We start from the raw sequence: 57,671 nt of genomic DNA, 5'->3' as shown, positions 1-57,671 counted from the left end.
CATAATAAGTATCTCCAATCCTTTGAATTCTTAAAGTGCTTCTGCGTCCATTTCGCCAGTTCGGATACGCACCGCTTGGTTCAGATCGTAAACAAAAATTTTACCGTCGCCGATTTTTCCGGTTTGCGCAGCTTTTGTAATTGCTTCAACAACGCGATCTACATTGTCTGCGTGAGTCGCGATTTCAATTTTCACCTTTGGTAGAAAATCGACTTGATACTCTGCACCGCGATACAATTCCGTGTGACCTTTTTGACGACCGAACCCTTTAACTTCTGATACTGTCATCCCTTCGATACCGACATCAGCCAATGCTTCTCGTACATCGTCTAATTTAAACGGCTTAATAATGGCATTGATTATTTTCATTGAGTTATCTCCGAAGCTTTCATCCTGAAACACTTCTTATAATCCAATCTACGTGCCAAGTTTTTAAGTTATTGAATAATAAAAACTAACCTCAATTTACATATCTATAAACAAAAAGGGCGCACCATATCGGTGCGCCCTTTTCACAAATTTAAAGCAACGGCAGAGAAGTTACCCAAAACTGTGCATTAAATGTTCAAAAAGTCTTTCCACTGTTCGATAAGTGCCATGAAATCCTCTATCCCACAACTTGCTGTACTTTCTGCATTGTAGAAGTCGAACTCACTTTCCATCTCGACATCATATTCATGGGCTAATGCGTTTTCTTGTACAAGAACTTCGTCGCCCTGAATCATCAAGCTAATTTCCGTGCCTGTAAGGTTATGCTCCTGAGAAGGCGCTGAAAATGACCGCTCAATTAGCTTTTCAACCTGTGCAATCTTCATCGGATCTTTACCAATTTCTTCTTGCAACCAGCGCCCTACAATCTCATGTCCCATGCTACATTTTACGTAGTACTCGCCCATCAACGTGTTACGAATGAATTCAAATTCCACCGAGATTGCCTATTTCGTATCAATTTGGTGCGAGTATAGCGAATTGCTCCCATAAAAAAAGCACCTCATGTGAGGTGCTTTTGAATTGTGCATTTCTGATTATGCCGGTTCTTGGAAGATCACTTCGTCCGCTTTCTTGGTGTATTGATCCATTTTATGGAAGTTCAAGTAGCGGTACGTATCCGTTGCCGTAGCGTCGATTTGCTTCGCGTATTCTAGGTATTCTTCTTTGGTTGGAATCTTACCTAGGATTGCACCTACTGCAGCTAGCTCAGCTGACGATAGGTAAACATTCGCACCAGTACCCAGACGGTTCGGGAAGTTACGCGTTGAAGTCGACATTACTGTTGATTTATCTGCAACACGCGCTTGGTTACCCATACAAAGTGAACACCCTGGCGTTTCAATACGAACCCCTGCACGTCCGAAGATACCGTAGTAGCCTTCTTCAATCAGTTGGTCTTTATCCATCTTTGTTGGTGGCGCTACCCAAAGGCGCGTCGCTAACTGGCCATTGAACTTATCAAGCAATTTACCTGCTGCGCGGAAGTGACCGATGTTCGTCATACAAGAACCGATGAACACTTCATCAATCGCTGTGCCTTGTACTTCAGACAACAAACGAGCGTCATCTGGGTCATTCGGTGCACATAGTACTGGCTCATTGATTTCAGCCATATCGATTTCAATCACATGTGCGTATTCAGCGTCTTTATCTGCTTGCATCAGCTCAGGGTTTGCTAGCCACTCTTGCATTGCAGTAATACGGCGCTCGATAGTACGGCGATCACCGTAGCCTTCAGAGATCATCCACTTCAGCATCACGATGTTAGAGTTTAAGTACTCTTCGATCGACTCTTGAGACAATTTCACAGTACAACCTGCCGCCGAACGCTCTGCAGATGCATCAGAAAGCTCAAATGCTTGCTCAACCGTTAGCGTTTCTAAGCCTTCAATCTCAAGGATACGGCCAGAAAACTCGTTGATCTTGCCCGCTTTTTCTACCGTTAGTAGACCTTGCTGAATCGCGTAGTAAGGGATGGCATGAACAAGATCACGCAGTGTAATACCCGGTTGCATCTCACCTTTAAAACGAACCAAGATTGACTCTGGCATGTCTAGCGGCATAACGCCTGTCGCAGCTGCAAAGGCAACCAAGCCCGAGCCAGCTGGGAATGAAATACCCAGAGGGAAACGAGTATGTGAGTCACCACCCGTACCGACAGTATCCGGTAGTAGCATACGGTTTAGCCATGAGTGGATAATACCGTCACCAGGACGAAGAGATACACCACCGCGGTTCATAATAAAGTCCGGAAGTGTATGGTGAGTGTTAACGTCTACTGGTTTTGGATAAGCCGATGTGTGACAGAAAGACTGCATGACAAGATCAGCAGAGAAGCCGAGACACGCCAAGTCTTTAAGTTCATCACGAGTCATAGGGCCAGTAGTATCTTGCGAACCTACTGTCGTCATTTTCGGCTCACAGTAGGTTCCAGGACGGATGCCTTCTACGCCACATGCTTTACCAACCATTTTCTGTGCAAGCGTGTAACCCTTGCCAGAATCTGCGATTTCACCTGGTTTTCGGAATACGTCCGAAGGCTCAAGACCTAGCGATTGACGCGCTTTGTCTGTCAAACCACGACCAATGATCAATGGGATACGACCACCAGCACGAACTTCATCAATCAGTACTTCTGTTTTTAGCGAGAACTCAGCTAGAACCTCACCAGTTTCGTGGTTGCAAACTTTACCTTCATATGGGTAAACATCGATAACATCGCCCATGTTGAGCTTAGTTACGTCAACTTCGATTGGTAGTGCGCCAGCATCTTCCATTGTGTTAAAGAAGATAGGGGCAATTTTGCCACCAAGCACATACCCACCAGCTCGTTTGTTTGGAACGTAAGGGATATCATCACCCATAAACCAAAGCACTGAGTTGGTTGCAGATTTACGTGAAGAGCCAGTACCAACAACATCACCAACGTAAACCAATTGATGGCCTTTGTCTTTTAACTCTTCAATTTGCTTGATCGGGCCAATAGTACCCGGTTGATCAGGGTTTATTCCTTCACGCTCGTTTTTAAGCATCGCCAGTGCGTGTACTGGGATATCAGGGCGAGACCAAGCGTCAGGTGCAGGTGAAAGGTCATCCGTGTTCGTTTCACCTGTTACTTTAAATACGGTTAGAGTGACTTTTTCTTCAAGCTTAGGCTTAGAAAGGAACCACTCAGCATCAGCCCATGATTGAAGTACTTTCTGTGCATGCGCATTGCCTGCTTTCGCTTTCTCTTCTACGTCATAGAAAGCATCAAACATCAGCAGCGTATGAGACAGCGCTTTTACTGCGATCTCTGCCAGTGCTTCATCATCCAATAGCTCAACTAGCGGTTCGATGTTGTAACCACCTTGCATAGTGCCTAGCAGTTCAGCCGCTTTTTCACGACTCACTAATGGTGATTTAACTTCACCTTTTGCTACTGCTGTTAGGAAACCCGCTTTTACATAAGCAGCTTCATCAACACCTGGAGGGATACGGTTTTCAAGTAGGTCAAGAATGACTTCTTCTTCACCTTGCGGGGGATTTTTCAGAAGTTCTACAAGTCCAGCAACTTGTTCTGCGTCTAGCGGTTTAGGAACAACTCCTTCAGCAGCACGCTCTTCGACGTGTTTACGGTAGGCTTCAAGCACGACTTTTTCCTCTCATTGCGGTTCCTCCTCTATTATTACTATTGTTAAAGTAAAGGAGTGAACATCCTTGGAAACTTGGCTCTCCATTGCCCTTGTTTTCATTCAATTATGATTGAGAAACAGCGCCGTAGAGGCCAAACTGTGGGCAAAATAATAGCAAATTTAACCTTAAATTAAAATCTTATCATTTTGACCAACATAGCAACTTACGACTAAAGTTCTGCTAATTTTGACCAAATATGCCAAGTTTTTGCTTTCTCATACCCGATTAATTAAACGATGTTCCTACGATCAAATACACAGCATCCAAATCTTGCTCGGTACGACCGTATGCCAACATTATTGGTCCTATTGGTGAGTCAACACCAAAGAAGATGGAGCCAGCATTGTAAAGCGGCGCTTCGTTTAGTTTCAGATCATTATCAGACCAAACACCGCCATATTCGACCGATGCGCCCAGGTAGACTGGAGCTTCAAACAATCCGAAATCATTATCAAACCACTTATATCGGTACACCAAACTGCTGAAAAATAAGTTCTGTCCGATCAGGCTATTTCTTGGGATTCCAGATAGGCTTAAAAAGCCGCCCAACTCTCTGGGATCAAGCGGTAAAGATGAGTTTTTACTCTCTACAAAACTATATTCAGCATGTCCGACTAAAGTATGACGCTGATGACTCACTGCACCTTTAAATCGTGCAGAGATTTCATAAACGGTATCTTCAATAATTTTGTCAGTTTCTAAAAGGCTAACGCCTTGAGGACTTTGATCATGAGACACTAAATATTCGAGATCGACTAAAAGCCCACGAGTCGGAAATGCGAAATCATCGAGTGTATCTAGGCGATAATTGGCAAACAGGCCACGACGTTCAAAATCCAATTTACCAGCAGAAGCCAAAGTAGAAAGCTCAATATCTCCGGTTGAGTAGCGAGCGCCAAATCGAAGTTCTTGCCACAATGTGGGTTGGATACCTATCGCTAACTCTGTTGTAAAATCATCGTAAGTGACCGGAAAAAAGTCATTTACTGACTCTAAATCTGGTGCTTGAGGCTCTGTTAAAGGTAAGTTTCGGCTCTCACTGCCATAGGAAATACGCCCCGATACAAAAAGTTCTTGGCTAGATAAAACAGGGGAATACAACTCAGCTTCAATCAGCTTATCCGTGCCCATTTCTACGTTGAACGCCAACTCCGCGCCATGAGAGTTCAAGTTGGTAAAGTTGGTTGATATCCCTATGCCGTACTGGCTATCTGTATCGAAGTCATCTTCAAGAAAAAATCGGAAGTTGAGATAATTAGGCCCCCACGACTTCTCGTTAACATCAAAAACCAACAATGTCTCACCATCAACCTCTTCAAAGTGATAAGTGATGAGCTCGAACCGATCTAACGCGTAGAGGTTTTCAACGGCTTTCTCAATTTCGGCCGTTGAAATACGACGTCCGGTTTCTAATTCAATACGATTCGTCAACAACACATCGCTGTAGTGCGTGTTATTTACAATCACAATGTCATCAACCACACGCTGATCGCCATAAATCAAAGTTTTACGAACTTCTTGTTTGCGGTCGATGTATTTTTGATAGTCCGCGTTGGACAAGCGTAACTCTTTCAGCTTGTCTTTTAATTGCTTGGTAATATCGTACCCAGCTTGAAAAGCCCAAGGCATTTTGTCGAACTCGACGGTTTCCATGGTGCCCACATTGGGACGAATATAGATATCTTGAGGTTCAAGCTCGTCCACTTGCTGTTGTGTACTACGACGAACGAGATAGTTAGAGAGTTGGTCCGCGACAGTAAACAGCCCCGTAAATTCATCTTCGGTTTTGTAGTCGGTGCTAATATCGACGGCAATAACGACATCAGCCCCCATGGCGCGAGCCACATCGACAGGCATGTTATTGACGACGCCGCCATCGACAAGCATATGACCATTGAGCTTATAGGGAGGAAGTGCTCCTGGTACAGACATGCTAGCCATCATGGCATCCACAAGGTAACCATTACCCAGTACGACTTCTTCTAGGGCAAGAATATCAGTCGCAACAGAACGATAAGGAATGGCAAGCTCATCAAAAGAATCGAATCGCCCTAAGTTCCCTGTAGTCTCACGCAATACTCGCAACATGTTCTGGCCTTGCACCACACCCGTTGGTGCTCGTACCTCACCGAACCTTAAGCCGAGGTCGGTATTAATTTGATAGCGGTCTTCATACTCTTTGTCACGAACTCGACGTTGGCTACGGTCAACACGATCTCGATAACCGCTGCCCCAATCGACGGTGTAGATAAAACTCTCAATTTCATCAGCACTCATCCCCGTGGCATAGAGCCCACCCACATAGGCGCCCATACTGGTACCGGTCACAATATCGACAGGGATCTGCATTTCTTCCAATGCTTTTAAAACCCCAATGTGTGCCGCCCCTTTCGCTCCGCCACCAGCGAGCACAACCGCCACCTTTGGTCGAGGTTCCAAGTCATCCGTTTTTGTTAGAGAGTTTGCGAGGGAAACAGAAGGAGTGATCATCAAAAAGGTACTAACCCAAAGCGCAAAGTTGCGAACCGATGGGCTTGATAACAGCTTTTTGAACATTCACTTCTTCCTTTATTGAATATCTGATCAAGTAGGGCGTGCTAGCAGTACTGTACTAACACGCCCTAATATGTACTAAGAATTAATCAGATAAACAAGCTAATGTTGTTGATTTGGCGATGCTACCAATCAAATATGCTATTTAACCAGTTTGATTTCTTCTCACACTGTTGCTTTATCTGACCGGTTTTATCCCAAACTGGCAGTTTGTAATCACTACGGCAGTTCATTTCTAAACCTCCATCAGATGTAGGCTTGAACCCTAATGTGGTGATTTCTCTTGGCCATGGGAGCTCTAAGCGCTCAGGAATACGCTGCTTCAAGTACTCTGCGTACACTCGTAATGCACCACTCGACCCCGTTAGATTCACGGGTTTATTATCGTCGCGGCCTAGCCAAATTGTCGTCACCTCACGACCATCAACACCGACAAACCAACTATCGCGGTTGTCATTACTGGTACCCGTTTTTCCTGCCAATGCAGCCCAACCAAACTGGCTTTGTAAGAAGCGGCCAGTGCCTTGAGCAACCCCTTGTTTCATCGCGTAGGTCGTTAGCCATGCAGCTTGTTCATCCACGGCTCTTGATGAACGAGGCAAGGATTGATACAGCACATTACCTTCCATATCCATGACTGAGCGCAGAGCGGTCAGTTTTGCACGCTTACCTGAATTCGTCAGAGTCTGATACATCTGTGCGACTTCGAATGGCGTCAAAGAAAACGAACCCAAAAACATCGAAGGCACTGGGCGAATTTCGTCTTTGTTCACGCCCAAACGCTCTAAAGTATTGGAGACTTCAGGAATGCCAAGTGCCATACCTAAGCGCACGGTTGGTACGTTAAGTGATTTCGCTAAAGCAATGTAAAGTGGCACATCACCACGATATTTTCTATCGTAGTTGCGCGGCGTCCACACGTTACCTTTACTGCTCTTCAGACTTAACGGCGTGTCGTGTAGCGTCGTGCCTAGGTTGTATTTATCCGGTTGTTCTAGAGCCGTTAAGTAAATCGCTGGTTTCACTAAAGAACCAATTGGACGACTGGCATTGAGCGCGCGGTTAAAGCCTTCATAACCGACACGTTTACCACCAACCATCGCACGGATTTCACCACTATGGCGATCAACGGCCACAGCAGCGGCTTCTAACTCTTTACCACCCCGTTTAGCTAGTTCTGGGATCTTTTTCGCGATAGCTTGTTCCATTTTGCTTTGCGATACTGGGTCCAGAGACGTAAACACGCGCAGTCCGGTCTCTGCTTTAAATCGCTCCCCAACTTTTTCTTTTAATTCAATGCTCAATTGTTGGAAATAAGCTGGCTGACGGCTCGCAATACGTGGCTTGCTTTGCGTATCGAGTGGACGACTTACAGCTTGTTCATACTGCTCTGAAGTCAACATGTTTTGCTGCATTAACAGGCGCAGAACGAGATCACGACGCTCTTTCGTTCTCTCAGGGTAACGAATTGGGTTGTAGTAAGACGGTCCTTTTACCATCCCAACTAACATCGCCAATTGATCGATTCGCAACTCCTGAATTGGCTGCCCAAAATAGTAACGCGACGCCAAGCCAAACCCGTGGATCGCTTCACCTCCACTTTGACCTAGGTACACTTCGTTTAGGTAGGCTTCTAAGATACGATCTTTGCTGTAACGGTAATCCAAAATTAGCGCGATATACGCTTCTCGAACTTTACGCCACAGTGTTTTATCACGAGTCAAAAACAGGTTTTTTGCCAATTGCTGAGTCAGCGTACTACCACCTTGAACAGTACGACCCGCCTTAATGTTCGCAACCAATGCACGTGCAATCGCGAGCGGTGACACCCCGTCATGTTGATAAAAATCCCGGTCTTCGGTCGCAAGCAGTGCATCCACCAAAATTTCAGGGAACTGATCACGACGTAAGAAAAGGCGCTGTTCATCACGGTCTTTCTCCAGCATGCCCAACATCTTCGGTTCTAGGCGCAAGTAACCAAGGTCTCCTCGAGATTCTAAAGACTGAATACGTTGCAAGCCGGAATCAGAGAAATGCAGCATAATGTGACGATCCGGCTCGGGACCATCGGCAAACTCGAATGGACGACGAATCAATTCAATCCGAGTGGAAGAAGAGGAATATTCGCCTGGGTAACGAGGTTGACTCACTTTACGGTAATTCAACACATCTAGCTCGTTGCGCAGTTCTTGGATGGTGATATTCTCACCAGGGCTTAGATTCAAGATACGGGCATAAACCACCGTTGGCAGCTCAAACAGCTGACCTTCAAAGCGTTCTTTCACCACACTATCTAAGTAAATCCCAACAAACAGCAAAACAGCGGCAAGTGCAACGCCAGCTTTCCAGCTAAACGACCACAGAACTTTCAACCACGAACGTTTCTCGTTAGTCGGCTTTTTACTCGGCGTACGTCGAGTCTGTTTTGCGGTTCCTTTATTGGTTGTACTTTTCTTCGCTGGCGCTTTTTTCGCGCTAGGCTTCTTGCTGTCAGTCATTATTCAATTGTCTTTTTGTTTTCGTTGTTGCTACATGATTGGCAGGATCATCTGGCCAAACGTGTTTTGGGTAGCGCCCTTTCATCTCTTTTTGAACGTCTTTGTAGCTTCCGTTCCAGAAAGCCGCCAAGTCCGACGTTACTTGCAATGGACGTTGTGCCGGTGAAAGCAGTTCAAGCACCAAACGCTTGCGGCCAAGAGCCACCGTTGGGGAACCACTCTCCCCAAATACTTCTTGCATACGCACCGATAATATCGGCTCGTGGCCATATTGGTAACGGATACGCTTCTTTGAACCTGTGGGTAGTTGGTAATGCTCAGGTAACCATTCATCCAGTTGTTGATTGAGTGGCCAACCTAATAGAGCATTAAGCGCTTCGACCAAGTTTATCTTGCTCAGGTCTTTAACCGAGCTGACAGACGTCATGTATGGTTCTAACCACTCCTCTAATGAATCCAGCAAACTGGCTTCATCAAACACTGGCCATGACTGCTCAGGTAACCATTCCACCGCACAACGAACCCGAGCCAACAAGCTCTCCGCTGCCGGTGTCCAGTTTAGACTCTGTAAGCCCTGGCGGCGGACATACGTGAGTAAAGCTTGTGTCATTTTTTCTTTGCCCGGGCTTGGCAGCGGCTCGCGTTCAACGACCAGCAGACCGAGTTTTGTTTGTCGCTCAGCTATTAGACGGCCTCTTTTTTCATCCCAGTCCACTACTTCTTCAGACGAAAATAGCGTATCAAAGGTCGTTCGCAATATATTGACATCCAATTCACATGCCGAATGAATTTGACTTGAGTTAGAATGAGAACGCATTAAGTCAACGGCAACCAAATACTCACAGCCACCTAGCATGTCTTCCTGACGACATTCTGCACCATGACCATTAGCCAAAGTAAATCGCCCAAATTGATTTGTGCGCTGCTGCGCAATGCGATCTGGAAATGCCAAACTTAACACCAGCGGTAATGCATCTTCATCCACGCCTTTCAGGTCAAATACCGTATCCAATTTGTACGCTAGAGATTGAGCACGCTTGAACAACATCGACTTTTTTGGATGAGTACCAACAAGCCAACGATGCAAGCTATGAGCGATATTGGTAACACTCCTCTCTGGCTCTTCAATCAGTGCGACCGCCGCCAAAGCAGCATTTAACATCTTATCACTGTAAGATTGCGCTTTAATTAGCATCGCAGCCGCACGAGGCTCAACGCCTAGTTCATGCGCCTGTTTTCCTTCGGACGTTAATTGCCCTTTTTCCGTCAGTAGTCCCAATGACACCAATAGCTGCTTCGCTTGTTCCAATGACGCATTAGCTGGAACATCAAGCCACTTTAGATCGTGGATATCACTCGCTCCCCAAAAGGCAAGCTCCATAACTAAACTAGCCAAATCGGAATGCAAAATTTCGGGTTGGGGAACCAGCGGTTGCTGCTTGAACTGGCTTTCAGAATAAAGACGAACACAAATGCCCTCTTCTATTCGTCCCGCTCGTCCTGCACGCTGAATCGCTGAAGACTGTGCAATGCGTGTTTGCTCTAAGCGTGTTAAACCGTTTTTCAAATCAAAGCGGGCAACACGCTCTAACCCAGAATCAACGACGAGGCGAATGCCTTCAATCGTTAGTGAAGTTTCTGCAATGTTGGTCGCTAGAACGACTTTACGCTTACCTTGTTCTGCTGGCGTAATCGCTTTTTGTTGATCTGCAAAACTCAGTTGACCATAAAGTGGGCATACGTCGATATCATCCGCTAAATGAGACAACCGCTCTTCAACTTGTTTTATGGCACCAACACCCGGTAGGAAAGCTAACAAAGATCCAGACTCTTTGTTCAGAAGACTTTCTATTGTTTTTGCCATACTCGTAGGTAAATGCTCGTTCACACCTAACGGCTGGTAGCGCATTGCCACATCAAAGCTCCGCCCTTCAGATTCAATGTAACTGGCTTCCGGCAACAACGATTGTAATGCTTGTTGGTCAAGCGTTGCCGACATTACCACCAGCTTGAGATCGTCTCGCAATGCCTCTTGAACTTCTAAACTGAATGCCAAAGCGGTATCAGCATGAATGCTGCGTTCATGAAACTCATCAAAGATCAGTAGATCAACCCCATCCAGTTCAGGGTCAGTTTGAATCATCCGAGTCATGATCCCTTCGGTTACGATCTCCAGCTGCGTTGCTGAGCTTACCTTTGCCTCACCACGGACTCGATAACCCACGCGTTGACCTACTTGCTCTCCCAATTGCTCAGCAAGATAACGGGCAATGTTACGCGCCGCGAGTCGTCTTGGCTCAAGCATGATGATTTTTCCAGCAACCGAATGATTTAAGAGTAACTGCAAAGGGAAGTAAGTCGACTTACCGGCACCAGGCGCCGCTTTTACGATCACTTGATGTTGATTTTTGACCGCCGTCAGCAACTCAGGCATCACGGCTTCAATCGGCAATTGTGACAAAGGAAATACCTTATGGTGTAATGATGGCAACATTGTACATAAAAAATTTTTTGTCTAAATAAGCAAATGCATTTCACACCCGCTTTAGAGTCCGCCACTCTACTCAAACGCTATAAACGCTTTCTTGCCGATATCGAGCTCGATACTGGTGAAATCCGTACAATCCACTGCGCAAATACAGGTGCAATGACGGGTTGTGCAACACCCGGAAACAAAGTTTGGTTTTCTACTTCCGACAACCCGAAACGAAAATACCCCAATAGTTGGGAGTTGAGTGAGACCGAACAAGGCCACCGTATTTGTATCAACACCGCGCGTGCCAATCAATTAGCCGTAGAGGCTATTGAAAATAATGTCATTTCAGAGCTTTATGGTTATGACACACTTCAAACTGAGGTGAAATACGGTAATGAAAATAGCCGAATTGATATCTTGCTCAGCGCAGACGACAAGCCAAAGTGCTATATAGAAGTGAAAAGCGTCACTCTTCTTGATGAGACCGACTCTACTGGACAAGGATACTTCCCAGATGCGGTCACGACTCGGGGACAAAAACACCTGAGAGAGCTCACAGAAATGGCACAAAATGGAAGTAGGGCCATACTTTTATTCACTGTTTTACATTCAGGTATTGAAAAAGTATCCGCGGCGCACCATATAGACGCGAAATATTCACTATTACTCAAACAAGCACAAGACGCTGGAGTGGAAGTTCTCTGCTACAAAGCTGAACTGAGCGATACTGGAATGAAGCTGATTTCCGCTATTGATTTTATCAATTAAGAGAAAAAATGATGTCGTCTTCACATTGACGATAACTTTGCGATTCAGTATTTGCTTGCACCGCCTCTTTTTGCTATAGATACCCGCCTTAAATTGACTGCGTAGCAGTTGACTAGGTGTAAGTAGGAGATGCTGTATGCCAGAATCAAAGAAGAAAACGATAGGCATCCTAGCCATTGCCGGCGTGGAGCCATATCAGGAAAAACCTGGTGAAGAGTACATGTCACCAGAGCAGGTTGAACACTTTACGAAAATCTTAACAGCTTGGCGCGACCAGCTAAGAGCTGAAGTGGATCGTACTGTTCACCACATGCAGGACGAAGCAGCAAACTTCCCAGATCCAGTTGACCGCGCCTCTCAAGAGGAAGAGTTCAGCCTAGAACTGCGTAACCGTGACCGCGAACGCCGTTTGATCAAGAAGATTGAAAAGACTTTGGATAAAATCAAAGAAGACGATTTTGGCTTCTGTGAGTCTTGTGGCGTAGAGATTGGCGTTCGCCGTCTTGAAGCACGTCCAACCGCTGACCTTTGTATTGACTGTAAAACACTTGCAGAAATCAAAGAGAAGCAAATGCAAGGTTAATCACCCAGCATTATGATTGTTGAAGGGAGCTCAGGCTCCCTTTTTGTTTTGGCTATCTTCGCACCCTATTTGTTTACTAAATTCGAGATACACGCATGACACGCTATGTAGGTCGATTCGCCCCATCTCCTTCTGGTCCACTGCATTTTGGTTCACTGATTGCCGCTCTTGGCAGTTATTTTCAAGCGAAAGCACAAAACGGAGCTTGGTTAGTACGTATTGAGGACTTAGACCCACCAAGAGAAATGCCAGGTGCAGCGCAACTTATCCTAGAGGCACTCAAGGCCTATCAGCTGCATTGGGATGGAGAAGTGGTATACCAGAGCGAACGTCACGACCTTTACCAAGCTCAAATAAACAAATGGCTCGAAAATGGAGAAGCCTATTATTGCCAATGTACTCGTAAGCAAATTAAAGAGCATGGCGGTTTTTATCCTGGCACTTGCCGCGATAAAAACTTGAAAGAAGGCGCGATTCGCCTAAAAATGACCAAGCCTGTCGCTCATTTCCTCGACCAAAAGCGGGGAACCATTACTATTCCAGAGCAACTCGTTAATGAAGATTTCATTATTAAACGTCGAGATGGATTATTTGCTTATAATCTTGCGGTAGTATTGGACGACATCGACCAAGGCGTCACAGAAGTCGTGCGAGGTGCAGACTTAATCGAGCCGACAGGGCGTCAAATTAGCCTGTACCAAATACTTGGTCAGCCTGAAGTTAGCTACTTGCATTTACCATTGGCGATGGACAACAACGGCAATAAATTGTCGAAACAAAATCACGCGACGGCTATTGATATAGATACACCAAAACCTACTCTATTGCGCGCCATGACATTTTTAGGTTTCGAGATACCTGAAACCGTAAGGGCGGCCAACATAGAAGATATTCTTCGTTGGGGCTGCGAAAACTGGCGGTTGGAACAGCTTCCAGCAGAGATCGAGATCACACCGTGATTCTCAAATGGCATTGTGTAGGCTATCATTAGCCGCAAATTAGGCCCTAGAGGCGTATAAAACTAACCAAAGCAAGATTGGATTAAACCCAGTTATTGCCAGATGCACATGAATACAAACGACTATACACCAAGCGAACCTGCCACAATTCCAGAGCTCGCTCTCAATGTAATAACTCGTGAAGAGCACAACATTTCGCGTAAGCAGATCAGTGATAATGCGCTGAAGGTACTGTACCGCCTAAATGGTGCTGGTTTCGATGCTTTTCTTGTGGGTGGCGGGGTTCGAGACTTACTGCTTGGACAAAAACCAAAAGATTTTGACATTGCGACCAACGCAACGCCGGAACAGATCAAACAGCTATTTCGTAACTGCCGTTTGATTGGTCGCCGCTTCCGCTTGGCTCATATTATGTTTGGCCGAGACATCATTGAGGTTGCGACATTCCGTGGTCACCACCAAGAGCAAAAGAATAAGAGCATTTCTCAGCAATCAAAAGAGGGTATGCTGCTGCGTGACAACGTCTACGGCACCATCGATGAAGATGCTGAGCGCCGTGATTTCACGATTAACTCGATGTACTACAACATCGCAGATTACTCGATTCACGACTACGCACGTGGTATTGAAGATTTAGAAGATCGCCTAATTCGACTTATTGGTGATCCAGAAACACGCTACCGTGAAGACCCTGTGCGCATGCTGCGTGCGGTTCGTTTCGCGGTAAAACTAGACTTTGATATTGAAGAAGACACCGCAGCGCCAATCGAACACATGGCACCGTTGCTCGGTGACATTCCGTCAGCGCGTCTTTTTGAAGAGTCACTCAAATTATTGCAATCCGGTCATGGCTTAGAAACCTACCACCTACTGCGTGAGTACAACCTATTCCAGCAACTATTCCCGACGATTGCAGCGCACTTTACAGAAGATTACTCCTCTCACACTGAGCAGATGTTGGATCTTGTCCTAGATTCTACCGACATGCGCATCGAAGATGGGAAACGCATCAATCCAGCATTTATGTTTGCTGCAATGCTGTGGTACCCACTGTGTGCGAAAGCCGATGAACTGATGGAAGAGCGCAACTTAGGCCATTACGACGCCATTATGGAAGCGAGCAACATCATTCTTGACGAGCAAGTTCGCACAATTGCCATTCCAAGACGCCACACCGCAACCATTCGCGAGATTTGGCAGTTACAGCTTCGTCTTCCACGACGTAACGGTAAACGCGCATTCCGTCTTATGGAGCTCAATAAATTTAGAGCTGGCTTTGATTTTCTTGAAATGCGCGGTGAAATTGAAGGTGGTGACACTCAGAAGCTTGCCAAGTGGTGGGAAACTTTTCAAAATGCAGGCCGAGAAATGCGTCAAGCAATGGCTGCCGACTTAGACGGTCAATCACCGAAAACAGGCCAGCGCCGCCGTAAAACTTATCGCAAGAAAAAGAGTAAGCCCAAATCATGATTACAGCGTACATTGCGGTAGGCAGTAACTTGGCTGATCCTGTCAGCCAAGCGAAGCAAGCGATTGAAGCATTAAAAACGCTGCCTAAATCAGAGTTTGTTCAAGCTTCTTCGCTATACAGCAGCACGCCAATGGGGCCACAAAACCAACCGGATTACATCAATGCGGTTGTGTCTATTAACACCAGTTTGACGCCTATTGAATTGCTCAATTGCACACAAGCTATAGAGCAAGAACAAGGGCGTGTCCGTAAAGACGAACGCTGGGGACCAAGAACCTTGGACCTCGACATTGTGCTTTATGGCAATGAGGTGATTAATTCCGAGAGGCTGATCGTTCCTCATTATGGAATGAAAGAGCGTGAATTCGTACTCTACCCTCTTGCGGAAATTGCACCAAGTTTACAACTCCCTGATGGGACCGAGGTCTCTGAACTACTGGAACAAGTAGATAGAAACGGCCTCAGTATCTGGCAGTCATAGCCAACTCCTAGTAAGGATAAAACCATGAAAAAAATGACCATCAACGACCTAATCAAGTGGAAGCAAGAAGGTCGTAAATTTGCTACTTCAACCGCTTATGATGCGAGCTTTGCCCAACTGTTTGAAAGCCAAGAAATGCCAGTACTTCTTGTTGGTGATTCTCTAGGTATGGTTTTGCAAGGTCACAACGATACTCTGCCAGTAACGGTCGATGATATCGCTTACCATACTCGTTGCGTACGTGCTGGTAGCCCAAATTGTTTGTTGATGGCAGACATGCCATTCATGAGCTACACCACGCCAGAGCAAGCTTGCGAAAATGCGGCTAAACTGATGCGTGCTGGTGCCAATATGGTAAAAATTGAAGGTGGTGACTGGCTTGTCGACACGGTGAAAATGCTCACTGAACGATCAGTTCCAGTTTGTGCTCATCTTGGTTTAACTCCTCAAGCTGTTAATATTTTTGGTGGTTACAAAATCCAAGGTCGCGATCAAGAAAAAGCAGACCGCATGGTAAAAGACGCATTAGCGCTGCAAGAAGCAGGCGCTCAAATCGTCTTACTAGAATGCGTACCAGCTGAGCTTGCTGAACGTATTACGCAAGTGCTTGACGTTCCTGTTATCGGTATTGGTGCAGGTAACGTAACAGATGGTCAAATTCTCGTAATGCATGATATGTTTGGTATTTCTGCCAACTACATGCCGAAATTCTCCAAAAACTTTCTTGCTGAAACAGGTGATATGCGCAAAGCCGTTACTAAATACATTGAAGATGTAGCCAACGGTGTATTCCCAGACGACGCTCATACCATTGCCTAGAGGATAAATGCATGCAAACTTTTGCGGAAATCTCAGCAGTTCGTGAACACCTTAAAACCTTTAAACGTGAAGGTCGTAAAGTGGCGTTTGTCCCTACCATGGGCAACCTTCACGAAGGCCACTTAACTTTAGTGCGTAAAGCACGCGAATACGCTGATATCGTTGTCGTAAGCATCTTTGTTAATCCGATGCAGTTTGATCGTGCTGACGATTTAAATAATTACCCACGCACGCTAGAGGAAGACTTAAGCAAGTTAACCTCTGAAGGGGTCGATGTGGTATTTACGCCAACACCAGAAGTTATCTACCCAGAAGGTCTGGATAAGCAAACCTTCGTCGATGTCCCTGGCCTATCAACAATTCTCGAAGGCGCGTCTCGACCAGGTCATTTCCGTGGCGTGACGACGATTGTGAATAAGCTGTTTAACATCGTACAACCGGATGTCGCGTGCTTCGGCGAGAAGGACTTCCAACAACTTGCTGTTATCCGCAAGATGGTTGATGACCTAGCAATGGACATTGAAATCATCGGTGTACCAACCGTACGTGAAATGGACGGTTTAGCAATGAGTTCACGCAATGGCTTGCTTACGCTGGACGAGCGTCAACGTGCTCCTGTACTTGCTCGTACAATGCGTTGGATCAGTAGTGCCATTCGCGGTGGCCGCGATGACTACGCATCGATCATCGAAGATGCAAGCGACCAACTTCGAGCTGCAGGTCTGCACCCTGATGAGATCTTCATTCGTGATGCTCGTACATTACAAGTGATCACACCAGAAACGACACAAGCTGTTATTCTGATGTCTGCGTTCCTAGGCAAAGCTCGTCTTATCGATAACCAAACGGTAGATATGGTTGTCGAAACGAAGGAAGAAGCTGAATCTAACAATACAAACTCAGAGAACGCAGAGTAAGCTCTGAGCCATAAAAGTAAAAAGGTCGACTCTTAGTCGACCTTTTTTATACTCTACGTATAGACGCAATCTAACCCTTCAGGGCGAGTTTTAAACCGCTTGTGCAGCCACATCCACGCTGGAATATCACGTTTTATCATTTTCTCAAGCTCTTGGTTCAAGATGCTTGCCGCTTTAACCGCATTACGTCTCTCGAAACGCTCGCTAATGTCTTTTCCAATGTACAGCGTGTAATGGTGATTTTTACTCACTGTAACGCCAGATATAACCGCGCACTTTGTTGCATCAATGAGAACACTAGACCCGACGGTACTCGCCGCTTGTTCAACAGCAAAAAACGGCGCAAAAACAGAATGGCTAACGCCATAATCATGGTCGGGCAAATACCAAAGTCGATGACCATTTTTCAGAACTTTGAGCATTGATTTCACGTCTTTTCGATCAATCATTTGATGTCCAAAACGAGTTCGACCTCGATGTTGAATAAACTCATAAGCAGGATTCGAATTTGGGCGATAAACGCCATAACCTTGGGCAAACTGGCTAAAAATACGAGCGGTTATCTCCAAGTTTAAATGGTGACTGCACACCACCAACACACCACGTCCATTATTTTCCTCAGCGAGTAAACGATCTTTTCCAACAATAGAGGCTATCCGACGTATCCGCCAATCTGGCCAAAACCAAGCGATACCGGTTTCGATGATCGCCATTCCAGTATATTGAAAATTTTTTCGTACTACGTCCTTACATTGCCAATCCGTAAAATCAGGGAAACACAGCTGGAGATTACGCAGAGCGATCTTGTGTCGGCGCTTCATTACATGCATCGCAATACAGCCGATGCTTCTACCTAAGATTCGCAATACTACGTATGGCAGTACATTAACAAGAATCGCTAAAGATCCAAATGCCAGCCATACAGACCAATATTTGGGCTTAAGTAACTGATAGGAGAAAGGCGGCAGCGGGACAATATTCATAGGATCACTCATTTATTACAAATGATTGAAACCTACCATGATAAAAACCGAAAAATTGTATGGGTATGTATTGTTATGCACGCGAAAGAGCAGCGTGAATCGCCGCTCTTTGCTTTATGAGAATGGCTTAGCTTCTTAGCCCAATCCCTTTGGTTACTAGATAATGCGCAATGGCATACAGTGCAACAACAAACACTGCAAGTACACTAAATGAAGTGACAATGCCCACATCCGAGACACCTAAAAAGCCGTAGCGAAACGCATTCACCATGTAGACGATTGGGTTGATCTTAGAAACGCCTTGCCAAAATTCAGGCAGAAGACTAATCGAATAAAAGACTCCTCCCAAGTAAGTTAGAGGAGTCAATACAAACGTAGGGATGATCGAAATATCATCAAATGTTTTTGCGTAAACCGCATTGATCAAGCCACCGAGAGCAAATACCACCGACGTCATGAAGACAGTCGCGACAATAATGCCCCAGTGCTCCACTTGCAAATCAACGAACAAAAGTGACACACAAGTAACAATTGCACCGACCAACAAACCTCGAGTAACACCGCCCATCACGTAGCCAGCAATAATCACATAGTTTGGTACCGGGGCCACCAGCAGTTCTTCAATATTCTTCTGTAGCTTTGCACTAAAGAATGAAGACGCAACATTCGAGTATGAGTTGGTGATCACCGACATCATGATCAAACCTGGAACAATGTACTCCATGTAACTAAAGCCGCTCATCTCACCAATTCGAGAGCCAATAAGATTACCGAAAATGATGAAGTACAACGTCATCGTAATGGCTGGCGGCACTAAGGTTTGCACCCAAATACGTGTAAAGCGAGTGACTTCTTTGCTCAGCAAGCTGCGAAATGCCGTCCAATATAAACCGTACATTTAATTACTCCCCTCTCTTACAATGCTGACAAACAACTCTTCAAGTCGGTTGGCTTTGTTACGCATTGAGAGAACTTTAATGCCATGCTCTGTTAACTGACTGAATACCGAATTCAATCCTTGGCTTTTATCTAGTTCTATCTCTAAAGAGCCATCAACAATACTTTGTCGATTAACACCTTCAAGCTCAGGCACCTCGACTTCTGACTCAATATCCAAGATAAATGTCTCGACGCTTAGCTTACCTAGTAACGCCTTCATGGTGGTATTTTCAATCAGCTCACCACGATTAATAATGCCGATATTTCGACACAGCATCTCCGCTTCTTCTAGGTAGTGTGTCGTTAAAATAATCGTAATTCCTTGCTCTTGGTTGATCTCTTTCAGAAACCCCCACATTGAGCGGCGTAGTTCAATATCCACTCCAGCCGTTGGTTCATCTAAAATGAGTAATTGCGGCTCGTGCATCAAAGCTCTTGCGATCATTAAACGACGCTTCATCCCACCGGATAGGTTACGAGCACGCTCTTGGCGTTTTTCCCATAAATCCAATTTTTTCAGGTATTTTTCTGCTCTTTCTTTGGCTAACACTTTAGACACACCGTAATAGCCAGCTTGCTGCATCACAATTTGCTCAACGGTTTCAAACTGGTTGAAGTTGAACTCTTGTGGCACCAAGCCTAAATTCTGCTTGGCCAATTCGAGGTCGGTATCAATGTCATAACCGAAAACTTTCGTCGTTCCGGAGGTTTTATTCACTAAGGAGGAGATGATGCCAATCGTGGTCGATTTTCCTGCACCATTGGGACCCAGAAGCGCGTAGAAGTCACCCTTTTTCACTTGGAGACTTATACCTTTTAACGCCTCAAAGCCACCTGCATACGTCTTGCGCAGTTGTTCAATTTCTAATGCGTACATAAGGTCTTGATTGCCGTTTGTTTGTGATTACTAATACCGACTCATATTTAGCAGCGGTTTACTACAAAATCGCCTTGGGTATCGTATTGGAGGTCCATCAGTTTATCGTTGAATAACGATGATTACAAATAAACCTTTCGATAATATTGGAAATATAACCCTTACCTCGTAAAGGTTATCTCTGAGTAAGACAAAATAGAGCATAAAAAAACGCAACAGGACACTGTTGCGTTTTTAACTGTCAGAATGATTACGCCGTTATGCGCTGATACTGGTCTGCCTCAACATGTGCCACCGCCGCATTCAATGCTTCGTAACGGAATTGGTACATATTTTCATCAGGCACAAGGTCAATCACATGGAATTTCTCTAGCTGTTCTCGTGTTCGCTCATTCGGGCATAATAAATACACGGCACAATTGGCATCGAGAGCATCCTTAATCGCATTCTCTAACGCCAAACCGACGGTCACATCAATCATTGGTACATCCGTAAGATCGAGAATCATCACGTCATAGTCCGAAATACTAGAGTGCTGACGTGAAATGGCTTTAGAAACACTAAAGATCATCGGACCGGAAAGATAAAAGAACAGCACTTTACCATTAGCACGATCCAACAAACCACGCTCGCTGTCAGTCAGCGGCACATCATCTTCATCCGCGTCGCTGATCGCTTTTACTTGTCGCGCCTGCTCTCGGCTCAAACGCTCGATGATGATAATGTTCGAGATAAAGACGCCTAAACCCACCGCAACGATAAGATCAACGAATACTGTAAGCAGCATAACGCCATACATCACCGCCATTCCGGAAAAGCTTACCTTATGTGCCCTCTGAATAAAGCTCCAGTCTAGGATGTTAAAGCCAACATACACCGCAATGCCTGCTAACACAGCCATCGGGATTGGCTCTGTTAGCCCACCAGCAACCAGTACAACCAACGCCAACATTAGTGCGCGAATCACACCAGATAATGGCGAGCGAGCCCCAACTTGGATATTCGTTACCGTCCCCATAGTAGCTCCCGCCCCCGGCAGCGCACCAAACAAGCCAGAGATCATGTTAGCTAACCCTTGACCTCGCAGCTCTTTATCTGAGTCGTGTTCTTTACGAGTTAATGAGTCACCGATAACCGCCGTTAACAAAGTATCAATACAACCTAATGTGCCTAGCACTAATGCATCAATGACCATCTCGACAAACATATCTGTGTCAATATATGGTGCGACGAGAGAAGGTAACCCAGCAGGAATTTCACCGATACGACGAATATCTTCTGTATCAAAGAGAATCACAGACAATAAAGTTACCGCGACCAATGCCACGAGCTGTGCAGGAACGTATTTACGATATTGCTTAGGGAAGAAAAAAAGAATCCCCAAAGTCAGTAGTCCCAAAAACAACTCACTGAACTTAAGGTTAGAAATGGTCTCCGGCAAAGCAGATAACGTTCCGAGTACTCCCCCTGAAGGCGCGGCATGCCCCATCAAAGGCGATAACTGCAGAATGATAAGAATCACACCAATGCCAGACATAAACCCGGAAATAACGCTGTAAGGCATCAAGGTAACGTATTTACCCAGTTTCAACGTCCCCAATAGGATTTGGAACGCGCCAGCCATCATGACAACCGTGAAAGTCATAGCCATGCCCGTTTCTGGGTATTTCGCCATCATACTGGTTAATACTGCGGTCATGATTACCGTCATTGGCCCTGTCGGTTCTGATATTAACGTATTAGAACCACCAAATAACGAGGCAAACAAACCGACCATTATTGCTCCCCAAAGGCCGGCCTCAGCACCGGCTCCGGATGCAACACCAAACGCTAACGCCAGAGGGAGAGAGATAATCGCCGTGGTTACCCCGCCAAATACATCCCCTTTGAAATTGATATCTTCAAAACGACTACCGAACACTGCTGATTTTCCCTGCATTCAATTTTAAAAAGTAAAATATCACTACTTTAACGAGCTAGGCGAAAATTTAAACCATAAATAGATTAAGGCTAAATTCACACCACAAATAGTTTCACCAGATTTTACTTTTTTCTTAATGAAAACTAGTCAGATGAGTCCTATCTGACGAATATTTAACGAGATCGAAATTGTAACATTGTGTATAGTTACAACACTGATCGCTTGCATGTGCACACAAACAGCGGCAGCGATTTTGTCTTTTAAGGGAAGTAGTTTGCAAAATGCCGGAAATAAAACAGTTATTTGAAAACAATTCGAAATGGTCTCAAGAGATCAAATCTGATCGACCTGAATACTTCGCAAAACTCGCAGAGGGTCAAAAGCCTGATTTTCTTTGGATTGGCTGCTCTGATAGTCGCGTTCCTGCCGAGCGACTAACCGGACTATACTCAGGTGAACTCTTTGTTCATCGGAATGTTGCAAACCAAGTTATCCATACTGATCTCAACTGTCTATCGGTCGTCCAGTACGCCGTAGACGTTCTTAAGGTTAAACACATCATTGTCTGTGGACACTATGGATGTGGTGGCGTAAACGCAGCCATTGATAACCCTAAGCTAGGTCTTATTAATAATTGGCTGTTACATATCAGAGATATCTATTTCAAACACCGCACTTACCTAGATCAAATGCCGCAACAAGATCGAGCGGATAAACTAGGCGAGCTTAATGTTGCAGAGCAAGTGTACAACTTGGGTAACTCAACCATCCTGCAAAACGCTTGGGAGCGTGGACAAGATGTTGAAATTCATGGTGTGGTATACGGAATTGAAGATGGTCGCTTAGAGTACTTAGGCATTCGTTCTAACTCTAAGGAAACCGTAGAAGCGTCTTACCAGAAAGCTCTTTCGACGATTCTAAATACAGATAACAAGCTGCTTTGTCGCTAAGTCATATCTAAAAGTTGAACAAAAAACGCCCATCTTAGATGGGCGTTTTTTTATATTTTTAATGCTGCTCTCAATGATTATTCTTGAGGTACAACTTTACCGATGTATGGTAAGTGACGGTATTTCTGCGCGTAATCAATACCCACACCAACGACAAACTCATCTGGGATTTCGAAACCAATCCAATCCACAGGAACATTCACTTCACGACGAGATGGTTTATCTAGGAGCGTACAAATCGCTATAGACTTCGGCTCACGTAGCGAAAGAATCTCACGGATTTTATTTAGTGTGTTACCAGTGTCAATGATGTCTTCAACAAGCAGAATGTCTTTACCTTTGATGTCATCATCCAAATCTTTCAAGATACGAACGTCACGTGAGCTTTCCATCGTATTGCCGTAGCTTGACGCAGTCATAAAATCAACTTGGTGAGTCAGTTCGATAGCACGTGCCAAGTCTGCCATAAATACAAATGAGCCACGCAATAAGCCTACCAACACAAGATCTTCACTACCTTGATAACGCTCTGTAATTTGTTTGCCTAATTCACGAACTCGCTCCTGAACTTCTTGCTCAGAAATCATGACTTCTATTGTATGTTTCATACTGTGCTCAATCTAAATTTGTGGGTTGAGGTAAGTCGCACGCAAACGATCACCTAATCTTACGGCGTGTAGTGTATCACCACGTTCATTGGGTTGAAAGTCGCATCCTGTTGCCAAAAAATCTTGGAAGAAGGTCTTAGTTTTATAAAGTTCATAGCTAAATTTATCAATAATAATGACATTACTGTATATAAATTGTTCTACAGATGTTGACCTTGTGCATATGCACCATTACACTCATCACTGCTTTAAGCAACTATTAAAATAATCAATTAGGGGGTTACCCCCAATATCAACTCAAATGGCAAGGAAAATGGATATGGACTCAATTGCAAAGAGACCTAGAACTAGGCTTTCTCCAATTAAGCGTAAGCAACAGCTAATGGAAATCGCATTGGAAGTATTTGCGCGCCGCGGCATCGGTCGTGGTGGTCACGCAGATATCGCAGAAATTGCTCAAGTTTCTGTGGCGACTGTTTTTAACTACTTCCCTACACGCGAAGACTTGGTAGATGAAGTTCTCAATCACGTCGTACGTCAGTTCTCAAACTTCCTATCGGATAACATAGACCTAGACTTACATGCACGTGAAAACATCGCCAATATTACTAATGCGATGATCGAGCTTGTCAGCCAAGACTGTCACTGGCTAAAAGTATGGTTCGAGTGGAGTGCTTCAACACGTGATGAAGTATGGCCATTGTTTGTTTCAACTAACCGCACTAACCAGCTGCTAGTACAAAACATGTTCATTAAAGCAATTGAACGCGGTGAGGTGTGTGACCAGCACGATTCAGAACACTTGGCAAACCTGTTCCACGGTATTTGTTACTCACTGTTTGTCCAAGCGAACCGCGCTAAAGGTGAAGCGGAGCTGAAACGCCTAGTGAATTCATACTTAGATATGCTTTGCATTTACAACCGTGAACACTAAAGCTTAGCTCGTAATATATGTCAGCCCACCGTTTGGTGGGCTTTTTATTGTCTGCTGTCAGCTAAGCACACATTTATATTTCTATATAACAAGCATAAAAAAACCGCTGCAATGCAGCGGCTTCTATCATTCAGTCAGAAAAAGCTTACTTCTTCTTAACTGCTTTTTTGTTTGGCAGGTCAGTGATTGAACCTTCAAATACTTCAGCAGCTAGACCTACAGACTCGTGTAGAGTTGGGTGAGCGTGGATAGTCAGAGCGATATCTTCTGCATCACAGCCCATCTCAATTGCAAGGCCGATTTCACCAAGTAGTTCACCACCGTTAGTACCAACGATAGCACCACCGATTACGCGGTGAGTTTCTTTGTCGAAGATTAGCTTAGTCATACCGTCTGCACAGTCAGATGCGATTGCACGACCTGATGCTGCCCATGGGAATGTTGCTACTTCGTACTTGATGCCTTCTTCTTTCGCTTCTTTTTCAGTCTTACCAACCCAAGCTACTTCTGGCTCAGTGTACGCAATTGAAGGGATAACTTTAGGGTCAAAGTAGTGCTTCTTACCAGAGATAACTTCAGCAGCTACGTGACCTTCATGCACGCCTTTGTGAGCAAGCATTGGTTGACCAACGATATCACCGATCGCGAAGATGTGAGGAACGTTAGTACGCATTTGCTTATCAACGTTGATGAAGCCGCGCTCGTCAATTTCTAGACCCGCTTTTTCACCGTCGATTAGCTTACCATTTGGTACACGACCGATAGCAACTAGAACCGCATCGTAACGCTCAGCTTCAGCTGGCGCTTTCTTGCCTTCCATTGAAACGTAGATACCGTCTTCTTTTGCTTCAACTGCTGTTACTTTCGTTTCTAGCATTAGCTTGAACTTGTCTTTGATACGCTTAGTAAATACTTTCACGATATCTTTGTCTGCTGCAGGAATTACCTGGTCAAACATTTCAACAACTTCAACTTTAGAACCTAGAGAGTGGTAAACCGTACCCATTTCTAGACCGATGATACCACCGCCCATGATAAGCAGTTTTTCTGGCACTTCTTTTAGTTCAAGAGCGTCAGTAGAGTCCCAAATACGTGGGTCTTCATGCGGGATAAATGGCAGTTTGATTGGACGAGAACCAGCCGCAACGATTGCGTTGTCAAAGTTAACAACTGTTGGCTCACCTTCGCCTTCTACAAGGATAGAGTTAGGGCCAGTGAACTTACCGTAACCGTTAACTACTGTTACGTTACGCATCTTAGCCATACCGCTTAGGCCGCCAGTTAGTTGGTTAACAACTTTTTCTTTCCAGATGCGGATTTTGCTGATGTCTGTTTGAGGCTCACCGAACACAACGCCGTGGTCAGCCATCGCTTTCGCTTCTTCAATTACTTTAGAAACGTGAAGCAGTGCTTTAGATGGGATACAACCCACGTTCAGACATACACCGCCAAGCGTGCTGTAACGTTCAACTAGTACAGTTTCAAGACCTAAATCCGCACAACGGAATGCAGCGGAGTAACCAGCAGGACCAGAACCAAGTACAACAACTTGGGCTTTAATTTCTTTGCTCATTTTGACCTCTTGTAGTCATTATCCCTAACAGGCTGAGTGGGTATCGATTTTTTATGTTTAAGAGAGATTTGTTTTAAACAGTTATTTTCAGACCGCTAACAGTTTACAGAGATGTTAATGGTGTGAAAAGTAAATCAATTTAGCCTGTGAGCTAGACAACAATTCGATTGTGAAAACCCTGAACGAAGCAAGGCTGATAACCAAATTGTCGGTAATTATGATTAGCAGAGGCGGCTAAGTTGCCGCCTCTCATTCATCTAATTTCTATTACAGAACTAGACGACGAATGTCAGATAGACATGAGTTTAGGTAAGTGATGAAGCGCGCACCTTCAGCACCATCGATCACACGGTGGTCGTATGATAGAGACAGTGGAAGTTGTAGACGCGGTTCGAACTCTTTACCGTTCCATACCGGTTTCATTTCTGACTTAGACACACCTAGGATACCAACTTCTGGCGCGTTTACGATTGGAGTAAACGCCGTACCGCCGATACCGCCTAGGCTAGAGATAGTGAAACAGCCACCTTGCATGTCAGCCGCAGTTAGCTTACCAGCACGTGCTTTCTTAGAAACCGCCATTAGCTCTTCAGATAGCTCGTAGATGCCTTTCTTGTTCACGTCTTTAAATACAGGAACAACTAGACCGTTTGGTGTATCTACCGCGATACCAACATTCACGTATTTCTTCAGAATTAGGCTCTCACCGTCTTCTGATAGAGAAGAGTTGAACGCTGGGAACGCTTCAAGCGCTTTAGCTACCGCTTTCATGATGAACACAAGTGGTGTGATCTTCATTCCAGTGTCTTTCTTCGCTTCAATCGCGTTTTGCTCTTTACGGAATGCTTCAAGAGCCGTGATGTCTGCGTTATCCCACTGTGTAACGTGCGGGATCATTACCCAGTTACGGTGTAGGTTTGCGCCAGAGATCTTCTTAATGCGAGATAGCGGTTGAACTTCTGTCTCACCAAACTTGCTGAAGTCCACTTTTGGCCATGGTAGTAGACCAAGAGCCGCGCCGTCGCCTTTGCCAGATGCTGCTGCACCTGCGCCAGACTCAAGACGCTTAAGTGCATCTTTCACGTAAGCTTGAACGTCTTCTTTTAGGATACGGCTCTTACGACCAGAACCTTTAACCTTAGAAAGATTAACGCCAAATTCACGCGCTAGACGACGAACAACTGGAGACGCGTGAGCGTACTCATCGTTTTCTTTGAAATCGCCAGTCGCTGCTGGAGCTGCTGCCGCCGGAGCTTCTGCTTTAGGAGCCGGAGCTGCAGGTGCTGCCGCTTGAGCTGGAGCTGCTGCAGGAGCAGGTGCTGCACCCGCCACTTCGAATACCATGATTAGTGAGCCAGTAGACACTTTGTCGCCAGCTGCAATCTTGATTTCTTTAACTGTGCCAGCGAATGGTGCAGGAACTTCCATAGAAGCTTTGTCACCTTCAACAGTGATTAGAGATTGCTCTTCTTCCACTGTGTCGCCAACCGCAACCATGATCTCAGTAACTTCAACTTCGTCGCCGCCGATATCTGGAACGTTCACTTCTTTTGCCGCAGACGCTGCTGGAGCTGCTGCCGCAGGAGCTTCAGCTGCCGCTGGTGCTGCTGGAGCGCCTGAACCTGCTGTTTCGAATACCATGATAAGTGAGCCAGTCGATACTTTATCGCCTGCTGCAACTTTGATCTCTTTTAGAGTACCTGCGAATGGCGCTGGAACTTCCATAGAAGCTTTGTCGCCTTCAACAGTTAGAAGAGATTGCTCTTCTTCGATGCTGTCGCCAACGGCAACCATGATTTCGGTAACTTCTACTTCATCACCACCGATGTCTGGTACGTGAACTTCTTTTAGTTCTGCCGCTGCTGCTGCTGGAGCTGGAGCTGCTGCTGGAGCTGCTTCTGCCGCAGGAGCAGGTGCAGCGTCAGCTGCACCCTCGGCTTCGAAAATCATGATTAGAGAACCAGTAGAAACCTTGTCGCCTTCTGCAACTTTGATTTCTTTAACGATACCCGCTTGAGAAGCAGGAACTTCCATAGAAGCTTTATCGCCTTCAACTGTGATCAGAGACTGCTCTTCTTCAACCTTGTCGCCAACGCTTACAAGAATCTCAGTAACTTCAACCTCATCCGCACCGATGTCTGGTACATTAATTTCGATTGCCATTTCTTATCTACCTTCTTAATTAAGCGTATAGCGGGTTTGTTTTCTCTGTGTCGATGTCGAATTTCTTAATTGCTTCTGCAACTACAGATTTCTCAACTTCGCCACGTTTCGCTAGTTCAGTTAGCGCTGCTACTACTACGTAACCTGCGTTCACTTCGAAGTGACGACGTAGGTTTTCACGGCTGTCTGAACGACCGAAGCCATCAGTACCAAGAACTTTGAAAGACTCAGCAGGAATGTATGCACGAACCTGCTCTGCGTAGTTCTTCATGTAGTCAGTTGCTGCGATAGCAGGTTCAGTACCCATTACTGTTTGGATGTAAGGTACTTTCGCTTCCGCTTCTGGGTGAAGCATGTTGAAACGCTCTGCATCTTGGCCATCGCGAGTTAGTTCGTTGAATGACGTTACAGAGTAAACATCAGAAGCAACACCGTAATCTTCGCTTAGGATTTGAGCTGCTTTACGTACTTCATTCATGATAGTACCAGAGCTCATTAGCTGAACTTTCGCTTTGTCGCCCGTGTAAGTTTCTAGCTTGTAGATACCTTTACGGATGCCTTCTTCAGCGCCTTCTGGCATTGCTGGCATTGCGTAGTTTTCGTTCATTAGCGTTAGGTAGTAGAACACGTTTTCTTGTTCTGGACCGTACATGCGACGGATACCGTCTTGCATGATTACTGCTACTTCGTACGCGAATGTTGGGTCGTAAGAAATACAGTTAGGAACCGTACCCGCCAAAATGTGCGAGTGGCCGTCTTCGTGCTGTAGACCTTCACCGTTCAACGTTGTACGACCCGCAGTTGCACCTAGTAGGAAACCACGTGCTTGTTGGTCACCAGCCATCCACGCCATGTCGCCAACACGTTGGAAGCCGAACATTGAGTAGTAGATGTAGAACGGGATCATTGGTAGGTCGTTTGTCGAGTATGAAGTCGCAGCAGCAACCCATGAAGACATAGCACCTAGCTCGTTGATACCTTCTTGTAGAACCTGACCTGAAGTCGCTTCTTTGTAGTAAGAAACAACGCCACGGTCTTCTGGTGTGTAAGTTTGGCCGTGCGGGTTGTAGATACCGATTTGACGGAACAGACCTTCCATACCGAATGTACGTGCTTCGTCAGCAATGATAGGAACGATGTTCTTACCAATGTTCTTGTTCTTAAGTAGAACGTTTAGCGCACGTACGAATGCCATAGTAGAAGAGATATCACGCTTCTGTTCTTCTAGTAGTGGCTTGAATTCTTCTAGCTCAGGAACGATGAATTCTTGAGTGAATTTTGGTAGACGCTGTGGCGTGTAGCCGTGTAGCGCTTTACGACGAGCGTGTAGGTATTCGTACTCTTTTGAACCTTCTTCAAGTTTCAGGTACGGAAGCTCTTTCACTGCTTCGTCAGTTAGGATGTCTTGAAGACCTAGACGATCACGTAGGTGTAGTACGTGAGTCATGTCCATCTTCTTAACTTGGTGCGCGATGTTCTTACCTTCAGCCGCTTCACCCATGCCGTAACCTTTAACAGTCTTAGCTAGGATTACTGTTGGACGACCTTTAGTTTCTGCCGCGTTTTTGTATGCCGCGTATAGCTTAGAAGACTCGTGACCACCACGCTTAAGTGCGAAGATTTCGTCGTCAGTCATGTCAGCAACAAGTGCAGCTGTCTCTGGGTACTTACCAAAGAAGTGCTCACGTACGTACGCGCCATCTTTTGATTTGAATGTTTGGTAGTCGCCGTCGATCGTTTCATTCATAAGCTGTAGAAGCTTACCAGTCGTATCTTTAGCTAGTAGTGAATCCCAGTTGTTACCCCAGATTACCTTCACTACGTTCCAACCAGCACCTTTGAACAGACCTTCAAGTTCTTGAATGATCTTACCGTTACCCATTACAGGGCCATCTAGACGCTGTAGGTTACAGTTGATTAGGAAACATAGGTTGTCTAGTTTCTCACGCGCAGCGAAAGAGATAGCACCACGTGATTCTGGCTCATCCATCTCACCGTCACCTAGGAACGCGTAAACGCGCTGCTCTGAAGTATCTTTAAGACCACGGCCTTCTAGGTACTTAAGGAAACGAGCTTGGTAGATAGAAGCGATTGGACCTAGGCCCATCGATACTGTCGGGAACTGCCAGAATTCAGGCATCAGTTTAGGGTGCGGGTATGAAGGAATACCTTTTCCGTCTACTTCTTGACGGAAGTTGTCTAGCTGCTCTTCAGTTAGACGACCTTCAACGAATGCACGTGAGTAGATACCTGGTGAAATGTGACCTTGGTAGTAAACTAGGTCGCCACCATCCTTCTCGTTTGGTGCACGGAAGAAGTGGTTGAAACATGTCTCGTAGAACGCAGCAGAAGACTGGAAAGACGCCATGTGGCCGCCTAGCTCTAGGTCTTTCTTAGATGCACGTAGAACGATCATGATAGCGTTCCAACGAATAATTGAGCGAATACGACGCTCAAGTGTTGTGTCACCTGGGTATGCTGGTTCTTGGTCTGCAGGAATCGTGTTGATGTAGTTAGTTGTGATACCTGTTGGCATATCAACACCGTCTAGACGTGCTTTATCTAGAACTTGCTCTAATAGGAATTGAGCACGCTCTAGACCTTCTTCACGTACAACTGACTCAAGCGCTTGTAGCCATTCTTGAGTTTCCAGTGCATCTACGTCATGCTTCATATCAGACATGGCGATCTATCCTTCTGTTGGTTGGATCTACTTATTTAAGTAACGCTCTTACGAGTCATTACCCTGCTGAATTCGACGTAGAGAACGCTCTCGTCGAGACTCTTCTCGAGTCAAATCCAACAATGTTTCTTCGATGTAAGCCAAGTGCGAGTGGGACATTTCTCGCGCCTTTTCAGGCTGACCAGAAACAATCGCATCCACGATATTGGCTCGGTGTTTACTGACTTTCTCGACCGCTTCTGGGCGGCGACGTAGTAATTTAAAATTTTGTAGAATATTTTGCTCAAGCAAAGGTGCTAAGCTTCGAACAATGTGCAACAAAACCACGTTGTGCGCGGCTTCTGTCAAAGCGATCAAAAATTGCATCACTTCCGCAGATTCAGCTTCGATATCGTTGTTTGCTTGCTCTTGGCTAATGCGCTCAAGGCAACCTTGAATACGCGCAAAATCTTCTTCGGTACCACGTAAAGCTGCAAAGTAGGCTGAAATTCCTTCCATCGCATGACGAGACTCAAGCACATCAAGCTGGGTTTCAGAATGACTAGACAACAAATTCAACAAGGGATCTGAAAAGCTCTTCCAGATATTCTCACTTACGAATGTTCCGCCACCTTGGCGACGAGTCAACAAACGCTTCGCTTCCAAGCGTTGAATGGCTTCTCGGACTGAAGGACGAGACACATCGAACTGTTTTGCCAGTTCACGCTCTGGAGGCAGTTGTTGCCCCGGAGACAATGTTCCTTCCACTATCAACCTTTCTAACTCTTGTTCTATAACATCAGAGAGTTTTGGCTGACGAATCCTTTGATAAGCCATAATTTATTGTTCTTCTACTCTTGCAGGTAATTGGTAATACCAATTTTAAGTTGGTGCAGAAATTAACATAATTAAAACGCCACTGTCCAGCCGAAAATTGACCTAAATCATAGAACGAGCTTACTTCCAACACTCTGATAACAATCGACTGTTAAAACAGCAATAGAATTGGTATGACCAATTACATAAAGCATACAAATGGGAAGTCGACGTGCTAGCAGTTTTGGAAAAGAAATACAGAAAATGACAAAATTATCAGTCTATTTATTCACCAAAACGGCATGTGCGAGCGTAAAAATGTAGTTAACTTTTAACAATCATTAATATTTCTGGTATCAAAAAAAGGCATACCTGATCGTATGCCTTATTTATTTCGCTTTTTTGAATTTACACTTTCGCTACAAATCAACGCTGTATAAGCAGTCTATATTTCACCCAATCAAAGCTTAGACCAGGATCGCTTTTTCTCAAGGGCGCAATATATTGATGACCGGTAATTCGTGGCGGGGTGATTTGAGGATAAGACTGCATAATCACCTCAGTGATCTCTGCAAGTGATTGATATTGCGCTTCTGTGTAGGCAGTAAATTCTGTCCCTTCAAGCTCGATACCAATGGAATAGTCATTACAACGCTCCCTGCCCGCGAAACTGGATTGACCGGCATGCCATGCTCTATCGAGAAAAGAAACAAATTGAACAACCTCGCCGTTTCTCTTAATCAAGCAATGTGCAGAAACGCCCATTTTGTGAATAACTTCAAAAAATGGATGTTCATTTGGGTCTAGCTTGCCAGTGAAGAAGTCCTCTATATATGGTCCACCAAACTGCCCAGGAGGCAAACTGATATTGTGTACCACCAGCAGAGAGATGTCGTTTACATCAGAGCGGGCATCAAAAAATGGTGACGGAACATGCTTTGCTTGTGTCAGCCAGCCATTCTCGATAATTGGGCGCATATCAACCTCTCTACTTTGCAAATTAACTGCTGAAATTATTGACACCGGAGAGTATCATTCGTTGCCATCTCCCTTTCAAGACAAGATTTGCGATGAAGAACACACACAACATTCAAGAACGCCTAGAATACCTTAAACAACAACTCCCTTTAGAGATCACTAGCTCTGTCGCTGATACCTTAAAAGAAGATCTAGGTGGCAGTGTCGACGCAGATAACGACATTACTGCATCTTTGATCCCTGACGATGCGGTTAATACCGCAACGATTATTACTCGTGAGCATGGTGTGTTCTGTGGTCAAGCATGGGCTGATGAAGTTTTTAAACAGCTCGGTGGCAAGGTCAGCATTGAATGGCACGTAAAGGACGGCGATAAAGTCGAACCTAACCAAACCCTTTGCACGCTGACAGGCCCTGCTCGTGACCTGTTGACTGGTGAGCGTAACGCAATGAATTTCATCCAAACGCTGTCTGGCTGCGCAACAGTTACCGCAGAGTACGCTGAAAAAATCGCGCATACTGAGTGCCGTCTACTAGACACACGCAAAACCATTCCAGGTCTGCGTAGCGCACTAAAATACGCCGTGACCTGCGGTGGTGGCTTTAACCATCGCATCGGTGTGTTCGACGCTTACCTTATTAAAGAAAATCACATTATTGCTTGTGGTGGCATCACTCAAGCCATCCAAAAAGCGAAAGAGCTTAACCCAGGCAAACCGGTAGAAGTAGAAACGGAAAGCTTAGAAGAGTTGAAACAAGCGATAGAGGCTGGTGCCGACATCATCATGCTCGATAACTTCACAAAAGAAATGATGCGTGAAGCCGTAGCGATTAACGCAGGTCGTGCCGCTTTAGAGAACTCCGGCAACATTACGCTAGAGACCATCGCAGAATACGCAGAAACCGGTGTCGATTACATTTCGGTAGGCGCGTTGACTAAGCATCTAAAAGCGATGGATCTTTCGATGCGCTTCAAATAATAAAAGCAACACAATCTAAATTACTTCAACCAACTCAGTGAGTTGTGAGTAATTCATCATTTAAAAGGGCCAATTGGCCCTTTCTTTTTATCCACTAAAAAATAGTACTACTCGCAAAACTCTGCATGCGATATGCAACTTTTCACCAAAGAGTTTTATCTCACTCGAGAGCCCATATCTTCCCCATTTTCAACCTTTATGAAGTCTCCATAATCCTTCGCTAATGCAAGGGCATTATTAATTTTTAGGAAAGGGTTAAAAATGAAAAACAGTAAACAGAAAAAACAACAGGGTTTTACTCTGATTGAGTTAATGATTGTGGTGGCGATTATTGGCATCTTATCTGCTTTCGCAGTTCCTGCTTACCAAAATTATACTAAGAAAGCGACATTGTCAGAATTTCCAAAAGCAGCTGCGGCAGCCAAATTAGCAGTAGAATTATGTGCCCATGAGAATGCCTCAAATGAAACAACATTTATTAGTGAATGTGTAAAGGAAGAAAATGGAATTCCCGCTAAATTCGTTTTGAATAATATTGAAATTAGCGTTGTTAAAGCCACAGATGCTAGCGTTTCTGGTGCGATAGCAGTTATTGCAGCAGCTGATGAAGTTAAGGGACCTATTGCTAAAGGCGAGCAATATATCATGGCTGCATCATATAAAACTCAAGGCTTAGAGTGGGGGGCTTCATGTAAAGCTGGCGGTAAAGCACAAACAGACTACTGCCCAAACTAACTTAAATGTTGACCAACCTATCCACGGCTCTTCGCCAAAAAGGGTTACTGACGTTTTCCCAAGAAGAATCGTTAATAGAGCAAGTCAAAGCTTCTGGCATTTCGATGCCAGAGGCTTTACTCAGTTCTGGATTATTTACATCAAGCGAACTCGCTGAGCACTTAAGTTCTCTCTTTGGTTTAAATCAGCCCGAGTTATCTCAGTACGAGTATGCTTCGCTTTGTCAGCAACTTGGCCTTAGGGAATTAATCACGCGGCATAACGCACTCCCACTCCAGCGTACACCTTCAACGTTATTATTAGCGGTTGCCGACCCCACCAACCAACAAGCAGAAGATGATTTTCGCTTTGCCACTGGTTTACAGGTTGAATTGGTCTTGGGGGATTTTAGTCAACTCAGCGCGGCAATTCGACGCTTATATGGTCGTTCATTGAGTCATGAGAAGTCCGGGTTAAAAGAGATCAACCAAGAAGAGTTAGCCAACCTAGTTGACGTGGGCGCAGATGAAATCGACAACATTGAAGACTTGAGCCAAGATGAGTCTCCTGTTAGCCGTTACATCAACCAAATTCTATTGGACGCTGTGCGCAAAGGCGCATCCGATATCCACTTTGAGCCTTATGAAAAGATGTACCGCGTGCGCCTGCGCTGTGATGGCATCTTAATTGAAACACAGCAGCCACCAAGCCACTTGAGTCGCCGCTTATCCGCTCGTATCAAAATCCTCTCTAAGCTTGATATTGCAGAGCGACGTTTACCACAAGATGGGCGTATTAAGCTCAAGTTGAATCAAGACACCGCAATTGATATGCGTGTATCCACGCTACCTACTCTATTCGGAGAGAAAATTGTACTACGACTGCTCGACAGCAGCTCTGCGTCACTGGATATCGACAAGCTTGGTTATAGCGAACAACAAAAACAATTGTACTTGGATGCACTGCGTCGCCCACAAGGCATGATTCTGATGACAGGCCCAACAGGGAGCGGTAAAACCGTTTCTCTATACACTGGGCTAAGTATCCTCAATAAGCCAGAAATCAACATTTCCACGGCAGAAGACCCAGTAGAAATTAACTTATCGGGCATTAACCAAGTTCAAGTTCAGCCTAAGATTGGTTTTGGTTTTGCCGAAGCCCTGCGCTCTTTCTTACGTCAAGACCCGGATGTGGTAATGGTCGGTGAGATTCGTGACTTAGACACCGCCGAAATCGCTATAAAAGCATCGCAAACCGGTCACTTAGTACTTTCAACCTTGCATACCAACTCTGCGGCTGAAACGGTTATTCGTTTATCAAACATGGGCGTAGAAAGCTTTAACTTGGCCTCCTCTCTTAGTTTGATCATTGCCCAGCGCTTGGCCCGTAAACTGTGCTCGCACTGTAAAAAATCACAAGAGCTTACCGTTCAGCTACAACATCTCGGAATTCAAGCAAGCGACAACATTTTTAAAGCCAATCCCGATGGATGCAATGAGTGTACCCATGGTTATTCCGGCCGAACGGGGATTTATGAAGTGATGCGCTTTAATGAATTTCTTTCCGAAGCGCTTATTAAAGGCGTCTCGGTACATGAACTAGAAAAACTCGCCATCGCAAATGGTATGAGCACGTTACAAATGTCGGGCATAGAAAAACTCAAACAAGGGATCACAAGTTTTAGTGAACTACAGCGCGTACTTTATTTTTAATCCTTTAATCAGCAGTCACCTCTATGAAAAGCACTACACCACAACTTAAAAACTTCCGCTGGAAAGGCATCAACAGTTCAGGCAAAAAGACGTCTGGACAAACCCTCGCGATGACAGAAATTGAAGTACGCGAGCGTCTAGACGCACAGCACATCAAGATCAAGAAGTTAAAGAAAAGCAGTATCTCGTTTCTCACTAAACTCAGCCATCGCGTGAAAGGCAGAGACATCACGGTGTTCACCCGTCAGATTTCGACGATGTTGATAACTGGTGTGCCGTTAGTTCAGGCTTTAAAATTGGTCTCAGAAAACAATAAAAAAGCAGAGATGAAATCCATTTTGATGAGCGTGACACGCGCCGTTGAAGCGGGGACGCCCATGTCAAAAGCCATGCGCACTGCAAGTGAACACTTTGACCCACTCTATACCGATCTTATCGCCACAGGTGAGCAATCCGGTAACTTAGCAGAAGTATTCGAGCGCTTAGCCACCTACCGAGAAAAAAATGAACAACTCCGTGCGAAAGTGATCAAAGCACTGATCTACCCAGCTATGGTAGTGCTAGTAGCGTTAGGCGTGTCGTTTATCATGCTCACCAAAGTCATTCCCGAGTTTGAAAAAATGTTTGTTGGTTTTGGTGCTGACTTACCGTGGTTTACCAGGCAAGTGTTAGATCTTTCCGCATGGACACAAAACTGGAGCCCATTTATAGCACTAGGCTCTATCAGTCTATTCATCTCAGCGAGAATCCTCTCTAAGCGTTCAGATTCTTTTCGCTTAATGCTCAATCGCTCTGTGCTTAAATTTCCTGTCCTCGGGCCCGTATTATCAAAAGCCGCTATCGCCAAATTTAGTCGAACACTCGCCACGAGCTTTACAGCGGGCATTCCAATTCTAACCAGTTTAAAAACCACATCAAAAACCTCAGGAAACTTACACTATCAACTCGCTATAGAAGAAGTTTACCGTGATACCGCCGCAGGTATGCCAATGTATGTTGCCATGCGCAACTGTAATGTGTTCCCTGAATTGGTGTTACAAATGGTTATGATCGGTGAAGAGTCTGGTCGACTTGACGATATGCTCAATAAAGTTGCAACAATCTACGAGTTTGAAGTCGACAACACCGTCGACAACCTTAGTAAAATTCTAGAGCCACTAATTATCGTTTTTTTAGGTATCGTTGTTGGCGGATTAGTGACAGCAATGTACTTGCCAATCTTTAACTTAATGAGTGTATTGGGCTAGAATGAGCTGTTAACTCCTTTAAAACAGCATCTTGCTGATTTCACTCATCGCTCAAGAGACAAATATGGAAGTATTCCAGTACTACCCTTGGCTATTCGTTGTGTTTGCCACCATCTTCGGTCTGATCGTGGGTAGCTTCCTCAATGTGGTTATTTATCGACTACCTAAAATCATGGAACTAGAATGGCGACGCGAATGTGCCGAGTCATTTCCTGAATACAAAATAGAACCTCCTAAAGAAGTGCTGACCTTGAGCGTCCCACGCTCCTCCTGTCAGAAGTGCGCAACGCCGATACGTATTCGAGACAACATCCCTGTGATTAGCTGGCTGCTTTTAAAAGGCAAATGCCACAACTGTCAGACAGCCATTAGCGCACGCTATCCACTGATTGAACTGCTCACTGCGTTCTGCTCAGGCTTTGTCGCTTACCACTTTGGTTTTAGTTACTTTACCGTTGCCCTACTCTTTTTCACTTTTATCTTAATCACCGCAACATTTATCGATCTCGATACTATGTTGTTACCTGACCAATTAACATTACCATTAACTTGGGCTGGCATTGCCTTAGCATTAGTCGAAATAAGTCCTGTTACTCTACAAGATTCTGTCATTGGTGCTATTGCTGGTTACCTATGTCTCTGGTCCGTTTACTGGGGCTTTAAGTTACTTACCGGTAAAGAAGGAATGGGGTATGGTGATTTTAAACTACTAGCGGCACTAGGAGCTTGGCTAGGTTGGCAGTCACTGCCGATGATCATTCTACTTTCTTCTGTGGTTGGCATCGTATTTGGCATCATTCAACTACGCTTGCAAAAGCAGGGAATTGAAAAAGCTTTCCCTTTCGGTCCTTACTTAGCAATTGCTGGTTGGATAAGCTTAATTTGGGGCGACCAGATTTTAAACTGGTACTTTACTTCAGTTCTAGGAGTGTAAATGGCTTTGGTTATTGGTTTAACAGGTGGTATCGCTAGTGGAAAAACAACCGTCGCGAATCTGTTCAAACAACAATTTAAAATCGATATCGTCGATGCCGACATTGTAGCAAGAGAAGTTGTCGAGCCAGGTACTCCCGGCCTAAACGCGATTATTGAACACTTTGGTCACGATATCGTTCGTGAAGACCAAACTTTAGATCGCGCAAAGCTGAGAGAAAAAATCTTTTCGAATTCAGATGAAAAAGCATGGCTCAACGCACTGTTGCACCCGATAATTCGTGAAAAGATGATCGAAGATTTGCAGCAAGTCACTTCAGAGTATGCGTTACTTGTGGTGCCGTTGCTCGTAGAAAACAAGCTAGATAGTTTGTGTGATCGCGTTCTTATCGTCGATGTAGAACCGAATACACAGATATCTCGCACGATGAAACGAGACAATGTGAGTGAAGATCAAGTTCGCGCCATCCTTGCCTCTCAAGCATCAAGAGAGCAAAGGCTCGCGCTTGCAGACGATGTGGTTAAGAATAATCCAAGTGACCCTGATCTTTTGCTTCAAATCACAGATTTGCACGAAAAGTACCTAGCCATGTGTAAGAAAAATCTGCGAAAATAGGAACGAAACTCACAAAGGCTTATGTCGATGACCACGCACAAATTTGAACATCCGTTAAATGAGAAAACTCGTATTTATCTAAGAGTGGAGTCTCTGCTGCGTCAGGCTCACTTGGCCTCTGGGTTTAGCGAAAATCATCAGTATCAACTGTTTTTCCGTGCGTTATTCGATATGGTTGAGATCTTCGAACAAATCCAACTGAAAAGTGAACTGGCTAAAGATCTTGAGAAGCAGCGGCTGTCGTACCGCCATTGGCTCAATGTTGATGGTGTCGATCAAGACGCATTAAATACCCTACTACAAGAGATAGATGTCGTTCATAGCCAACTAATGGGTGCTGAACGTTTTGGCCAAGCATTAAAAGAAGATCGCTTCCTAAGCTCTATCCGTCAACGCTTTAATCTACCGGGTGGTTCATGCTGTTTTGATCTGCCAGCATTACACTACTGGCTTCATCTACCTATTGAACGTAAAAAGCGTGATGCACAACAGTGGCAAGCAAGCTTAAAGCCCTTATCTGATGCGCTTTCGTTATGGTTAAAGCTCACTAGAGAGACCGGACATTTCAAAGCTCAAATCGGTCGTGCAGGTTTCTTCCAAAGCGACGCTGATGAAGCCAACATTCTAAGACTTCACATCCCAATGGAATATGGCGTGTATCCTATGATTTCAGGCCATAAAAACCGCTTTGCGATCAAGTTCATGTCGTTTGAAAACGGTCAAGCGTGCACACAAGATATTGAATTTGAACTTGCAGTGTGCAGCTAAGACGACACTACGCCTCGCCTCCATAATCTAAAATTCAACGCTTTATTGCGCGTATATTGGATAAAATTTCGTAGCAGCAATAGCGCGTTGAATAAGCCATCTTGAATTCATTTAGGTATACTACCCTTTAACACCAATTAGTAATGAGACGCTCAACTATGTCTAAAGTTACCATCGTTCAATGCCCACAATGTGGCGCCGACGTAGAATGGGGAGAACAAAGCCCTCATCGCCCTTTCTGCAGTAAACAATGCCAAATGATTGATTTTGGTGAATGGGCAGATGAAGAAAACACCATCCCGGGCGCACCCGATATGTCCGATAGTGATGGCTGGTCTGAAGATCAGTACTAAATTGAGACCTAGGGTAAAGGAAGATCCTAGGTTCCTTCTTGGGGAATCTGAATCACGCTCCTTCGTCGCTGTCCAGAATGACGAATTTTAACCGCGGTACCCTGTAATCTTTGGCTATCAATTCCCATCATTCAGAGGAGCTATAGCGACATTAAGGATCTACTAACAGCAAAGATGAAGCTAACAACTTAAACAATTGCATTCTCGACTAGTAGATTCAGAATCACGCTCCTCGTCGCCTTCAAAATGACGAATTTTAACCACGGTACTCTATAATCTTTGACCATCATTTCCTGTCATTCCGAGGAGCCATAGCGACATCAGGAATCTATTCACAGCAAGGCAGAGGCGTGGAGTGTACATCAATGCATGAGCATCGACAGTTCAGGTCGGGTGAAAAGAAACGAGCAAGCTAATTACACAAATAAAAAAACGGAGCCCTAAAAGGACTCCGTTTAAGATGAGAACGCTAGTTATAGCATTACTTCTTAGCAAGTTTCTCTTTGATACGAGCAGACTTACCAGAACGCTCACGTAGGTAGTACAACTTGGCACGACGTACTGCACCACGGCGTTTAACTTCGATGCTATCAACGATTGGAGAGTGTGTTTGGAACGTACGCTCAACACCTTCACCGTTAGAGATCTTACGTACAGTGAAAGCAGAGTGTAGACCACGGTTACGGATTGCGATTACAACGCCTTCGAAAGCCTGTAGACGCTCACGGTCACCTTCTTTTACCTTAACTTGAACTACAACAGTGTCACCTGGTGCAAATTTAGGTAGGTCTGATTTCATTTGCTCTTCTTCAAGAGCTTTGATGATGTTACTCATTTTTTAAATTCCTAGAATAAACTGATACTAAATAAATTAGGTTACTTTGCGTTATGTTCTTTAATGGCTTTATGCTCATTAACAAACTCAGCAAGTAATTGTTCCTGTTCGTCAGTCAGAGCTAGGTTTTCCAGGAGCTCTGGTCTTCTTAGCCAAGTACGGCCCAACGACTGCTTGAGTCGCCATTGACGAATGTCCTTGTGATTGCCTGACATCAGTACCGCTGGTACCTCTTTGTCATCCAATACTTCTGGACGCGTATAGTGAGGGCAATCTAACAAGCCATTTGCAAAAGAGTCTTCTTCTGCTGACGCGAAATCCCCTAGTACACCCGGAACAAACCGAGAGACAGAGTCGATTAACGTCATGGCTGGTATCTCACCACCCGTCATCACAAAATCACCAATCGACCATTCTTCGTCGACTTCAGATTGAATGATGCGCTCATCTACCCCTTCATAACGACCACAAATCAGAAGCAAGTTCTCATTCGTTGCCAGTTCTTCCACTCCTTTCTGGTCGAGCTTGCGACCTTGAGGAGAAAGGTAGATGACTTTCGTCTTGCCCGGTGAGGCTGCTTTCGCGGTATGAATGGCATCGCGCAAAGGCTGAACCATCATTAACATACCAGGGCCACCACCGTAAGGTCGGTCATCGACTGTGCGATGTTTGTCGTGAGTGAAATCTCTAGGATTCCAAGTCTCAATCGACAAAAGACCTTTTTTAACCGCTTGACCTGTTACTCCAAAATCAGTAACAGAACGGAACATTTCTGGAAAAAGGCTAATAACGCCAACCCACATGTTTATCTCGCTCTGTAATTTTGGAGATTAGAATCCAGGATCCCAGTCAACTTCGATCCGTTGAGCTTCGCGATCAACATTAATGATCACTTGCTCTTCAAGGAACGGGATTAATCGTTCCTTCTGCCCGAAAGCATCTTTAAGATTTGCTTTAACAACCAGAACATCGTTTGAGCCAGTTTCTAGCATGTCAGTAACGACACCTAGATCGTAACCTTTAGTAGTTACAACTTGCATCCCAAACAATTCGCGCCAGTAGAACTCATCTTCTGACAATTCAGGAAGTACCGCAGGGTCAATAGCAATTTCAAAGTTCGTCATTAGATGCGCGTCTTCACGAACATCCATGCCTTCCAGCTTAGCCACCATACCTTTGTTATGGCGCTTCCAGCTTTCTACTTTGTACTCAACCCACTTGCCCTTTTGGTTAATGTACCAAGGGCTGTAATCGAAAATGCTTTCAGCATTGTCTGTGTAGGAAAAAACCTTAAGCCAACCACGAATGCCGTAAGTAGCACCAAACTTGCCTACAACAATCTTTTCGTTGCTCATTGTTTCTTTACCTTTCATCGACATAAACTAGTTTCTACTTTTCAAGTAAAAAATTAAGCCGCTTTTTGAGCGTCTTTAACTAGCTTAGCAACACGGTCAGATACTGACGCGCCTTGACCAACCCAGTGGTTAACGCGGTCTAGGTCTAGACGTAGACCTTCTTCTTGACCTTTAGCAGTTGGGTTGAAGAAACCAACTTTCTCGATGAAACGGCCAGTTGCAGCGTTGCGGCTGTCCGCTACTACGATTTGATAAAATGGACGCTTTTTAGCGCCGTGACGTGCCAAACGAATGGTTACCATGTCGTCCTCTTTGCTTTCTCAAAAATAAAATTAACCCCAAAAACCATTCAAGAAATTAAACAGTTTGGGGTCTCGTGCCAAAATAAAGCTCCGGAATTTTACTCTTCTCCCGGAGCAATGCAAGGAGTTTAGTTACTTTTTCACCAACATAAATTGAATTTAAAGTTTGTGACGTACCTAACACCCTGAATCTATGCGTGATCGATTAATTAACGACCAAATGGGTTGAAACCACCGCCACCACCCATGCCGCCCATCATACCTTGCATGTTGCGCATCATGCCTTTCATGCCACCTTTTTGCATCTTTTTCATCATTTTCTGCATTTGGGTGAACTGTTTTAGTAAGCGGTTTACATCTTGAACCTGCACACCAGAACCAGCCGCGATACGCTTCTTGCGCGAGCCCTTGATAATTTCTGGGCGTTGACGTTCTTTCATTGTCATGGAGCTGATGATCGCTTCCATCTGTTTGAACATCTTGTCATCGACTTTGTCTTTCACATTGTCTGGTAGCTGGGACATTCCAGGAAGCTTATCCATCATCCCCATCATGCCGCCCATGTTTTGCATCTGGCCTAGCTGTTCACGGAAATCTTCAAGGTCGAAACCTTTCTTCTCTTTGAACTTCTTCGCTAACTTTTCTGCCTTTTCTTGGTCAACGTTGCGTTGTAGGTCTTCAATCAAAGACAGAACGTCACCCATGCCAAGAATACGTGAAGCAACACGATCTGGGTGGAACGGTTCTAGCGCGTCAGTTTTTTCACCGACACCCAAGAATTTGATTGGTTTGCCCGTGACATGGCGTACTGAAAGTGCCGCACCACCACGAGCATCACCATCAACCTTAGTTAGAACTACACCGGTAAGAGGTAGCGCATCGCCAAAGGCTTTTGCTGTATTTGCTGCGTCTTGACCCGTCATGGCGTCAACAACAAATAGCGTTTCTACTGGGTTGATAGCTGCGTGAAGATCTTTGATCTCCCCCATCATCTCTTCATCAATTGCCAAACGACCTGCGGTATCAACAATAAGTACGTCGTAGAATTTTTTCTTCGCATGGTCAATCGCTGCATTGGCGATATCAATAGGCTTTTGGTCTGGTGATGATGGGAAGAAGTCAACACCGATGTCTGATGCCAGTGTTTCAAGCTGCTTGATTGCCGCAGGACGGTAAACGTCGGCAGACACAACCAAAACTTTCTTCTTGTCACGTTCTTTTAGAAGCTTAGATAACTTACCTACCGATGTGGTTTTACCCGCACCTTGTAGACCTGCCATAAGAAGCACAGCAGGTGGTTGAGCGGCAAGGTTTAGCGCCTCATTCGACTCACCCATTACGGCTTCAAGTTCTGTTTGAACGATCTTGATAAATTCCTGACCTGGAGTCAGAGATTTAGAAACTTCTACGCCCACCGCTTTTTCTTTAACGCGGTTCACAAATTCACGAACGACCGGAAGCGCAACGTCAGCTTCAAGTAGAGCCATTCGGACTTCACGTAGGGTTTCTTTAATGTTGTCTTCGGTCAGACGACCTTTGCCACTGATATTTTTCAGCGTTTTGGATAATCGATCCGTTAAATTCTCAAACATCTTTGTCTCTTCGCTAAAATGGCGATTAATTAGTGTGAGTATACATTAGCCAAGGTCTGAGTCATACCCGTACCGCTGTCCTATTCTTGTCTCTATTTATATATGGTGCGGTAACTTATTAATTTCAATATCTCATCTCTCACGATTGATGTCGGATATATCGTAGCCCCAAAGTGTAATGCAAGGTATAATTTCTCCATCGTGCACAATAATATTTAGGATTCATGGATAGCTTAATAGCCATCGCGGCCGCCATACTTTATGTCTTGGCGATTGCGACCATCATACCCGGACTCTCACAACAGTCAGGAATCAAAGCAAAAACAGTGTTTGCTAGTGCTGCCTGTGCGCTTGTTTTTCATGCGTGGATTTTGAGTGATCTGATTTTTGATGGTTCAGGTCAAAACCTGAGTATTCTCAACGTGGCTTCTTTGATCAGTTTTATTATTTCTCTGGTCATGAGCCTTGCTATGTTGAAAAACCGACTGTGGTTTTTATTGCCTGTCGTTTATAGCTTTGCTGCCATCAATTTATCTGCTGCCACATTTTTGCCAAGCACGTTTATAAAGCACCTAGAGAATGACCCTAAGCTACTCATTCATATTTCGTTTGCGCTCTTCTCATACGCGACTTTAACTATCGGGGCACTCTATGCGCTTCAGTTGGCTTGGCTGGATCACAAACTGAAAGCAAAAAAATCTTTGGCGATTAACCCAAACCTGCCGCCTCTATTAATGGTGGAGCGTCAACTCTTCAAAATTATTTTGATCGGTAACTTATTGTTAACTGCCACGCTCATTACTGGCTTTGTCTTTGTGCAGGATATGTTTGCCCAAGGTAAGGCACATAAGGGCATTCTTTCTTTCATCGCTTGGGTGGTGTACTCAATACTACTTTGGGGTCACTATCAAAAAGGCTGGCGTGGTAGAAAAGTCACATGGTTCGCTGTTGCAGGAGCAACACTGTTAACTCTGGCATATTTTGGCAGTCGCTTTGTAAAAGAAATCATCTTGAATTAAGGAGCTCTAGGGCTCCTATCCTTTATATTTTAGGCTAGATAAAATACAGTACGCCTTAACTCTTTGACTTAACGGACTTACTCAACCGTTATATAACCCAATACTTACAAGGAACAGCAACGTTTTGGACGACATCTCTACGGGTATCTTGTTTGCGCTACTCGCGTGTCTTATCGTCATATCAGGTTACTTTTCCGGTTCAGAAACAGGGATGATGTCTCTGAATCGTTATCGCTTAAAACACTTAGCCAAAAACGGGCATAAGGGTGCTAAGCGAGTCGAAAGACTATTAGACCGTCCAGATCGTTTGATTGGTCTTATTCTTATCGGCAACAACCTCGTTAATATTCTCGCGTCTGCTATCGCGACCATTATTGGTATGCGTTTGTATGGTGATTTAGGTGTCGCTATCGCAACCGGTGCACTAACTATGGTTGTATTGGTTTTTGCCGAGGTTACCCCTAAAACAATTGCAGCGCTTTACCCTGAACGTGTGTCCTACGCGAGCAGTATATTATTGACCATACTGATGAAGTTACTGTCGCCTTTAGTGATGCTTGTTAACTTTATTACGAATGGCTTTATCCGCTTACTTGGCGTAAGAGCGGATCACTCAGCAGAAGATCATCTTAGCTCCGATGAGCTGCGTACGGTGGTAAATGAAGCTGGCGGTTTGATCCCTCGCCGACACCAAGACATGCTAGTGTCTATTTTGGATCTTGAGCACGTCACCGTGAACGACATTATGGTCCCACGCAATGAAATTACCGGTATTGATATTAACGACGACTGGAAATCCATTGTTCGCCAGCTAACACACTCACCACATGGACGCATAGTTTTCTATCGTGACCAAATTGATGAAGTGGTTGGCATGCTGCGCTTGCGTGAAGCTTATCGTCTGATGTTGGAAAAGAACGAATTCAACAAAGAAACGCTATTACGTGCTGCTGATGAGGTCTATTACATCCCAGAAGGCACACCACTGAACGTGCAAATGTTGAAATTCCAACGCAACAAGCAACGTATCGGTCTGATCGTGGATGAGTACGGTGATATCATCGGTCTAATCACTCTTGAAGATATTCTGGAAGAGATCATTGGTGAGTTCACGACGTCAATTTCTCCAAGCCTCTCTGATGAAATCAGTCCTCAAGGTGACGGAAGCTTTCTTATTGAAGGCAGCACCAATATTCGAGATATTAACAAAGGCCTGAAATGGGATTTACCAACGGATGGCCCAAGAACGTTAAACGGTCTTATTTTGGAGCACCTGGAAGATATTCCAGAGAGCCATTTAAGCGTGAGAGTAGCGGGTCACCCAATGGAACTTGTTGAGATTGAAGAGAACCGAATCAAGCTCGTTCGTGTTTATCCGAAGAAGAAAAAATCGACATCCAAATAACCAAAAGAAAAGCCTGACTCATGTCAGGCTTTTTTACTTATTGGGGCAATATGCTTCTTAATGAGCACCTAGTCGATGCGCAACTCTTTTAACATCGACTCAGGCAAAGCAAGTTCATCATTTTTGTTCACCGAAACACCAGCATCCAAAATGTTCTTTGCGATCTGTTGTGCTTCTTTTAAAGAGTGCATTGCTGCCGTGCCGCATTGGTATTCGTTAAGTTCAGGGATCTTATTCTGACTTTCTACCTTCAGCACGTCTTCCATTGCTGCAATCCAAGCATCTGCGACTTGCTGCTCTGATGGTGTGCCAATCAGACTCATGTAAAAACCTGTGCGGCAACCCATAGGCGAAATATCGATGATCTCAACAGAATCACCGTTTAGGTGATTACGCATAAAGCCTGCATAAAGGTGCTCTAGGGTGTGAATACCTTTTTCAGAAAGAATGTCTTTGTTTGGCGCAGTAAAGCGTAAGTCGAAAACAGTAATCGTATCCCCTTTTGGGGTCTGCATGGTTTTCGCCACTCGTACAGCGGGTGCATTCATACGAGTGTGGTCCACGGTAAAACTATCGAGTAAAGGCATTACATCTCTCCTGATTGTAACTCCAGTACCTTTCGGTAATGGATAAATGTCATTCATCCCTACAGCACATGAACTGACTGTGGGCTAAAAGAACCAGCTGCTGTTGTCTTCTAATTCCTGACGACATTGCTTCAGCTGCCAGCCATAAGTTTTCGCTGTTTGTTCAACACGTCGAGCGACTTTGATTAAACTAGGCTTTCGATTATAAGTACCTCGCTTATACCCACCTCGCCCTTCATGATAAGCCAGATACTGGTTATAGGGATCCCATAATGAAATCCCTAGCTGACGCCGTGTTTCATGAGTATACCAACCGACAAACATCATAGAATCATCGAAGTTGGTACGAGAGCCCCCCTGACCTGTGGCATCTTGGAAGTCTTCCCAAGCAGGGTCTTGAGCTTGAGCGTAACCATACGCACTGCTGACTCGTCCCCAAGGAATAAACCCTAGCAAATAATCTTTAGGTGGTTTTGCATCGTGCCGAAAGCTGCTTTCTTGTTTAATGATGGCCATAGCGACATGAATAGGGGTCCCCCATTCATCTTCCATATCTTTGGCATCATCGTACCAACCGGATTTCTCTCGGAATATCTCGCATAAGTTATTCTGCTGCTTTGGCGGTGCCGTAGCACAACCTGCAAGTAGCACGCTTCCAAGTACCGCTACTACTGACGACTTAATGTTCAACCGCACCAATCCTTAGTTAGTCATTACTGCTTCAGGTAAGCAAAGTAATCTTCCAAAAAATCATCAAAAGAAAGCGTGTCACTCTGCTCTGCTTGCTTTTGTTTTTCCACGGACGACGCTACTTCCGTTTCCATCGTATCTTGTGAGTAGTACTGATAACCGTGAGCTAGGTTTTCATCACGGTACTTCATACCAAGAGTACAACCAACTTTACCTAGCCCACCCAGCTCTTTCGTTAGCTCTAATAGTTGACCAGAGATCGTTAGTTCTGGGTTATCAATCCATGTCTCGAGTTGATTACACACATCTTGGTATGCACTGCCACCAGCGGTCATATCCATTTGCTGTGCTATTTGACGTAACTCGACGAAAACTCGGTGTGCCCAATCTTGTAGAGATAGACGTTCACCTTGACAACCAATTTGCAGCATTAGACCTTTTTCACGGCCAGAAACAATGACTTTATTCCAGTTATCGCGCCAACACTCTAATTCACAGTTATCCATAGGGTCTGAGTCTGACAAGGCCGCCCAGGTAAGGAAGAGATCCAAGAATCGTACTTGCTCTTCATTTAAGCCCACTGCGCTGAATGGGTTAACATCTAGAGAACGAACTTCAATGTATTCGACACCACCGCGTCGTAACGCATCTGAAGGCTTCTCACCACTTTTCGATACACGTTTTGGACGAATCGGAGCGTACAGTTCATTCTCAATTTGTAAGATATTGGAATTAAGCTGGCGGTATTCACCATCCACTTTTACCCCAATTTTCGCAAACTCTTCTGATGGGTGGCGAATCGCATCACTCAAACCATCGAGGTATTGGTCAATGCTGTTAAAACCAATTTTCAGCACACTTTGAGCACTATTGGTATAGCCAAGATCGCTCAAACGCAAAGACGTCGACTTCGGCAAATATAATGTCCCGCCAATCTTCTCGAATGGCAGATCGGTTTCACGACCTTGAATAAAAGAGCCACATAACGCTGGTGATGCACCAAAGAAGTAGGGAATCATCCAGCCAAAGCGGTAGTAATTACGGATCAACGCAAAGTACGCATCAGACTTAGCATCTTGGCGGGCTTGTTCATCTTGCTCGCCATAGAGCGCATCCCAAAATGTTTCAGGAAACGAGAAGTTAAAATGGACACCTGAAATAATTTGCATCAGGCTGCCATAGCGACGCTTTAGGCCTTCTCGGTACAGCGTTTTCATTTTCGCTGCATTCGAAGAGCCATACTGGGCTAACTGAATATCATCCTCTGAGCCCACGTAGCAAGGCATTGATAGTGGCCACATTTTCTCTTCACCCATTTTGGTTTGAGTGAAATGATGGATATCTTTCAGCTGTGCCATCAGTTCTGGAATTTCATGTGACACAGGCGTAATGAACTCTAACAATGATTCCGAAAAATCCGTTGTGATCCATTGATTTGTGAACGCAGAGCCTAACCCTTCAGGATGAGGAGTTGTAGCTAGATGTCCATCCTGACGATAGCGCAAAGTTTCTCGCTCAACACCGCGTCCAAACTGCTTAAATACTTCGGGGTTTGATGCAACTTTTTTTAGTCGCGCAGCAAAATCAGTCAAAATGAGGTTCGCTTATATTGGGAGCAGGACACTTGTTACATAACACAAGTGTAAGCTAAGTTATTGATAGTTAATGCATCTAGATAAATAACCCACGAAAAGTTGCTTATCTAGATGAATAGCGGAGAAACGTTTCTCCGCTATTAAATGTGTACTCTATCGAATGATTTCAAGCTCTTCTACGTCTTTCCCCAACTTTTCTAATTGAGGACGCAACGATTTAGCATCACCAACGACGATAATTTGATAGTCATTTGGATCAAACCATTTCTGAGCCAGCGCATTCAACGTCTGCTTATCGACTTTTTCTACGATAGCGTTTCTTTGCTGCAAGTAATCATGATCGAGGTTGTACTTAAGAATATCACTGATGAGCTCCGCTTTTTGTGTTGGCGTTTCATATTTCAGTGCATCTTTTTGACCGATCGCTTGACGCATAAATTTCATCTCTTCATCAGTAATACCTGACTGCGAGTATTCATTTAGCTCATTTTCCATCTCAATGATCGAAGCAACCGTTGCATCCGCTCGTACTTGCGCGGTGAAAACCACCGAGCCTGTTTCTGGATTACCAGAGAAGTAGCCGTAAGCACCGTATGTGTAACCCTTGTCTTCACGTAGATTTTGGTTAATGCGGCTATTGAAGTTCCCAGCTAAGTTGAAGTTTGCCAGTTGGCTTAGGTAAAAATCGCCCGTTGCGTCGTAAGGCATACCTTGACGAACCATCATGACCACACTTTGCGGCGCTCCTGGTTTATCAACAAGATGGATCTTTTGCTCACCTAATGCAGCAATGCTTTGCGGTGCATACAATGGCGCAGCTTCATCTTGCCAGTTTTTCCAGAACGTCAGTTGCTGCTCAATTTCCTGTTGATCAATGTCACCAACAACGACGATTTGCGCACTTTGTGGCGTGTAATGCTTCGAGTAGAATTCACGGACATCATCCAACGTTAATGCACTGACACCTGCTTGCGTGCCGTCTTTTGGTCGAGCAAAAACCGAATCCCCATAGAGCACCTGACGACTCGCTTGTGACGCCATCCAACTTGGATTTTGGTGCTCATATACCAGGCCTTCTAGCGCTTGCATTTTTACACGCTCGAAATCATCTTGATTAAATGCAGGAGACAGCAACATCTCTTCGACAATTTTTAACGTCGGCTCTAAGTTCTTTTCTAGAGCAGAAACACTGATGTTTGTTGTATAACCTGTGGCATTAACAGAGATAACACTACCTAGTTTATCAAGCTCAGCTTGAATCTCTTCGACACTGCGTTTCGTTGTACCTTCTTGCAACATCGCAGCGGTCAATTGGGCAAGACCTTCTTTACCCTTTTCAACAAAACGTGTCCCTGCAGGTAAACTAAATTGCATCATCACCGTCGGCGTTTCATCGCTAACTGCACCAAGCAGCTCTGAGCCATTCTTGAAATGTAACTCGTACAGCTCTGGCATCGTCGCTTTCACTGGTTCTCCTACTGGCGGTTGCACTGAGCGATCGAAGTTATCGGTCGCACGACGATACGCCAATTGGTCATCGGAAATCTTCTCATATTCTGGCAGCGTACGCTTTGGTGTCACAAAGGTCGCAGGTTTTACGACAAGGTCTGTTTTTCCTTTTGGGACCACGCTTAGGGTCACTTTGTTCTTACCTTGGATAAAGTCCGTATACGCTTTTTCTACCGAAGTCGGCGTAACTGCACGGATTTGTTCAAGCTGTTGCTCAAGACGATCAGGATCGCCGAAAAATGTCTCGTTGGAAGCCAACTGAGTCACTTTACCTTTAACGCTTTCTAGCGCAAAAATAGCATCCGCTTCCGCTTTACCCTTCAACTGCTCAAGGCGATCTTCTGTCACGCCTTTTTCCGCAAACTGATTAAGTGATTGTAAAAGCTCGTCGTACAGTTTTGATAGGTCGCCTTTATCTCCAGAATCACCCATTGCGTAAACGTAAAAGTTACACGCCAGTTCAGCACAATCATGGAATGAACCAGCATCGACCGCTTTTTGAGTCTTCACTAGGTCTTGATAGAGCACGCTGTTGGTACCGCCCCCCAATACTTCTGATAATGTATCGAGAGACGCTTGGCTTTCTTCGCCGTTGTAGGTTGTTGGCCACGCGATCATCACCATAGGTTGTTGAATACGATCTTCTAGAGTGATGTATTTGTCTTCTTGCAGTTTTGCAGGTTGTTTCGGCGCATTTTCAACCTCAGGACCACGAGGAATCGAACCGAAGTACTTATTTACCCACTCTAGAGTTTGTTCAACGTCTAAGTCACCACCGATCGTGATAGTCGCATTGTTTGGGCCATACCAACGCAAGAAAAACGCTTTGAGGTCGTTCACATCAACACGATCAAGATCTTCAACATAACCAATGGTTTGCCACGAATACGGATGACCTTCAGGATATAGCGCTTCGGACATGCGCTCCCAAATCAAGCCATAAGGACGATTATCGTAACGCTGAGCTCGCTCATTTTTTACAGTCGAACGCTGAATTTCAAATTTGCGTTGAGAAACCGCATCCAACAAAAAGCCCATACGGTCAGACTCTAACCACAGCATTTTCTCGAGCTGGTTAGCAGGGACAGTTTCAAAGTAGTTAGTACGATCGCGGTTTGTTGTACCATTTAACGTGCCGCCAGCCTCTGTGATGATTCTGAAGTGCTCTTGGTCACCAACGTTCTCTGAACCTTGGAACATCATGTGCTCAAAGAAATGCGCAAAACCAGACTTACCCACTTCTTCACGAGCTGAACCAACATGGTAAGTCACATCCACATGGACCAATGGGTCAGAATCTTCAGGAGCTAAGATCACCGTTAAACCATTATCGAGTTTATACTTTTGGTATGGAATCTTAACTTTGCCTTCTTCAGCTTTCGATGACTCAACGAAAGTTACCCCTTTCGGCAGTGATGAAACTGGCGTATTTGATGCACAGCCCGTGATCACCAACAGTGAACACGCGCCAACCCAAAACATCTTCATGTACTTTCCTTAAAATAATCCGAGATAGATGGCCGCAAGTAAGCTATACCTAGCAGCCTTTCCTAAAAATATTAAAATCACGCAAGGCAGAAACTTCATTCTTAGCCACCCTGCGGCTAAACACAGCGGGTCTCCAATTACAGGTAACCAGCTAAAAAATAATCCCCAATAGCCATACTTAGAGAGCCACTTTAATGCGGTATGACCGTGCTTTTCCTCTTGTGCTTTGTTGGGAATCCACAAGCCAAGCCAATAATTTGTTAAGCCACCAAGCGTATTACCGATAGTAGCGACCATAACAATTGAAGAAACGGAGTATTGATTTAATGAGAGAGTGGCAACTAAGCCCGCCTCAGAACCACCAGGCAACAACGTGGCACTGAGAAAACCGGTCATGAAAAGCACCCATAATGCTGAATCTGAAAACCAAAGCGCTAAACTTTCAAAACTCGTGTTAAATGCTTCTAGCATGTCATATCAAGCAACACCTTGCCTCTGGTTCTTCCTGATTCGACCTGCTGGTGAGCACCAATGACATCACTCATAGGATAAACCTGTTGAATTTCAGTCTTCAGTAAGCCAACGCCGACCATGTACAACAAGGTATCTAACTGCGCAGGGTCTGGTTCAACCAACATGCCACTAGCCTCAAAGCCTAGGAGTTTGGCTTTTTCACAAATCAGCTCAGCTGTGATGGTTGGAACGGTGATGACTCTCGCATTGTCTTTCAGGCATTTAAGCGCATCTAACGCAGCATCTCCGCCTACTAAATCAATCAAAACATCAACATCTTCAACACGTTCTGACACTGGTGCAAATTGATAGTTCACTGCATGAGCACCGAGCGTCGCAAGGTAATCTAAATTTCGTTCACTGCAGGTTGTAAAGACTTCCGCTTTCGTCGCGATCGCAATTTGTACCGCGAGGTGTCCAACACCACCGGCTCCAGCGAGGATAAGTACGCGATCGTTTTCCGTCACATTAGCCTTACTGAGAGCTTGTGCCGCAGTTTGTCCCGCCAACGGTAATGCAGCAGCTGCCTCCAAAGTTACGGAGCTAGGAACATGACTTAACTCAGTTTCTGGAACACATATGTATTGGCTGTAACCACCGCCTCGAACTGGGAAACCAATAAATCCAGCCACCTCATCACCTTCATTAAAACGTGATGCCCCCTCTCCACAAGACATCACTTTTCCTGAGATGTCGTAACCTGGCACCCAAGGTAAATTATCCTTATTCTGCGCTGCCGCCCAACCGAGCCCAGCTCGAGTTTTGACATCAATAGGATTTACGCCTGAAAAAGCGACTTTTACTAAGACTTCACCAGGCTGTGGTGATGGTGTAGAAGCATGTTGAATCGCGAGTACGTTGGCATCACCAAACTCAGTGATAACGATCTGTTTGTGTTCCATAAACCATTCCCTGCAAGAAAACAAAAAGGGATGCGAAAGCATCCCTTTGACTATAAACCATTTTGTTAACCTAAGTTAATCGTGATTTTGTAAATTGGTTGATCATTCCATTTTCAATAATGTCTAACCAACAAGTGCTAACAATATACCAGCCGCAACGGCTGAACCCAGCACACCAGCAACGTTTGGTCCCATCGCATGCATTAACAAAAAGTTTTGCGGGTTAGCTTGTAAACCAACTTTGTTTACGACTCGCGCGGCCATTGGTACCGCAGAAACGCCAGCCGCACCAATAAGTGGGTTGATGTCTTCTTTCGAGAACTTGTTAAGCAGTTTCGCCATCAGGACGCCCGCACCAGTACCGATACTAAATGCAACTGCGCCTAACCCCAAGATACCTAACGTTTCTAGGTTCAAGAACTGCTCAGCTTGCAGCTTAGAACCAACACCAAGACCTAAAAAGATAGTCACTATGTTGATCAATTCATTTTGAGCAGTTTTCGATAAACGATCGACCACACCAGCTTCACGCATCAAGTTACCCAAACAGAACATACCAACCAATGGCGTAGCTGAAGGCAAGAACAGAATCGTCATCAGTAATACAGCAAGCGGGAAGATGACTTTCTCCCATTTACCAACATGACGAAGCTGAGCCATCTTGATTTGACGCTCTTCCTTGGTTGTCAGTGCTTTCATGATTGGTGGCTGGATGATCGGCACCAATGCCATATAGCTGTATGCCGCGACTGCAATCGCACCTAACAGATCTGGAGAGAGCTTACTCGCCAAGAAAATCGCTGTTGGCCCATCAGCACCACCGATGATCGCGATAGACGATGCATCCGCCATGGAGAACTCCATGCCAGGTACATAGTTGAGCAAAATAGCGCCAAACAGTGTTGCAAAAATACCAAACTGCGCAGCCGCACCTAACCACAACGTTTTTGGGTTTGCGATCAAAGCACCAAAGTCAGTCATCGCGCCCACACCCATGAAGATCAATAGCGGGAACACACCCGATTCAATCCCAATGTAGTAAACGTAGTAGAGCAAGCCACCAGGCTCAGTAAAGCCAGCATTTGGAATATTCGCCAAAATAGCACCGAAACCAATCGGCAATAACAGTAAAGGTTCAAATCCTTTTTTAATTGCCAAAAACAGCAAGGTACAACCAACCAGCATCATACAGATTTGGCCGAACTCGAAGTTAGCGATCCCTGTTTCTGCCCAAAGGGTTAACAATCCGTCCATGATACTCCCTTACGCCAGGCTCAACAGAGGCGCACCTACTGTGACAGCATCGCCTTCTTTAACGTTCAGCTCTTGAACCACACCACCACGCGCCGCTCGTACTTCAGTTTCCATTTTCATCGCTTCAAGGATGAGCAATACATCGCCTTCAGCTACCTCAGCACCAGGTTGAACATTCACTTTGAAGATGTTACCTGCAAGAGGAGCAGGCACCGCTTCAGCTGAAGCATTAGAAGGTGTGCTAGGTGTAGCCGATTTTGCCGGTGCATTAGAAGGAGCAACAGATGTCAGTTCACCTTGAGGGCCAACTTCCACCTCATACACCTGCCCGTCAACACGTACACTATAAGTTTCTACACCACCAGTTGCTGGTTGAGCTGCAGGTACAGCAGGCTTCGCAGCTTCTAGCGTTGGTGCAGGCTCAAATGCTTCTGGGTTTTCACGATTCTTAAGGAATTTAAGCCCAACTTGAGGGAAAAGTGCATAAGTGAGTACGTCATCAACACGCTCACTTGCTAGCTTAATGCCTTCTGATTTCGCTTTCTCCATCAGATCAACCGTAAGCGTCTCCATTTCAGGCTCAAGTAAATCGGCAGGACGACAGGTAATTGGCTCTTTACCATCAAGCACTTTCGCTTGCAGTTCTGCATTTAACTCGGCTGGTGCTTGACCGTACTCACCTTTCAATAGACCTGCGGTTTCCTTGGTAATACTCTTATAGCGCTCGCCAGTAAGCACGTTAATCACCGCTTGAGTACCGACGATCTGTGAAGTTGGAGTCACCAATGGAATGAAACCAAGATCTTCACGTACACGAGGGATCTCTTCTAATACTTCATCAATGCGATCCGCAGCGCCCTGCTCTTTCAACTGGCCTTCCATATTGGTCAGCATACCACCAGGCACTTGAGCAATCAGGATGCGTGAATCGACTCCTTTTAACTGGCCTTCCCACTTCGCATACTTCTTACGTACCTCACGGAAATATGCGGCGATAGGTTCCAGTTGCTCGAGTTTCAAATTGGTATCTCGCTCGGTACCTTCTAGCATAGCGACTACCGTTTCAGTCGGTGTATGGCCGTAGGTACAACTCATTGAAGAAATCGCAGTATCGAGAATATCAATACCGGCTTCTACTGCTTTTACCGCCGTTGCTGTAGACAGCCCCGTTGTTGCATGACAATGAAGTGCCAATGGCACATCACAAGACGCTTTGATACGCGTGATAAGCTCTTCCGCTTCATAAGGCTTAAGTAAGCCAGACATATCTTTAATACACAGCGAGTGACAACCTAAATCCTCTAGGCGTTTTGCCAAGTCAACCCAAGTGTCTGCGTTATGCACTGGGCTCGTTGTGTAAGACAACGTACCTTGAGCATGCGCACCAACATCAACCGTTGCTTTAACGGCTTTCTGGAAGTTTCGCACGTCATTCATTGCATCAAAAATACGGAATACATCCATGCCGTTAGCATGCGCGCGTTCCACAAACTTCTCTACTACGTCGTCGGCATAATGGCGGTATCCTAAAAGGTTTTGACCACGCAGTAGCATTTGCATTGGTGTATTAGGCATCGCTTTTTTTAGTTCACGTAAACGCTCCCAAGGGTCTTCCCCTAAGAATCGAATACAAGAATCAAATGTTGCACCACCCCAAGTCTCTAGAGACCAGTAACCAACCTTATCCAACTCAGCTGCGATAGGCAGCATATCCTCAATACGCATACGCGTAGCAAATAGTGATTGATGGGCATCACGAAGGACCACATCAGTAATAGCTAGTGGTTTAGACATGCTCTTAAACTCCTTTTTAATCCTAGTTCGGCTACTTCGCGAATGAGGCGCGATGTTTATGAATCGCAGCCGAGATCGCCGCCACTACTTGTGGACTAACAGCTGAAGAGGTTGATTGAATATTAGTGTTTGTTTTTGGTGCTGCGATCGGCTCTGGTACTTCTTCTGGTACCAATTTCGACATTAACCGAACGAGATAAACAAGAATAGTGAGGAAAATAAATACGACCGCCATCCCCGTTAGCATCAGGGTGGCCGCATCTACTAGCAGGCTTCCTATATTAGTCATGTTGCTTCCTTTCTTTGTCATCCTGACAACGTGCAGGACTTTAATAGTGTCAAATCCCGACCCATGGATTATCTCGATTGGTTAAATTTTGTCAATTTTGTTTAAGGAAGGTTTGTAGTAATCCTGATAAATGATTATTTATTCACTACCCAGATCACAGTTCATGACAAAATAATCACTTCAAATCGCTATCACCTTACGAACAGAGTAAAGGAGGACATAAATAAAAACTGCGATTTAGATTTCAAAATCAAATCGGGACTCACGAAGTAAAAACCAACAAAAACAAAAAGATGAACAAAATTAACAATCAATAAACAAATAACAAACAAAGTGACTACATGAGAGTAATTGAAATGAAAAATGGAAGTCAGTGTATAGGAGGGATAATCAGGATGATTTCACACGATGCGACAGAAGCTTGATAGCAAATTGCTTAGATACGCACATATTCGCTTTTAAAAAAGAGGAACATAGGCTCTAGTGATCCTACGCCATATTCCAGATGTCTAGATACAAAAAAGCCTCGCAATTGCGAGGCTTTTTCAATAAGTGGCGCGTCCTGGAGGATTCGAACCTCCGACCGCCTGGTTCGTAGCCAGGTACTCTATCCAGCTGAGCTAA

The 57,671-nt window shown here is 44.9% G+C and carries 50 protein-coding genes (1 of these 50 running past the window's edge); 19 read left to right on the top strand and 31 right to left on the bottom strand.

What is annotated here, in order from left to right; all coding sequences use genetic code 11:
- The 7 genes from R7Q41_RS11855 to hrpB form a co-directional block, all read right to left on the bottom strand.
- Window positions 1–3, bottom strand: partial view of an ammonium transporter gene (locus tag R7Q41_RS11855; RefSeq protein ID WP_005386568.1) — the 5' portion only. The gene continues 1,227 nt to the left of window position 1, outside the view; 3 of the gene's 1,230 nt are visible here — the first part of the coding sequence; it begins with the start codon at window positions 1–3; its stop codon lies off the left edge, out of view.
- Between the two features lie 27 nt (window positions 4–30).
- A complete protein-coding gene (locus R7Q41_RS11850) occupies window positions 31–369 on the bottom strand; it encodes a P-II family nitrogen regulator (RefSeq protein ID WP_005386570.1) in 339 nt (112 codons plus the stop codon).
- A 188-nt stretch (window positions 370–557) separates the two neighbouring features.
- The gene (locus tag R7Q41_RS11845) at window positions 558–926 is read right to left on the bottom strand and encodes a YacL family protein (protein WP_017635908.1); all 369 of its coding nucleotides are present in this window, start codon (window positions 924–926) and stop codon (window positions 558–560) included.
- Between the two features lie 99 nt (window positions 927–1,025).
- A complete protein-coding gene (gene acnB, locus R7Q41_RS11840) occupies window positions 1,026–3,623 on the bottom strand; it encodes a bifunctional aconitate hydratase 2/2-methylisocitrate dehydratase (protein ID WP_005380009.1) in 2,598 nt (865 codons plus the stop codon).
- 268 nt (window positions 3,624–3,891) lie between these two features.
- Entirely contained in the window at window positions 3,892–6,222 is a 2,331-nt protein-coding gene (locus R7Q41_RS11835; RefSeq protein ID WP_033905586.1) for a patatin-like phospholipase family protein, read from the bottom strand.
- Between the two features lie 122 nt (window positions 6,223–6,344).
- Window positions 6,345–8,717 (bottom strand): penicillin-binding protein 1B, encoded by a 2,373-nt coding sequence (gene mrcB, locus R7Q41_RS11830; protein WP_005380020.1) that lies wholly within the window; start codon window positions 8,715–8,717, stop codon window positions 6,345–6,347.
- On the bottom strand, window positions 8,710–11,178 hold the full coding sequence (gene hrpB / locus R7Q41_RS11825) for an ATP-dependent helicase HrpB (RefSeq protein ID WP_318144506.1): 2,469 nt from the start codon (window positions 11,176–11,178) through the stop codon (window positions 8,710–8,712). Before hrpB ends, mrcB begins: the two co-directional genes overlap by 8 nt.
- A gap of 66 nt (window positions 11,179–11,244) precedes the next feature.
- Between hrpB and sfsA the strand changes: the two genes are divergently transcribed.
- From sfsA to panC, 7 genes are all read left to right on the top strand, one after another.
- A complete protein-coding gene (gene sfsA / locus R7Q41_RS11820; RefSeq protein ID WP_005380023.1) occupies window positions 11,245–11,961 on the top strand; it encodes a DNA/RNA nuclease SfsA in 717 nt (238 codons plus the stop codon).
- Window positions 11,962–12,097: 136 nt separating this feature from the next.
- On the top strand, window positions 12,098–12,544 hold the full coding sequence (dksA, locus tag R7Q41_RS11815; protein WP_005386584.1) for an RNA polymerase-binding protein DksA: 447 nt from the start codon (window positions 12,098–12,100) through the stop codon (window positions 12,542–12,544).
- 95 nt (window positions 12,545–12,639) lie between these two features.
- Window positions 12,640–13,503, top strand: coding sequence for a tRNA glutamyl-Q(34) synthetase GluQRS (gluQRS, locus tag R7Q41_RS11810; protein WP_104975576.1), 864 nt, complete (start codon window positions 12,640–12,642; stop codon window positions 13,501–13,503).
- Between the two features lie 102 nt (window positions 13,504–13,605).
- Window positions 13,606–14,973 (top strand): polynucleotide adenylyltransferase PcnB, encoded by a 1,368-nt coding sequence (pcnB, locus tag R7Q41_RS11805; RefSeq protein ID WP_005386589.1) that lies wholly within the window; start codon window positions 13,606–13,608, stop codon window positions 14,971–14,973.
- Entirely contained in the window at window positions 14,970–15,455 is a 486-nt protein-coding gene (gene folK / locus R7Q41_RS11800) for a 2-amino-4-hydroxy-6-hydroxymethyldihydropteridine diphosphokinase (protein ID WP_017635910.1), read from the top strand. The genes pcnB and folK overlap by 4 nt, the downstream gene beginning before the upstream one ends.
- A gap of 24 nt (window positions 15,456–15,479) precedes the next feature.
- The gene (panB, locus tag R7Q41_RS11795; protein ID WP_005386592.1) at window positions 15,480–16,274 is read left to right on the top strand and encodes a 3-methyl-2-oxobutanoate hydroxymethyltransferase; all 795 of its coding nucleotides are present in this window, start codon (window positions 15,480–15,482) and stop codon (window positions 16,272–16,274) included.
- A gap of 11 nt (window positions 16,275–16,285) precedes the next feature.
- Window positions 16,286–17,191, top strand: a complete 906-nt coding sequence (gene panC / locus R7Q41_RS11790; protein WP_065274834.1) for a pantoate--beta-alanine ligase — start codon at window positions 16,286–16,288, stop codon at window positions 17,189–17,191.
- Between the two features lie 53 nt (window positions 17,192–17,244).
- On the opposite strand, the gene R7Q41_RS11785 is transcribed toward panC, so the two are convergent.
- The 4 genes from R7Q41_RS11785 to R7Q41_RS11770 form a co-directional block, all read right to left on the bottom strand.
- Window positions 17,245–18,174: a Kdo(2)-lipid IV(A) acyltransferase gene (locus tag R7Q41_RS11785; protein WP_161440655.1), complete on the bottom strand. Its 930-nt coding sequence runs from the start codon at window positions 18,172–18,174 to the stop codon at window positions 17,245–17,247.
- A 127-nt stretch (window positions 18,175–18,301) separates the two neighbouring features.
- On the bottom strand, window positions 18,302–19,072 hold the full coding sequence (locus R7Q41_RS11780; protein ID WP_005386598.1) for an ABC transporter permease: 771 nt from the start codon (window positions 19,070–19,072) through the stop codon (window positions 18,302–18,304).
- Window positions 19,073–19,990: an ABC transporter ATP-binding protein gene (locus R7Q41_RS11775; RefSeq protein WP_005380000.1), complete on the bottom strand. Its 918-nt coding sequence runs from the start codon at window positions 19,988–19,990 to the stop codon at window positions 19,073–19,075.
- A gap of 250 nt (window positions 19,991–20,240) precedes the next feature.
- Window positions 20,241–21,911: a SulP family inorganic anion transporter gene (locus tag R7Q41_RS11770; RefSeq protein WP_005379997.1), complete on the bottom strand. Its 1,671-nt coding sequence runs from the start codon at window positions 21,909–21,911 to the stop codon at window positions 20,241–20,243.
- Between the two features lie 281 nt (window positions 21,912–22,192).
- Here R7Q41_RS11770 and can point away from each other — a divergent pair, with 281 nt between their 5' ends.
- Entirely contained in the window at window positions 22,193–22,861 is a 669-nt protein-coding gene (gene can, locus R7Q41_RS11765; protein ID WP_005379996.1) for a carbonate dehydratase, read from the top strand.
- 77 nt (window positions 22,862–22,938) lie between these two features.
- Here the strand turns inward: can and hpt are convergent, their stop codons facing one another.
- Entirely contained in the window at window positions 22,939–23,469 is a 531-nt protein-coding gene (gene hpt / locus R7Q41_RS11760) for a hypoxanthine phosphoribosyltransferase (protein ID WP_005379995.1), read from the bottom strand.
- A gap of 319 nt (window positions 23,470–23,788) precedes the next feature.
- On the opposite strand from hpt, the gene opaR reads away from it, so the two are divergent.
- Window positions 23,789–24,403: a transcriptional regulator OpaR gene (opaR, locus tag R7Q41_RS11755; RefSeq protein ID WP_318144505.1), complete on the top strand. Its 615-nt coding sequence runs from the start codon at window positions 23,789–23,791 to the stop codon at window positions 24,401–24,403.
- Window positions 24,404–24,548: 145 nt separating this feature from the next.
- On the opposite strand, the gene lpdA is transcribed toward opaR, so the two are convergent.
- From lpdA to ampD, 5 genes are all read right to left on the bottom strand, one after another.
- Window positions 24,549–25,976: a dihydrolipoyl dehydrogenase gene (gene lpdA / locus R7Q41_RS11750; protein WP_005379993.1), complete on the bottom strand. Its 1,428-nt coding sequence runs from the start codon at window positions 25,974–25,976 to the stop codon at window positions 24,549–24,551.
- A 267-nt stretch (window positions 25,977–26,243) separates the two neighbouring features.
- Window positions 26,244–28,139, bottom strand: a complete 1,896-nt coding sequence (gene aceF / locus R7Q41_RS11745) for a pyruvate dehydrogenase complex dihydrolipoyllysine-residue acetyltransferase (RefSeq protein WP_171343194.1) — start codon at window positions 28,137–28,139, stop codon at window positions 26,244–26,246.
- Window positions 28,140–28,158: 19 nt separating this feature from the next.
- The gene (gene aceE / locus R7Q41_RS11740) at window positions 28,159–30,822 is read right to left on the bottom strand and encodes a pyruvate dehydrogenase (acetyl-transferring), homodimeric type (RefSeq protein WP_005386612.1); all 2,664 of its coding nucleotides are present in this window, start codon (window positions 30,820–30,822) and stop codon (window positions 28,159–28,161) included.
- A gap of 48 nt (window positions 30,823–30,870) precedes the next feature.
- Window positions 30,871–31,638, bottom strand: coding sequence for a pyruvate dehydrogenase complex transcriptional repressor PdhR (gene pdhR, locus R7Q41_RS11735; protein WP_005379989.1), 768 nt, complete (start codon window positions 31,636–31,638; stop codon window positions 30,871–30,873).
- A 405-nt stretch (window positions 31,639–32,043) separates the two neighbouring features.
- Complete coding sequence (gene ampD, locus R7Q41_RS11730) at window positions 32,044–32,595, bottom strand: 1,6-anhydro-N-acetylmuramyl-L-alanine amidase AmpD (protein ID WP_005386614.1); 552 nt, start codon at window positions 32,593–32,595, stop codon at window positions 32,044–32,046.
- Between the two features lie 92 nt (window positions 32,596–32,687).
- On the opposite strand from ampD, the gene nadC reads away from it, so the two are divergent.
- The 8 genes from nadC to yacG all read left to right on the top strand — a co-directional run bounded on the left by nadC (window position 32,688) and on the right by yacG (window position 39,918).
- Complete coding sequence (gene nadC, locus R7Q41_RS11725) at window positions 32,688–33,575, top strand: carboxylating nicotinate-nucleotide diphosphorylase (protein WP_238952113.1); 888 nt, start codon at window positions 32,688–32,690, stop codon at window positions 33,573–33,575.
- A 261-nt stretch (window positions 33,576–33,836) separates the two neighbouring features.
- Entirely contained in the window at window positions 33,837–34,310 is a 474-nt protein-coding gene (locus R7Q41_RS11720) for a pilin (protein ID WP_065274839.1), read from the top strand.
- Between the two features lie 5 nt (window positions 34,311–34,315).
- Window positions 34,316–36,001, top strand: coding sequence for a type IV-A pilus assembly ATPase PilB (gene pilB, locus R7Q41_RS11715; protein WP_318144504.1), 1,686 nt, complete (start codon window positions 34,316–34,318; stop codon window positions 35,999–36,001).
- Window positions 36,002–36,024: 23 nt separating this feature from the next.
- Window positions 36,025–37,248 carry a type II secretion system F family protein gene (locus R7Q41_RS11710; protein ID WP_318144503.1) on the top strand — a complete coding sequence of 408 codons (1,224 nt, stop codon included), beginning with the start codon at window positions 36,025–36,027 and terminating at the stop codon, window positions 37,246–37,248.
- Window positions 37,249–37,312: 64 nt separating this feature from the next.
- A complete protein-coding gene (locus R7Q41_RS11705; protein WP_258634733.1) occupies window positions 37,313–38,182 on the top strand; it encodes a prepilin peptidase in 870 nt (289 codons plus the stop codon).
- On the top strand, window positions 38,183–38,797 hold the full coding sequence (coaE, locus tag R7Q41_RS11700; protein WP_213880942.1) for a dephospho-CoA kinase: 615 nt from the start codon (window positions 38,183–38,185) through the stop codon (window positions 38,795–38,797).
- 27 nt (window positions 38,798–38,824) lie between these two features.
- Window positions 38,825–39,565 carry a cell division protein ZapD gene (gene zapD, locus R7Q41_RS11695; RefSeq protein WP_005373086.1) on the top strand — a complete coding sequence of 247 codons (741 nt, stop codon included), beginning with the start codon at window positions 38,825–38,827 and terminating at the stop codon, window positions 39,563–39,565.
- A 158-nt stretch (window positions 39,566–39,723) separates the two neighbouring features.
- Complete coding sequence (yacG, locus tag R7Q41_RS11690; protein WP_017635922.1) at window positions 39,724–39,918, top strand: DNA gyrase inhibitor YacG; 195 nt, start codon at window positions 39,724–39,726, stop codon at window positions 39,916–39,918.
- A 481-nt stretch (window positions 39,919–40,399) separates the two neighbouring features.
- Here yacG and rplS read toward each other — a convergent pair whose 3' ends face one another.
- From rplS to ffh, 5 genes are all read right to left on the bottom strand, one after another.
- Window positions 40,400–40,753: a 50S ribosomal protein L19 gene (gene rplS / locus R7Q41_RS11685; protein ID WP_005379971.1), complete on the bottom strand. Its 354-nt coding sequence runs from the start codon at window positions 40,751–40,753 to the stop codon at window positions 40,400–40,402.
- Window positions 40,754–40,794: 41 nt separating this feature from the next.
- Entirely contained in the window at window positions 40,795–41,556 is a 762-nt protein-coding gene (trmD, locus tag R7Q41_RS11680) for a tRNA (guanosine(37)-N1)-methyltransferase TrmD (RefSeq protein ID WP_005385420.1), read from the bottom strand.
- 27 nt (window positions 41,557–41,583) lie between these two features.
- On the bottom strand, window positions 41,584–42,132 hold the full coding sequence (gene rimM, locus R7Q41_RS11675) for a ribosome maturation factor RimM (RefSeq protein ID WP_005379964.1): 549 nt from the start codon (window positions 42,130–42,132) through the stop codon (window positions 41,584–41,586).
- Window positions 42,133–42,161: 29 nt separating this feature from the next.
- The gene (rpsP, locus tag R7Q41_RS11670) at window positions 42,162–42,410 is read right to left on the bottom strand and encodes a 30S ribosomal protein S16 (protein WP_005379962.1); all 249 of its coding nucleotides are present in this window, start codon (window positions 42,408–42,410) and stop codon (window positions 42,162–42,164) included.
- A 209-nt stretch (window positions 42,411–42,619) separates the two neighbouring features.
- Window positions 42,620–44,002 carry a signal recognition particle protein gene (gene ffh, locus R7Q41_RS11665; RefSeq protein ID WP_005385423.1) on the bottom strand — a complete coding sequence of 461 codons (1,383 nt, stop codon included), beginning with the start codon at window positions 44,000–44,002 and terminating at the stop codon, window positions 42,620–42,622.
- Between the two features lie 224 nt (window positions 44,003–44,226).
- Between ffh and R7Q41_RS11660 the strand changes: the two genes are divergently transcribed.
- Complete coding sequence (locus R7Q41_RS11660) at window positions 44,227–45,021, top strand: inner membrane protein YpjD (protein ID WP_005379950.1); 795 nt, start codon at window positions 44,227–44,229, stop codon at window positions 45,019–45,021.
- A 124-nt stretch (window positions 45,022–45,145) separates the two neighbouring features.
- The gene (locus R7Q41_RS11655) at window positions 45,146–46,426 is read left to right on the top strand and encodes an HlyC/CorC family transporter (protein ID WP_005379948.1); all 1,281 of its coding nucleotides are present in this window, start codon (window positions 45,146–45,148) and stop codon (window positions 46,424–46,426) included.
- A gap of 68 nt (window positions 46,427–46,494) precedes the next feature.
- On the opposite strand, the gene luxS is transcribed toward R7Q41_RS11655, so the two are convergent.
- The 9 genes from luxS to R7Q41_RS11610 form a co-directional block, all read right to left on the bottom strand.
- Entirely contained in the window at window positions 46,495–47,013 is a 519-nt protein-coding gene (gene luxS / locus R7Q41_RS11650) for an S-ribosylhomocysteine lyase (RefSeq protein ID WP_017820391.1), read from the bottom strand.
- Between the two features lie 84 nt (window positions 47,014–47,097).
- Window positions 47,098–47,703: a hypothetical protein gene (locus R7Q41_RS11645; RefSeq protein ID WP_005379943.1), complete on the bottom strand. Its 606-nt coding sequence runs from the start codon at window positions 47,701–47,703 to the stop codon at window positions 47,098–47,100.
- 23 nt (window positions 47,704–47,726) lie between these two features.
- The gene (gene gshA / locus R7Q41_RS11640) at window positions 47,727–49,295 is read right to left on the bottom strand and encodes a glutamate--cysteine ligase (RefSeq protein ID WP_005385430.1); all 1,569 of its coding nucleotides are present in this window, start codon (window positions 49,293–49,295) and stop codon (window positions 47,727–47,729) included.
- Window positions 49,296–49,451: 156 nt separating this feature from the next.
- Complete coding sequence (locus R7Q41_RS11635) at window positions 49,452–52,295, bottom strand: pitrilysin family protein (RefSeq protein ID WP_318108933.1); 2,844 nt, start codon at window positions 52,293–52,295, stop codon at window positions 49,452–49,454.
- A 9-nt stretch (window positions 52,296–52,304) separates the two neighbouring features.
- Entirely contained in the window at window positions 52,305–52,766 is a 462-nt protein-coding gene (locus R7Q41_RS11630; protein WP_005379938.1) for a YqaA family protein, read from the bottom strand.
- On the bottom strand, window positions 52,760–53,710 hold the full coding sequence (locus R7Q41_RS11625; RefSeq protein WP_005385434.1) for an NADP-dependent oxidoreductase: 951 nt from the start codon (window positions 53,708–53,710) through the stop codon (window positions 52,760–52,762). Before R7Q41_RS11625 ends, R7Q41_RS11630 begins: the two co-directional genes overlap by 7 nt.
- Window positions 53,711–53,833: 123 nt before the next feature.
- Complete coding sequence (locus R7Q41_RS11620) at window positions 53,834–54,964, bottom strand: sodium ion-translocating decarboxylase subunit beta (RefSeq protein ID WP_005379935.1); 1,131 nt, start codon at window positions 54,962–54,964, stop codon at window positions 53,834–53,836.
- A gap of 9 nt (window positions 54,965–54,973) precedes the next feature.
- On the bottom strand, window positions 54,974–56,758 hold the full coding sequence (gene oadA / locus R7Q41_RS11615; RefSeq protein ID WP_042521318.1) for a sodium-extruding oxaloacetate decarboxylase subunit alpha: 1,785 nt from the start codon (window positions 56,756–56,758) through the stop codon (window positions 54,974–54,976).
- A 31-nt stretch (window positions 56,759–56,789) separates the two neighbouring features.
- The gene (locus tag R7Q41_RS11610; RefSeq protein ID WP_005379932.1) at window positions 56,790–57,047 is read right to left on the bottom strand and encodes an oxaloacetate decarboxylase subunit gamma; all 258 of its coding nucleotides are present in this window, start codon (window positions 57,045–57,047) and stop codon (window positions 56,790–56,792) included.
- Between the last annotated feature and the right edge of the window lie 624 nt (window positions 57,048–57,671).

Origin of the sequence: Vibrio sp. 2096 (assembly GCF_033339595.1) — a bacterium.
Lineage (GTDB): Bacteria > Pseudomonadota > Gammaproteobacteria > Enterobacterales > Vibrionaceae > Vibrio > Vibrio alginolyticus.
The sequence above is the reverse complement of the archived record's forward strand: the minus strand, read 5'-3'. Positions and strand labels throughout refer to the sequence as shown.

What these genes read in the sequence shown, in the direction of transcription:
- R7Q41_RS11780 (WP_005386598.1), bottom strand. Translation starts at nt 19,072, where the DNA reads ATGTACGGTTTATATTGGACGGCATTTCGCAGCTTGCTGAGCAAAGAA.
- panB (WP_005386592.1), top strand. Translation starts at nt 15,480, where the DNA reads ATGAAAAAAATGACCATCAACGACCTAATCAAGTGGAAGCAAGAAGGT.
- rplS (WP_005379971.1), bottom strand. Translation starts at nt 40,753, where the DNA reads ATGAGTAACATCATCAAAGCTCTTGAAGAAGAGCAAATGAAATCAGAC.
- folK (WP_017635910.1), top strand. Translation starts at nt 14,970, where the DNA reads ATGATTACAGCGTACATTGCGGTAGGCAGTAACTTGGCTGATCCTGTC.
- pdhR (WP_005379989.1), bottom strand. Translation starts at nt 31,638, where the DNA reads ATGGCTTATCAAAGGATTCGTCAGCCAAAACTCTCTGATGTTATAGAA.
- panC (WP_065274834.1), top strand. Translation starts at nt 16,286, where the DNA reads ATGCAAACTTTTGCGGAAATCTCAGCAGTTCGTGAACACCTTAAAACC.
- nadC (WP_238952113.1), top strand. Translation starts at nt 32,688, where the DNA reads ATGAAGAACACACACAACATTCAAGAACGCCTAGAATACCTTAAACAA.
- ampD (WP_005386614.1), bottom strand. Translation starts at nt 32,595, where the DNA reads ATGCGCCCAATTATCGAGAATGGCTGGCTGACACAAGCAAAGCATGTT.
- dksA (WP_005386584.1), top strand. Translation starts at nt 12,098, where the DNA reads ATGCCAGAATCAAAGAAGAAAACGATAGGCATCCTAGCCATTGCCGGC.
- R7Q41_RS11625 (WP_005385434.1), bottom strand. Translation starts at nt 53,710, where the DNA reads ATGGAACACAAACAGATCGTTATCACTGAGTTTGGTGATGCCAACGTA.
- oadA (WP_042521318.1), bottom strand. Translation starts at nt 56,758, where the DNA reads ATGTCTAAACCACTAGCTATTACTGATGTGGTCCTTCGTGATGCCCAT.
- R7Q41_RS11660 (WP_005379950.1), top strand. Translation starts at nt 44,227, where the DNA reads ATGGATAGCTTAATAGCCATCGCGGCCGCCATACTTTATGTCTTGGCG.
- R7Q41_RS11635 (WP_318108933.1), bottom strand. Translation starts at nt 52,295, where the DNA reads ATGAAGATGTTTTGGGTTGGCGCGTGTTCACTGTTGGTGATCACGGGC.
- luxS (WP_017820391.1), bottom strand. Translation starts at nt 47,013, where the DNA reads ATGCCTTTACTCGATAGTTTTACCGTGGACCACACTCGTATGAATGCA.
- R7Q41_RS11620 (WP_005379935.1), bottom strand. Translation starts at nt 54,964, where the DNA reads ATGGACGGATTGTTAACCCTTTGGGCAGAAACAGGGATCGCTAACTTC.
- can (WP_005379996.1), top strand. Translation starts at nt 22,193, where the DNA reads ATGCCGGAAATAAAACAGTTATTTGAAAACAATTCGAAATGGTCTCAA.
- R7Q41_RS11705 (WP_258634733.1), top strand. Translation starts at nt 37,313, where the DNA reads ATGGAAGTATTCCAGTACTACCCTTGGCTATTCGTTGTGTTTGCCACC.
- pilB (WP_318144504.1), top strand. Translation starts at nt 34,316, where the DNA reads ATGTTGACCAACCTATCCACGGCTCTTCGCCAAAAAGGGTTACTGACG.
- zapD (WP_005373086.1), top strand. Translation starts at nt 38,825, where the DNA reads ATGACCACGCACAAATTTGAACATCCGTTAAATGAGAAAACTCGTATT.
- R7Q41_RS11720 (WP_065274839.1), top strand. Translation starts at nt 33,837, where the DNA reads ATGAAAAACAGTAAACAGAAAAAACAACAGGGTTTTACTCTGATTGAG.
- mrcB (WP_005380020.1), bottom strand. Translation starts at nt 8,717, where the DNA reads ATGACTGACAGCAAGAAGCCTAGCGCGAAAAAAGCGCCAGCGAAGAAA.
- gluQRS (WP_104975576.1), top strand. Translation starts at nt 12,640, where the DNA reads ATGACACGCTATGTAGGTCGATTCGCCCCATCTCCTTCTGGTCCACTG.
- pcnB (WP_005386589.1), top strand. Translation starts at nt 13,606, where the DNA reads ATGCACATGAATACAAACGACTATACACCAAGCGAACCTGCCACAATT.
- yacG (WP_017635922.1), top strand. Translation starts at nt 39,724, where the DNA reads ATGTCTAAAGTTACCATCGTTCAATGCCCACAATGTGGCGCCGACGTA.
- aceF (WP_171343194.1), bottom strand. Translation starts at nt 28,139, where the DNA reads ATGGCAATCGAAATTAATGTACCAGACATCGGTGCGGATGAGGTTGAA.
- rpsP (WP_005379962.1), bottom strand. Translation starts at nt 42,410, where the DNA reads ATGGTAACCATTCGTTTGGCACGTCACGGCGCTAAAAAGCGTCCATTT.
- rimM (WP_005379964.1), bottom strand. Translation starts at nt 42,132, where the DNA reads ATGTCGATGAAAGGTAAAGAAACAATGAGCAACGAAAAGATTGTTGTA.
- R7Q41_RS11785 (WP_161440655.1), bottom strand. Translation starts at nt 18,174, where the DNA reads ATGAATATTGTCCCGCTGCCGCCTTTCTCCTATCAGTTACTTAAGCCC.
- ffh (WP_005385423.1), bottom strand. Translation starts at nt 44,002, where the DNA reads ATGTTTGAGAATTTAACGGATCGATTATCCAAAACGCTGAAAAATATC.
- trmD (WP_005385420.1), bottom strand. Translation starts at nt 41,556, where the DNA reads ATGTGGGTTGGCGTTATTAGCCTTTTTCCAGAAATGTTCCGTTCTGTT.
- sfsA (WP_005380023.1), top strand. Translation starts at nt 11,245, where the DNA reads ATGCATTTCACACCCGCTTTAGAGTCCGCCACTCTACTCAAACGCTAT.
- R7Q41_RS11710 (WP_318144503.1), top strand. Translation starts at nt 36,025, where the DNA reads ATGAAAAGCACTACACCACAACTTAAAAACTTCCGCTGGAAAGGCATC.
- aceE (WP_005386612.1), bottom strand. Translation starts at nt 30,822, where the DNA reads ATGTCTGATATGAAGCATGACGTAGATGCACTGGAAACTCAAGAATGG.
- R7Q41_RS11835 (WP_033905586.1), bottom strand. Translation starts at nt 6,222, where the DNA reads ATGTTCAAAAAGCTGTTATCAAGCCCATCGGTTCGCAACTTTGCGCTT.
- lpdA (WP_005379993.1), bottom strand. Translation starts at nt 25,976, where the DNA reads ATGAGCAAAGAAATTAAAGCCCAAGTTGTTGTACTTGGTTCTGGTCCT.
- R7Q41_RS11610 (WP_005379932.1), bottom strand. Translation starts at nt 57,047, where the DNA reads ATGACTAATATAGGAAGCCTGCTAGTAGATGCGGCCACCCTGATGCTA.
- R7Q41_RS11850 (WP_005386570.1), bottom strand. Translation starts at nt 369, where the DNA reads ATGAAAATAATCAATGCCATTATTAAGCCGTTTAAATTAGACGATGTA.
- hpt (WP_005379995.1), bottom strand. Translation starts at nt 23,469, where the DNA reads ATGAAACATACAATAGAAGTCATGATTTCTGAGCAAGAAGTTCAGGAG.
- opaR (WP_318144505.1), top strand. Translation starts at nt 23,789, where the DNA reads ATGGACTCAATTGCAAAGAGACCTAGAACTAGGCTTTCTCCAATTAAG.
- R7Q41_RS11630 (WP_005379938.1), bottom strand. Translation starts at nt 52,766, where the DNA reads ATGCTAGAAGCATTTAACACGAGTTTTGAAAGTTTAGCGCTTTGGTTT.
- R7Q41_RS11775 (WP_005380000.1), bottom strand. Translation starts at nt 19,990, where the DNA reads ATGTACGCATTAGAAATTGAACAACTGCGCAAGACGTATGCAGGTGGC.
- coaE (WP_213880942.1), top strand. Translation starts at nt 38,183, where the DNA reads ATGGCTTTGGTTATTGGTTTAACAGGTGGTATCGCTAGTGGAAAAACA.